66 protein-coding genes (2 of these 66 only partly in view) are annotated in these 51,952 nt (G+C 53.8%); 40 read left to right on the forward strand and 26 right to left on the reverse strand.

What is annotated here, in order from left to right; genetic code table 11:
* The 3 genes from PFER_RS00345 to PFER_RS12370 form a co-directional block, all read right to left on the reverse strand.
* Window positions 1-1,886, reverse strand: the 5' portion of a protein-coding gene (locus PFER_RS00345; RefSeq protein ID WP_245612364.1) for a hypothetical protein. The gene continues 526 nt to the left of window position 1, outside the view; the window shows 1,886 of its 2,412 coding nt (coding positions 1-1,886); it begins with the start codon at window positions 1,884-1,886; its stop codon lies beyond the left edge, outside the window.
* A gap of 205 nt (window positions 1,887-2,091) precedes the next feature.
* Window positions 2,092-2,430, reverse strand: a complete 339-nt coding sequence (locus PFER_RS12365; protein WP_245612366.1) for an NAD-binding protein — start codon at window positions 2,428-2,430, stop codon at window positions 2,092-2,094.
* Window positions 2,431-2,456: 26 nt separating this feature from the next.
* Entirely contained in the window at window positions 2,457-2,948 is a 492-nt protein-coding gene (locus PFER_RS12370) for an NAD(P)-dependent oxidoreductase (RefSeq protein WP_245612379.1), read from the reverse strand.
* Window positions 2,949-3,010: 62 nt separating this feature from the next.
* On the opposite strand from PFER_RS12370, the gene PFER_RS00355 reads away from it, so the two are divergent.
* From PFER_RS00355 to PFER_RS00380, 6 genes are all read left to right on the forward strand, one after another.
* Window positions 3,011-3,547 (forward strand): nitroreductase family protein, encoded by a 537-nt coding sequence (locus PFER_RS00355; RefSeq protein ID WP_048147777.1) that lies wholly within the window; start codon window positions 3,011-3,013, stop codon window positions 3,545-3,547.
* 217 nt (window positions 3,548-3,764) lie between these two features.
* The gene (locus PFER_RS00360) at window positions 3,765-3,971 is read left to right on the forward strand and encodes a hypothetical protein (RefSeq protein WP_048147778.1); all 207 of its coding nucleotides are present in this window, start codon (window positions 3,765-3,767) and stop codon (window positions 3,969-3,971) included.
* A gap of 2 nt (window positions 3,972-3,973) precedes the next feature.
* A complete protein-coding gene (locus PFER_RS00365; protein ID WP_048147779.1) occupies window positions 3,974-4,303 on the forward strand; it encodes a hypothetical protein in 330 nt (109 codons plus the stop codon).
* A gap of 61 nt (window positions 4,304-4,364) precedes the next feature.
* Window positions 4,365-5,663, forward strand: a complete 1,299-nt coding sequence (locus tag PFER_RS00370) for a cytochrome c biogenesis protein CcdA (protein WP_048147780.1) — start codon at window positions 4,365-4,367, stop codon at window positions 5,661-5,663.
* A 12-nt stretch (window positions 5,664-5,675) separates the two neighbouring features.
* On the forward strand, window positions 5,676-6,029 hold the full coding sequence (locus tag PFER_RS00375) for a DUF302 domain-containing protein (protein WP_048147781.1): 354 nt from the start codon (window positions 5,676-5,678) through the stop codon (window positions 6,027-6,029).
* Window positions 6,030-6,186: 157 nt separating this feature from the next.
* Window positions 6,187-7,002 (forward strand): LamG-like jellyroll fold domain-containing protein, encoded by an 816-nt coding sequence (locus PFER_RS00380; protein WP_048147782.1) that lies wholly within the window; start codon window positions 6,187-6,189, stop codon window positions 7,000-7,002.
* 1 nt (window position 7,003) lies between these two features.
* On the opposite strand, the gene PFER_RS00385 is transcribed toward PFER_RS00380, so the two are convergent.
* Together PFER_RS00385 and msrA are read right to left on the reverse strand one after the other, a co-directional pair.
* Window positions 7,004-7,426 (reverse strand): hypothetical protein, encoded by a 423-nt coding sequence (locus tag PFER_RS00385; RefSeq protein WP_048147783.1) that lies wholly within the window; start codon window positions 7,424-7,426, stop codon window positions 7,004-7,006.
* A gap of 29 nt (window positions 7,427-7,455) precedes the next feature.
* Entirely contained in the window at window positions 7,456-8,460 is a 1,005-nt protein-coding gene (gene msrA, locus PFER_RS00390) for a peptide-methionine (S)-S-oxide reductase MsrA (protein WP_048147784.1), read from the reverse strand.
* Between the two features lie 75 nt (window positions 8,461-8,535).
* Here msrA and PFER_RS00395 point away from each other — a divergent pair, with 75 nt between their 5' ends.
* The 4 genes from PFER_RS00395 to PFER_RS00410 all read left to right on the forward strand — a co-directional run bounded on the left by PFER_RS00395 (window position 8,536) and on the right by PFER_RS00410 (window position 13,486).
* A complete protein-coding gene (locus tag PFER_RS00395; protein WP_245612369.1) occupies window positions 8,536-10,065 on the forward strand; it encodes an aldehyde dehydrogenase family protein in 1,530 nt (509 codons plus the stop codon).
* 71 nt (window positions 10,066-10,136) lie between these two features.
* Window positions 10,137-10,484: a thioredoxin family protein gene (locus PFER_RS00400; protein ID WP_048147785.1), complete on the forward strand. Its 348-nt coding sequence runs from the start codon at window positions 10,137-10,139 to the stop codon at window positions 10,482-10,484.
* Between the two features lie 312 nt (window positions 10,485-10,796).
* The gene (locus PFER_RS00405; protein ID WP_048147786.1) at window positions 10,797-12,998 is read left to right on the forward strand and encodes a hypothetical protein; all 2,202 of its coding nucleotides are present in this window, start codon (window positions 10,797-10,799) and stop codon (window positions 12,996-12,998) included.
* A 74-nt stretch (window positions 12,999-13,072) separates the two neighbouring features.
* Window positions 13,073-13,486, forward strand: coding sequence for an OsmC family protein (locus PFER_RS00410; protein ID WP_048147787.1), 414 nt, complete (start codon window positions 13,073-13,075; stop codon window positions 13,484-13,486).
* A 3-nt stretch (window positions 13,487-13,489) separates the two neighbouring features.
* Here PFER_RS00410 and PFER_RS00415 read toward each other — a convergent pair whose 3' ends face one another.
* The 7 genes from PFER_RS00415 to PFER_RS00445 all read right to left on the reverse strand — a co-directional run bounded on the left by PFER_RS00415 (window position 13,490) and on the right by PFER_RS00445 (window position 18,562).
* The gene (locus PFER_RS00415) at window positions 13,490-14,236 is read right to left on the reverse strand and encodes an ABC transporter permease (RefSeq protein ID WP_048147788.1); all 747 of its coding nucleotides are present in this window, start codon (window positions 14,234-14,236) and stop codon (window positions 13,490-13,492) included.
* A complete protein-coding gene (locus PFER_RS00420; RefSeq protein ID WP_048147789.1) occupies window positions 14,223-15,155 on the reverse strand; it encodes an ATP-binding cassette domain-containing protein in 933 nt (310 codons plus the stop codon). Before PFER_RS00420 ends, PFER_RS00415 begins: the two co-directional genes overlap by 14 nt.
* Before the next feature lie 42 nt (window positions 15,156-15,197).
* Entirely contained in the window at window positions 15,198-15,677 is a 480-nt protein-coding gene (locus tag PFER_RS00425; RefSeq protein ID WP_048147790.1) for a universal stress protein, read from the reverse strand.
* Window positions 15,678-16,709 carry an arsenic resistance protein gene (locus PFER_RS00430; protein ID WP_048147883.1) on the reverse strand — a complete coding sequence of 344 codons (1,032 nt, stop codon included), beginning with the start codon at window positions 16,707-16,709 and terminating at the stop codon, window positions 15,678-15,680.
* Between the two features lie 95 nt (window positions 16,710-16,804).
* Window positions 16,805-17,179, reverse strand: a complete 375-nt coding sequence (locus tag PFER_RS00435) for a putative zinc-binding protein (RefSeq protein WP_048147791.1) — start codon at window positions 17,177-17,179, stop codon at window positions 16,805-16,807.
* A gap of 2 nt (window positions 17,180-17,181) precedes the next feature.
* Window positions 17,182-18,195, reverse strand: coding sequence for an arsenic resistance protein (locus PFER_RS00440; protein WP_245612380.1), 1,014 nt, complete (start codon window positions 18,193-18,195; stop codon window positions 17,182-17,184).
* 52 nt (window positions 18,196-18,247) lie between these two features.
* Complete coding sequence (locus PFER_RS00445; RefSeq protein ID WP_048147793.1) at window positions 18,248-18,562, reverse strand: hypothetical protein; 315 nt, start codon at window positions 18,560-18,562, stop codon at window positions 18,248-18,250.
* A 128-nt stretch (window positions 18,563-18,690) separates the two neighbouring features.
* Between PFER_RS00445 and PFER_RS12375 the strand changes: the two genes are divergently transcribed.
* From PFER_RS12375 to tdt, 4 genes are all read left to right on the forward strand, one after another.
* Complete coding sequence (locus PFER_RS12375; protein WP_245612370.1) at window positions 18,691-18,858, forward strand: hypothetical protein; 168 nt, start codon at window positions 18,691-18,693, stop codon at window positions 18,856-18,858.
* A gap of 2 nt (window positions 18,859-18,860) precedes the next feature.
* The gene (locus PFER_RS12380) at window positions 18,861-19,025 is read left to right on the forward strand and encodes an ArsR family transcriptional regulator (RefSeq protein WP_245612371.1); all 165 of its coding nucleotides are present in this window, start codon (window positions 18,861-18,863) and stop codon (window positions 19,023-19,025) included.
* Window positions 19,026-19,084: 59 nt separating this feature from the next.
* Complete coding sequence (locus PFER_RS00455; RefSeq protein WP_048147794.1) at window positions 19,085-19,483, forward strand: NifB/NifX family molybdenum-iron cluster-binding protein; 399 nt, start codon at window positions 19,085-19,087, stop codon at window positions 19,481-19,483.
* Window positions 19,484-19,628: 145 nt separating this feature from the next.
* The gene (gene tdt, locus PFER_RS00460) at window positions 19,629-20,621 is read left to right on the forward strand and encodes a TDT family transporter (protein WP_048147795.1); all 993 of its coding nucleotides are present in this window, start codon (window positions 19,629-19,631) and stop codon (window positions 20,619-20,621) included.
* 82 nt (window positions 20,622-20,703) lie between these two features.
* Here the strand turns inward: tdt and PFER_RS00465 are convergent, their stop codons facing one another.
* Together PFER_RS00465 and PFER_RS00470 are read right to left on the reverse strand one after the other, a co-directional pair.
* Window positions 20,704-21,654 carry a SufB/SufD family protein gene (locus PFER_RS00465; RefSeq protein ID WP_048147796.1) on the reverse strand — a complete coding sequence of 317 codons (951 nt, stop codon included), beginning with the start codon at window positions 21,652-21,654 and terminating at the stop codon, window positions 20,704-20,706.
* Complete coding sequence (locus PFER_RS00470) at window positions 21,638-22,363, reverse strand: ATP-binding cassette domain-containing protein (RefSeq protein WP_048147884.1); 726 nt, start codon at window positions 22,361-22,363, stop codon at window positions 21,638-21,640. Before PFER_RS00470 ends, PFER_RS00465 begins: the two co-directional genes overlap by 17 nt.
* A gap of 135 nt (window positions 22,364-22,498) precedes the next feature.
* On the opposite strand from PFER_RS00470, the gene PFER_RS00475 reads away from it, so the two are divergent.
* Genes PFER_RS00475 through PFER_RS00485 form a run of 3 tightly spaced genes read left to right on the forward strand, consistent with a single transcriptional unit; the run spans window position 22,499 to window position 23,564 of the window.
* Window positions 22,499-22,933 (forward strand): putative zinc-binding protein, encoded by a 435-nt coding sequence (locus tag PFER_RS00475; RefSeq protein ID WP_048147797.1) that lies wholly within the window; start codon window positions 22,499-22,501, stop codon window positions 22,931-22,933.
* Window positions 22,934-22,993: 60 nt separating this feature from the next.
* A complete protein-coding gene (locus PFER_RS00480) occupies window positions 22,994-23,353 on the forward strand; it encodes a hypothetical protein (protein ID WP_048147798.1) in 360 nt (119 codons plus the stop codon).
* A 4-nt stretch (window positions 23,354-23,357) separates the two neighbouring features.
* On the forward strand, window positions 23,358-23,564 hold the full coding sequence (locus tag PFER_RS00485) for a 4Fe-4S dicluster domain-containing protein (protein ID WP_245612372.1): 207 nt from the start codon (window positions 23,358-23,360) through the stop codon (window positions 23,562-23,564).
* A gap of 17 nt (window positions 23,565-23,581) precedes the next feature.
* Here PFER_RS00485 and PFER_RS00490 read toward each other — a convergent pair whose 3' ends face one another.
* The 4 genes from PFER_RS00490 to PFER_RS00505 all read right to left on the reverse strand — a co-directional run bounded on the left by PFER_RS00490 (window position 23,582) and on the right by PFER_RS00505 (window position 25,684).
* Window positions 23,582-23,911, reverse strand: coding sequence for a NifB/NifX family molybdenum-iron cluster-binding protein (locus PFER_RS00490; RefSeq protein WP_048147800.1), 330 nt, complete (start codon window positions 23,909-23,911; stop codon window positions 23,582-23,584).
* A gap of 23 nt (window positions 23,912-23,934) precedes the next feature.
* The gene (locus PFER_RS00495) at window positions 23,935-24,669 is read right to left on the reverse strand and encodes a sulfite exporter TauE/SafE family protein (protein WP_048147801.1); all 735 of its coding nucleotides are present in this window, start codon (window positions 24,667-24,669) and stop codon (window positions 23,935-23,937) included.
* Between the two features lie 119 nt (window positions 24,670-24,788).
* Window positions 24,789-25,265: a helix-turn-helix domain-containing protein gene (locus PFER_RS00500; protein WP_048147802.1), complete on the reverse strand. Its 477-nt coding sequence runs from the start codon at window positions 25,263-25,265 to the stop codon at window positions 24,789-24,791.
* Window positions 25,266-25,330: 65 nt separating this feature from the next.
* Window positions 25,331-25,684, reverse strand: a complete 354-nt coding sequence (locus PFER_RS00505; RefSeq protein WP_048147803.1) for a hypothetical protein — start codon at window positions 25,682-25,684, stop codon at window positions 25,331-25,333.
* A 188-nt stretch (window positions 25,685-25,872) separates the two neighbouring features.
* On the opposite strand from PFER_RS00505, the gene PFER_RS12090 reads away from it, so the two are divergent.
* The 5 genes from PFER_RS12090 to PFER_RS12510 all read left to right on the forward strand — a co-directional run bounded on the left by PFER_RS12090 (window position 25,873) and on the right by PFER_RS12510 (window position 29,763).
* Complete coding sequence (locus PFER_RS12090; RefSeq protein ID WP_157254969.1) at window positions 25,873-26,025, forward strand: hypothetical protein; 153 nt, start codon at window positions 25,873-25,875, stop codon at window positions 26,023-26,025.
* A 469-nt stretch (window positions 26,026-26,494) separates the two neighbouring features.
* Window positions 26,495-27,697, forward strand: a complete 1,203-nt coding sequence (locus PFER_RS00510; protein WP_048147804.1) for a glycosyltransferase — start codon at window positions 26,495-26,497, stop codon at window positions 27,695-27,697.
* Window positions 27,684-28,568 carry a carbohydrate kinase family protein gene (locus tag PFER_RS00515; protein ID WP_048147805.1) on the forward strand — a complete coding sequence of 295 codons (885 nt, stop codon included), beginning with the start codon at window positions 27,684-27,686 and terminating at the stop codon, window positions 28,566-28,568. The genes PFER_RS00510 and PFER_RS00515 overlap by 14 nt, the downstream gene beginning before the upstream one ends.
* A gap of 1 nt (window position 28,569) precedes the next feature.
* The gene (locus tag PFER_RS00520; RefSeq protein ID WP_048147806.1) at window positions 28,570-29,586 is read left to right on the forward strand and encodes a TrmB family transcriptional regulator; all 1,017 of its coding nucleotides are present in this window, start codon (window positions 28,570-28,572) and stop codon (window positions 29,584-29,586) included.
* A 54-nt stretch (window positions 29,587-29,640) separates the two neighbouring features.
* Window positions 29,641-29,763 (forward strand): hypothetical protein, encoded by a 123-nt coding sequence (locus PFER_RS12510; RefSeq protein ID WP_281175688.1) that lies wholly within the window; start codon window positions 29,641-29,643, stop codon window positions 29,761-29,763.
* Between the two features lie 6 nt (window positions 29,764-29,769).
* Here the strand turns inward: PFER_RS12510 and PFER_RS00525 are convergent, their stop codons facing one another.
* Complete coding sequence (locus tag PFER_RS00525; protein ID WP_048147807.1) at window positions 29,770-30,219, reverse strand: arsenate reductase ArsC; 450 nt, start codon at window positions 30,217-30,219, stop codon at window positions 29,770-29,772.
* Window positions 30,220-30,363: 144 nt separating this feature from the next.
* On the opposite strand from PFER_RS00525, the gene arsB reads away from it, so the two are divergent.
* From arsB to PFER_RS00595, 14 genes are all read left to right on the forward strand, one after another.
* Window positions 30,364-31,470: an ACR3 family arsenite efflux transporter gene (gene arsB / locus PFER_RS00530; protein WP_281175689.1), complete on the forward strand. Its 1,107-nt coding sequence runs from the start codon at window positions 30,364-30,366 to the stop codon at window positions 31,468-31,470.
* Between the two features lie 78 nt (window positions 31,471-31,548).
* Complete coding sequence (locus PFER_RS00535; protein ID WP_048147809.1) at window positions 31,549-32,139, forward strand: SagB/ThcOx family dehydrogenase; 591 nt, start codon at window positions 31,549-31,551, stop codon at window positions 32,137-32,139.
* A 93-nt stretch (window positions 32,140-32,232) separates the two neighbouring features.
* Entirely contained in the window at window positions 32,233-33,945 is a 1,713-nt protein-coding gene (locus PFER_RS00540; RefSeq protein ID WP_048147810.1) for a 2-oxoacid:acceptor oxidoreductase subunit alpha, read from the forward strand.
* Window positions 33,942-34,826: a thiamine pyrophosphate-dependent enzyme gene (locus tag PFER_RS00545; RefSeq protein WP_048147811.1), complete on the forward strand. Its 885-nt coding sequence runs from the start codon at window positions 33,942-33,944 to the stop codon at window positions 34,824-34,826. The genes PFER_RS00540 and PFER_RS00545 overlap by 4 nt, the downstream gene beginning before the upstream one ends.
* A gap of 68 nt (window positions 34,827-34,894) precedes the next feature.
* On the forward strand, window positions 34,895-35,341 hold the full coding sequence (locus PFER_RS00550) for a peroxiredoxin (RefSeq protein WP_048147812.1): 447 nt from the start codon (window positions 34,895-34,897) through the stop codon (window positions 35,339-35,341).
* A gap of 114 nt (window positions 35,342-35,455) precedes the next feature.
* A complete protein-coding gene (locus PFER_RS00555) occupies window positions 35,456-36,685 on the forward strand; it encodes an FprA family A-type flavoprotein (protein WP_048147813.1) in 1,230 nt (409 codons plus the stop codon).
* Window positions 36,686-36,761: 76 nt separating this feature from the next.
* Complete coding sequence (locus tag PFER_RS00560; RefSeq protein WP_048147814.1) at window positions 36,762-37,307, forward strand: ferritin-like domain-containing protein; 546 nt, start codon at window positions 36,762-36,764, stop codon at window positions 37,305-37,307.
* 1 nt (window position 37,308) lies between these two features.
* Complete coding sequence (locus PFER_RS00565; RefSeq protein WP_342666361.1) at window positions 37,309-38,409, forward strand: NAD(P)/FAD-dependent oxidoreductase; 1,101 nt, start codon at window positions 37,309-37,311, stop codon at window positions 38,407-38,409.
* A 54-nt stretch (window positions 38,410-38,463) separates the two neighbouring features.
* Entirely contained in the window at window positions 38,464-38,988 is a 525-nt protein-coding gene (locus PFER_RS00570) for a ferritin family protein (RefSeq protein WP_048147816.1), read from the forward strand.
* 125 nt (window positions 38,989-39,113) lie between these two features.
* On the forward strand, window positions 39,114-40,016 hold the full coding sequence (locus tag PFER_RS00575) for a glycine betaine ABC transporter substrate-binding protein (protein ID WP_048147817.1): 903 nt from the start codon (window positions 39,114-39,116) through the stop codon (window positions 40,014-40,016).
* A gap of 19 nt (window positions 40,017-40,035) precedes the next feature.
* Entirely contained in the window at window positions 40,036-41,136 is a 1,101-nt protein-coding gene (locus PFER_RS00580) for an ABC transporter ATP-binding protein (protein ID WP_245612373.1), read from the forward strand.
* 9 nt (window positions 41,137-41,145) lie between these two features.
* Complete coding sequence (locus PFER_RS00585; protein ID WP_048147819.1) at window positions 41,146-41,775, forward strand: ABC transporter permease; 630 nt, start codon at window positions 41,146-41,148, stop codon at window positions 41,773-41,775.
* On the forward strand, window positions 41,762-42,379 hold the full coding sequence (locus tag PFER_RS00590; RefSeq protein WP_048147820.1) for an ABC transporter permease: 618 nt from the start codon (window positions 41,762-41,764) through the stop codon (window positions 42,377-42,379). The genes PFER_RS00585 and PFER_RS00590 overlap by 14 nt, the downstream gene beginning before the upstream one ends.
* Before the next feature lies 1 nt (window position 42,380).
* Entirely contained in the window at window positions 42,381-43,172 is a 792-nt protein-coding gene (locus PFER_RS00595; protein WP_048147821.1) for a glycine betaine ABC transporter substrate-binding protein, read from the forward strand.
* Window positions 43,173-43,215: 43 nt separating this feature from the next.
* On the opposite strand, the gene PFER_RS00600 is transcribed toward PFER_RS00595, so the two are convergent.
* The 3 genes from PFER_RS00600 to dps all read right to left on the reverse strand — a co-directional run bounded on the left by PFER_RS00600 (window position 43,216) and on the right by dps (window position 45,453).
* Complete coding sequence (locus tag PFER_RS00600; RefSeq protein ID WP_048147822.1) at window positions 43,216-43,659, reverse strand: ferritin family protein; 444 nt, start codon at window positions 43,657-43,659, stop codon at window positions 43,216-43,218.
* Between the two features lie 138 nt (window positions 43,660-43,797).
* Window positions 43,798-44,835, reverse strand: coding sequence for an encapsulin (locus PFER_RS11795; protein WP_052696149.1), 1,038 nt, complete (start codon window positions 44,833-44,835; stop codon window positions 43,798-43,800).
* A 66-nt stretch (window positions 44,836-44,901) separates the two neighbouring features.
* Complete coding sequence (dps, locus tag PFER_RS00610) at window positions 44,902-45,453, reverse strand: DNA protection during starvation protein (protein ID WP_048147823.1); 552 nt, start codon at window positions 45,451-45,453, stop codon at window positions 44,902-44,904.
* A 105-nt stretch (window positions 45,454-45,558) separates the two neighbouring features.
* On the opposite strand from dps, the gene PFER_RS00615 reads away from it, so the two are divergent.
* On the forward strand, window positions 45,559-45,936 hold the full coding sequence (locus tag PFER_RS00615) for a Fur family transcriptional regulator (protein ID WP_048147824.1): 378 nt from the start codon (window positions 45,559-45,561) through the stop codon (window positions 45,934-45,936).
* 12 nt (window positions 45,937-45,948) lie between these two features.
* Here PFER_RS00615 and PFER_RS00620 read toward each other — a convergent pair whose 3' ends face one another.
* Window positions 45,949-46,425: a ferritin family protein gene (locus PFER_RS00620; protein ID WP_048147825.1), complete on the reverse strand. Its 477-nt coding sequence runs from the start codon at window positions 46,423-46,425 to the stop codon at window positions 45,949-45,951.
* Between the two features lie 56 nt (window positions 46,426-46,481).
* Here PFER_RS00620 and PFER_RS00625 point away from each other — a divergent pair, with 56 nt between their 5' ends.
* Both PFER_RS00625 and PFER_RS00630 read left to right on the forward strand, forming a co-directional pair.
* Entirely contained in the window at window positions 46,482-47,018 is a 537-nt protein-coding gene (locus tag PFER_RS00625; protein ID WP_048147826.1) for a GNAT family N-acetyltransferase, read from the forward strand.
* Between the two features lie 275 nt (window positions 47,019-47,293).
* Window positions 47,294-49,510, forward strand: coding sequence for a hypothetical protein (locus PFER_RS00630; RefSeq protein WP_157254971.1), 2,217 nt, complete (start codon window positions 47,294-47,296; stop codon window positions 49,508-49,510).
* Window positions 49,511-49,523: 13 nt separating this feature from the next.
* Here PFER_RS00630 and PFER_RS00635 read toward each other — a convergent pair whose 3' ends face one another.
* The 3 genes from PFER_RS00635 to PFER_RS00645 form a co-directional block, all read right to left on the reverse strand.
* Window positions 49,524-50,336, reverse strand: a complete 813-nt coding sequence (locus tag PFER_RS00635; RefSeq protein ID WP_048147886.1) for a mechanosensitive ion channel family protein — start codon at window positions 50,334-50,336, stop codon at window positions 49,524-49,526.
* Between the two features lie 121 nt (window positions 50,337-50,457).
* Window positions 50,458-50,808 (reverse strand): hypothetical protein, encoded by a 351-nt coding sequence (locus tag PFER_RS00640; protein WP_048147828.1) that lies wholly within the window; start codon window positions 50,806-50,808, stop codon window positions 50,458-50,460.
* A gap of 5 nt (window positions 50,809-50,813) precedes the next feature.
* Window positions 50,814-51,434 carry a DOMON domain-containing protein gene (locus PFER_RS00645; RefSeq protein WP_048147829.1) on the reverse strand — a complete coding sequence of 207 codons (621 nt, stop codon included), beginning with the start codon at window positions 51,432-51,434 and terminating at the stop codon, window positions 50,814-50,816.
* A gap of 122 nt (window positions 51,435-51,556) precedes the next feature.
* Between PFER_RS00645 and PFER_RS00650 the strand changes: the two genes are divergently transcribed.
* On the forward strand, window positions 51,557-51,952 hold the 5' portion of the coding sequence (locus PFER_RS00650; RefSeq protein WP_052696150.1) for a molybdopterin-dependent oxidoreductase. It continues 162 nt past the right edge of the window; the window shows 396 of its 558 coding nt (coding positions 1-396); it begins with the start codon at window positions 51,557-51,559; its stop codon lies off the right edge, out of view.

Below are 51,952 nucleotides of genomic sequence, written 5' to 3' on the forward strand. Positions count from 1 at the left end.
GCCGAAAATCCGTTGTAGCCCGGGCCGTTGTGGAGCGTCGCGTTTAGACCGGGGAAGAAGGGAACTGTTAGGTTCCTATCCTCTGCCACCGCCATGGCGAAGGTGGTGCTTGAGTTCCCGGCTTTCAGCTCAAAGGAGTGGAGGCCGGGAGTTAAGAGCACCTCAATCCTGCCCCTCTCATCCGTTGTCCCCACCACTTTCCCGTCAACTGACACCGTGAGGTTGATGGCGTAGAAGGAAGGCGGCATGACCGCGGTGAGGGTCACGGTCAGGGGTTTTTCCCCTCCAGCTTCCTCCGCTGGCCTTGGAAGGGCGAAATAGCCCGCTGTCAGGAGAATGCCTATTACCAACAGCGCCAGTCCCCGCTTATCCTTCCTCGCATAGAGGACGAGTCCGCCTATTACCGCAGCGGCTCCAAGAACTGCAAGTATTAACCCCAAATCAGAGCCCCCTTCACCTTCCACCGGCGTCTGAGGGGGGGTGTAGCTCTCGTTCTCCACGAAGAAGGAGAAGTATCCCTCCGAGTCCGTCCACACGGTTCTTCCCGAGACGTTCACCGGCGCCCCCTGTATGTCCACCTTCCCGTAGATGACCGCCCCATTTTCCAGGGGTAGGGACTCCTGCCAGAGGAGCCTTGGCTTTAGGTTGCTTACCACCCTCGTCCTGTTCATGTAAACGTCCTCGCCGTCGAAGTAGACCGCCGTGATGTTGTACTCGCCAGCCAGGAAAGTTGCGTTCCACTCTACCTCCTCACCCCATCTTGCGAGCTTTCCGTTGATGTAGATGAAAACCGGCCCCGGGAAGTACTCCCTGGGCGTCACCCACGCCTTTAGGGTTCCATTCCCGTAGAGGAGGTGAACCTTCGGCCTCAGCTCATCGAGGAGTATTAGTCTCCCCCCGGAGCCAACGTAGCCCCCGCCGAAGTCGTGCGTGAATGCAACGCCAGGAAAGGCCGTGTATCCCTCGGGATAGGTTCTCTTCTCCACCCTTTCCAGTGTGGGCTCTATCTCCACCTCACCCCGGTTAACTTCCAGGGTCTTGGTGGGCCCTCCGAGGGAGATTACTTCCATCTCTCCGACCTCTCTCTCAAGAACTGCCTCGCCAGTCCACGTGACGTTCCCCGGGTTGAAGAGCACCAGGTCCCAGTCCGAGTTCATCAGGAGGACGTAGTTTCCAAAGAGCTTGACGTGGAGGGGCCGGCCTATAATCTTGAGGAAGCGGAAGGTGGCGTTGTAAGGCTCAAACATCGCAACGCCTGGCGTTTCGCCCTCCATTATCGCCGCGTAAACCGTGAGGTTCCCATCAACGGTTATCCCGTCCGGGACGAGTGTTGAATAGTTTTCGGGGAGGCGCCATAGGTAGAACGTCCTGTTCTCGGGGAAGAGTATCCCAACGCCGCCCTTTGGCTCATCTTTAAACTCAATAGTAAAGTAAACTCTGTCGAGAGCTGGGAAGACATCGTAGGTTTTGAAGGTCTCATTGGGAAGGCGGTAAAAGGTCAGAGTGCCGTTTTTAAGTATCCCAACCCCACCGGTCCCGTTGAGCATGCCGGCGAAGTACGCGGTATCTCTTTTGGCATAGACGTGGATTAGCTGCAAGCCGGAGTACTCCCAGGCGTAGAGCGTGTCGTTGGAGGGATTCAAGGCCAAGGCTGGCCCCCAGTCAGCGGCCATATAAACACTGTCACCGACCGAAAGGCCGTTGAGGAGATAGGGCTGCTCCCAGTATATAAAGTGGGTCTCGTTGGTCTTGAGCCACACCCTTTCACCGTAGGTGCTGAAGTAGAGTCCATCGGGAGAAAGCCTCGGGTGGAGTATTATCCCTCCAACGTCCCACACGAAGACTTTTCCCGCCGATGCCACCGGAATTGCCAGAAGAAAGAGCATTAAAACGACAAGGGTTCTTTTAAGGTTCTTGCTGTCCCCCAAATTCTGAAGACAGAAGCCCCGCCCGCACATTTTCAGGCCTCCGTTAAGGAGCTCGTTAAATCAATCTAGGGCTCGAAACGATATAAGGTTTGCTTTTCAAAATGTTACACTTCGAAAAATATAGCATTTACAAAATCAAAATACACCTTGTGCTTTTCAGCTTTTAAACACGGACATCTAAAGCTTCCTTGAGGAGTTTATAAACCACCGAAAAGTCGAGCCCCTCCATGTCCCTCTCAAAGGCCGCCCTGTAGAGCTCTCTTACGGTAGTGTTGAGCCGGACTGCTTTCTTTGATGCCAAAGCCAGATCGTAAGCGTAGGAGAGGTCCTTAACGAGGTTCTTCACGGAGAAGTGCGTCGAGTAGTCATCGCCAAGGAGCTTCTCCTTCTTTGCCTTCAGCACCACCGAGTTGCCGGCGCCGTTCTCAAGAACCTCTATGAGCTCTTCCTTCGGGATTCCGGCTTTTTCACCCAAAGCTATTGCCTCACCTAGCGCCGCCATGAAGGCTCCGAGCACAAAGTTGTTTATCAGTTTGAGCTTCGTGACCTTTCCGGGCTCATCGAAGTGGAATATCTTCTTCCCGAGCTTCTCAAGGTAGGGACGGACTTTCTCAAAGGCCTCCCTCTCTCCCTCACGAGGATCGTCAGCTGGCCGTTTCTCGCTGGGATGACGCTCCTCATGACGGGGCTTTCAAGGTAAAAGGCTCCCGCTTCCCTGTACATCTCGTGGAACTCTAAGACCTTCTCGTGGTAGTTCGTGGTGGTGTCTACCACTATCTTTCCGCTGAGGTCCGCCTTTAAAAGCCTCTCCGAGACCTGCCTCACCGCTTCGCTGTCGTAGAGCGAGAGGAATATCACGTCGCATTTCTCAGCAACTTCCTCCGGAGTTCTTGCGACGTTCTTGAAACCTTTGGCCTTCTCTATCGTCCTGTTCCAGACGAGGAGCTCGTACTCCTCCGATAACCTCTCCGCCATGGCCCTACCTATGTGGCCCAGACCAATCCACCCTATCATCTCCATCACTCGATTGATTGTTTCGAACAATTTTTATACTCTCTATCCAAAACCTTAGAGGTGGAAGCATGGAGTTCTTTGAAGTGCTCAAAAAGAGGCGGAGCATAAGGCGCTTCCAAAACAGGCCGATTCCGCGCGAGCTCGTGGAAAAGCTCCTTGAGGCGGCCTTTCTCTCACCCAGCTCCTACAACAAGCGGCCCTGGCACTTCATCGTCGTGGACAACAGGGAAAAGCTCGATGCGCTCTCAAGGGCAAAGCTCGGTGCCTCAGGCCTCAAAACGGCGCCGGTGGCGATAGTCGTTGCCGCCGACGAGAGCAGGAGCGACGTCTGGATCGAGGACTCGAGCATAGCGGCCGAGCACATCCAGCTGGCAGCGTTTGCCCTCGGCCTTGCCTCATTCTGGGTTCAGATAAGGAACAGGATGCACGACGAAACCAAAACTGCGGAGGAGTACGTGAGGGAGTTCTTAGACATTCCGGAAAACTACCGCGTGCTTTGCATAATAGGGGTGGGCTATCCAGCGGAGAACAAGCCACCTCACGGTGATGAGGTCTTCGATTGGGAGAAGGTGAGCCACAACGAGTTTGGGAAGAGATTTAAGTAGCCATCGGGAGCCCAATCTCTTCAACATTTTTCAAGCCCTTTCTGGCAAGGATTTCTTTAGGGGAGCTTCCTACCGGGTCCAGGCCGATGCAGTCATGGGGCTCACGTGGTGCACCTGTGTGTGGTATAAATGTCAATACCTTTTCAGGGGGAATTTTCCATTTTGGAAAGGATAAGAGCCATAAGTCTGCTTTATTAAGCACAGATTGGTGATTATAATGGAAGCTAAGGTATGCAAGTTCTGCGCCGGAGAGAGGCTCGATGATGTGATAAAGCTCCTCGAGGAGAAGGGCTACAGGGTTAGCGTTGAGGAGTGCATAGGGCTCTGCGCAAAGTACGCCTGCGGCAACATAAACGTCATAGCCGGCGAAAAGGAGATATCCGCCAGGGACTTTGATGAGTTCGTGAAAGTACTGGAGGTATAGCCATGGTGAAGGCCTTAGTGATAATTTCAAGCGATGATGAGGGGGCCTTACCGGGCTTCATGTGGGCCGTGAATGCCATCAAGCACGGCTGGGTCGAGGACGTTGAGGTTGTTCTCTTCGGCCCGATAGAGAGGGCGATAGCGGAGGGAGACGAGCGCTTCCTTCCGTGGGTGGAAAAGCTGGGAGAGCTCGGAAAACTCCCTCTGGCCTGCAAGAGGCTGGCGGAGATGGAGGACTTTGAGACTCCGCTCGGGGAGTACGCGAGGCTGGAATACGTGGGCAAAATAATAGCCGAGCACCTGGAGAAGGGCTACGTCCCGATGACCTTCTAATGAAAAAAGCTTCAAGAAAAGTCTTTTTAAGCCTTGGAGAAAGGCATTTTAGGTGAACAGAGTGAGGAGGGTGCCCCTAATATTCATCTTTTTCCTGCTCTTCGTGGGACTTGTAACAGCGGGGGAGGTCTCCTACGGGGGGCTTAAGTTCCAGGACGTTTCAAGCGAGGGGGAGCTAAAATCTCTAATCTCCGCCCACGAGGGCGAGTATTTCTTCATCTTCTACCACTCGGAGAGCTGTCCGGCCTGTCAGTACATGAAGGCGAGCGTCTTCCCGACGGAGAAGGCCAAAGCGGCCCTCAACGGGCTCAACCTGGTGGCTATTGATGTTTACAGGGGGAGAGAGCTCACCAACCTGGGCTACGTTGTCAGGGACAGCGTCCTCGTGCTCCAGCCCGACAACTCCGGCTATTACAACCCCCGGGAGCCGGGGGAGAGGATAAACGTCGGCGTCCCGGGAACGCCAACGATGGTGCTCTTCAAGGTCGAGAACGGCACGATGGTGCTCAAAGGGGTGGCAGTTGGAGCGCTGAACCCGGATGGCCTTGAGTTCTTCGTAAAGACTGCCATCGGGGACGAGATGCAAAGCCCCACCGAGAGTATGGATACGCAAAGCGAGAGGGTAAAAAATGGAAGCTCAAGGGAGAACGCCAACACAAACCTAAGCCTCGCCGTGCTCCTTCCCATATTCTCCGCGGGGATCGTTAGCGTCTTCTCGCCCTGCGTGCTCCCAGTAATAGCGGGCGCCCTCTCGCTGACCTTTGCGAGGAGAAAGGTGGAGGTCATAATAGCGGGTATGGTGGCGTCATTTGCCCTCCTCGGTGCCCTCGTTGGGAGCCTCGGCGAGTACGCCTCCGGCATACAGGGAGCGCTCTACCTCCTCGGAGGAGTTGGTTTCATACTGGTGGGTGCGAGCTTCGTAAACCCGGGGATGAGGGCAAAGATGGAGTGGTTCCTCAGCTTTTCTCCCTCTGATAGGGTGGTTTCAAAGAACGGCCTCGCCTACGACTTCGCCCTAGGCTCTGCACTCGGGGCGACTTGGCTCGGCTGCATAGCGCCCTATGTGGGCTTCGCCGTGATAACCGCGGCCCTAACGGGGGAGGCACTGAAGGGGGTCATAGTTATGGGCACCTACGGCCTCGGGATGGGCCTCACGGTCTACCTCATCACCATGTCGAAGGACCTGGGCGAGTGGATAAACAGAAAGCTGCTCTCCGGCAGGATTTCGGTAAGTGCCGGAAGCTCAAAGTGGGAGGTCGCCATCGGCGTTGTCCTCATAGCCCTTGGAATTCTCATGCTGACCGAGGTCACGCCGCTGAAGCTGTGGAGTGCCCTCTTCGAATCACTCTCAAAACTGTAAGGGGGTGGAAAAATGTTCAGGTACAGGAGGAAGCTTGAGATGGGCCTCAGGGAGGCCGAGGAGAAGTTTAAGGCAAAGCTCGAGGAGAAGGGCTACAAGGTCGTGCTTGAGTTCACGCCGAGCGACGTGGTCAAGGCCAAGCTCGGCGTTGAGATGGAGCCCTACAGGCTCCTCTACGTCTGCAACCCGAAGAAGTTCTACGAGATGACCAAGGTCGAGTACGAAATTGGCTCCTTCGCCCCGTGCCCGGTTATCCTCTACCAGAAGGACGGGGAGACTTACATTGCTATAAACACGGCTGAGGACATAGTTGAGGTCATTAAGGAGCCGCTCGAGGACGTTAAGGCGGTCATTGAGGGGCTTTGACCCTCTATCAATCCTTTTTTGGCAGGTTGGTTCTCGATTGGGCCGTTATCGGATTGCCAAGATGTGAGGGGCCGGCCTATCAGAAGGAACGCTTGGAAACGTTCGTTTCGGCGGGTTCCTAATTAATCCCAATGTTCCAGTTTTCCGTGGTGGTTGTATGAAGTTGAGGTGGTTTGCTGCCATCGTGCTGGTCATAGACATACTCGCCTTGGCGGTGGTCGCGGGTGCGTATCTTGGAAGTGATGAAAGGGAGGCCTCTACAGGATTGGAACTAAACAGAACTCCACCAACTCCCGGAGCTACCGTACCGATTCTGAAGCTGTACACAACCCCAACGGGCCCGGTAAGGTTGATTGACGGAAGAATCGTCGGTGACGTTGACGTGGAAAACGGGAGCTTAACGATGCTGCACTTCAACGGCTCGGGCTACGTCGATCTCAGCGACTCCATCGGCGAAATCGGGGAGCTCAAAGAAGGCTCAATCTCAGTGGTCTTCCGATACGAGGAGAGCGACCAGAACGTCCTCCCAATCCTCTACTTTGGAGATAAAGAGGGAAAGAACCTCTTCATAATCGAAATAGGCCACAGAGGTGAGAACAACAGGAGACTCTACGTTACGTGGATTCCTGAAGGGGATAAGCCTGCTCTCTGCTTCGACAGCGGCTTCAACCTCAAGCCGGGAAGATGGTACCACCTCGTCGTGGTTGTGAGCGAGAACGGGAACACTGCCTACCTGAACGGGAGGGAGATGACCTGGAGGCACTACAACTTCGGAAACGAGAGCATGAGGCTATTCTTTGCCAACATGCCAAAGAAGGAGCTCTCCACCCTCGGCTACGGGAAGACTGCGGACTCTATAACACCCGAGTTCCTCTATTTCCACGGGGATATCGCCGACCTTAGGGTCTACCCATGGCCCCTCAGCGGTGAGGATGTCAAGAGCCTTCTGGAAGAGATAAGGAGCAGAAATTAGTTCATCTTCTCTTTTTCAGTTTTTCAAGGAGCTCTTCCGTGGTTTTCTTTATGTCCATGATCTCTTCAAGGTCTTCCAGAAAGCCGAGCCTCGTGTAGAACTCCTCCATTCTCTCAAGTTCATTAAGAAGGCTCAACGCGTCTCTCTTGGCCCTGGCTCGCGGGTCTATGTCGTACTCTTTCCTAAGCCGCTCGAAAAACTCCCTGCCGAGTTCATAAACGCCCTCCTTCGTCACTCCAAAAACTATGTAAGGAACCTTCGAGAGTTCAAAAAGGAAAGCCAAGAGGGCGAGCCTCTCAAGATCTCTCTCCCTGGAGGAGGGAATGGGAAGGTACTGAAGGCCTTCGTTAAAATAGATCACGAGATACCAGGAGTCGGGCCTGATAGAGAATTCCCGCTCTTTTCCTTTTATTACTGCTCCCATAGTCTGTCCCCGCTTTATTCTTTGAGGGACTACTTAAAAATGCCCTCGTAGGCGATGTAGCCGTATCTCCTAAGCTCCTCCCTTGGAATGAAGCGGAGTGCCGCGGAGTTTATGCAGTATCTCCTTCCCGTTGGTGTGGGCTCGTCGAAGACGTGGCCGAGGTGAGAGTTGGCGAACCTGCTCCTGATTTCCCGGCCGCAGAGGAGGCCTTCGCACTCTTCAGCCTCAACGACGGCCCACTCTTCAAGAGGCTTTGTGAAGCTAGGCCACCCAGTTCCGGAGTCGTACTTGTCGAGGGAGCTGAAGAGCGGCTCGCCCGAGGCCACATCAACGTATATTCCCTCATCGTGGTTGTTCCAGTATTCGTTATGGAATGGCGGCTCTGTATCGCCGAGCTGTGTAACCCTGTACTGTAAGGGCGTTAGCAGGCTTTTAAGCTCTGCATCGCTTGGCTTCACGTAACCAAGCCAGTAGCGCTCCCTCTCAGGGAAGAGACGGAAGTATTTGTTCTTCTCCCACATCGACTTTATGAATCCGAGCCTTCCAGAGTAGAGCTTGTAATGTTTGTAGTTCGTCTCAAAGCGGAAGTAGTAGCCCTGGTGGTAGTTCTCAGCCGGATAAAACTCCTTCGCCGGCAGAATTTCTGTAGCTATCGGTTCGTTGAAGATTCCAGAGAGCTGAAGCCTTCTCTTGGATTCCTCTGCGAGTTCTCTCTGTTCCTCGTTTAAGTAGAAGATGGCCGTTTTATACTGCTCACCCCTGTCGGCGAACTGCCCGCCCGGATCGGTGGGGTCTATGTTCCTCCAGAAGACCTCCAAGAGACGCTCGTAGGAGATTTTGGCCGGATCGTAGATTACCTCTACGGCTTCCCTGTGACCTGTCTCACCCGTTGAGACGAGCTCATAGGTGGGGTTCTCAACCCAGCCGCCGGTGTAGCCGGAAACTGCCTCGATCACTCCGGAAAATCTTTCAAAGGCCTCTTCCATGCACCAGAAACAGCCTCCGGCAAATATTGCCACTTCGTCCGTCCCCATGGCTTATCACTCTGCACTTAGTAGGCGGGCAACCCTTAAATAGTTTTGGACATTATTACATATCGGTGATTATAAATGACCAAGTTTGTTCAACATTCGATTTTTGACCAAATATACCGTAATGGAGACGACGGCGTTCCAGAGTTCAGGACTTTCGTTGCCGGCAAGTGGGTCTTCGGCGAGGGTCTTGCCGACGTCAGAAGTCCCATAGATGGAAAGGTGATAGCGAGGGTGAGCGTCCTTTCGAAGGGGCAGGTTGAAGATGCCATAAGCTCAGCCTACATTAGAGGCCGGGAGGCGATAAGGAACTATCCCGGGGAGAAAAGGATAACCAGCTTCCTGAAGGCTGCTGAGATTATGAGGGAGGCCTTTGACGACTTCGTGAAGGTCTTAATGCTTGACGCGGGAAAGCCGAAGTCGAACGCGGCCGGCGAGACGAGGGCGACGATGGAGAGGCTGGAAAAGACCACCTTTGAGTCAAGGGTCATGCTGGGCGACTATATCCCCGGCGACTGGAGCGAGGAGACCCTCGAGAGCGAGGGAGTGATAAAGAGAGAACCCTACGGGGTTGTACTAGCCATAGGCCCCTTCAACTACCCCCTGTTCATCCCAGCGGCCAAGGTAATTCCCGCCCTGCTGGCCGGCAACGCGGTTCTTTTAAAGCCGGCCTCCGCTGACCCCCTGGCCGCGATACTCTTCATAAGGGTGCTTGAGCTGGCGGGCTTTCCCGGGGAGAGCGTCCAACTCCTGACCATTCCGGGAAGGCTTATGGATGGGGTTGTGGCCGACAGAAGGATAGGGGCGGTAACCTTCACCGGCAGTACTGATGTCGGGGAGCACATAGTGAAGACCGGCGGCATAAAGGCATACCATCTCGAGCTTGGGGGCAAAGACCCTGCGATAGTGCTCGATGATGCAGACCTCGAGCTCGCGAGCGAGAAAATTGTCAAGGGGATGGTGAGCTACTCCGGCCAGAGATGTGACGCGATAAGGCTCATCCTTGCCCAGGAAGGAGTCTACGAAGAACTGAAGGCAAAAATCCTTGAAAAGCTGAGGGAAATAGAGCCCAGGAACCCCCTTGAAGACGAAAAGGCCATAATGGGCCCGCTTATTGACCTGAAGTCCGCGGACTACATCGAAGAAGTCTGGAGGGACGCCGTGGAGAAGGGGGCAAAGCCCCTGACCGATTTCCGGAGAGGGAACAACTACGTCTGGCCTCTCCTCCTTGAGGCAGGTAAAGAAACCCTGTCCGAACTCAGGGCCTTCCAGGAGGATGTCTTCGGCCCGCTGGCGCTCATAGTGAAGGTCAGAGACGAGGATGAGGCCGTTGAGATAGCCAACTCATCGCGCTTTGGACTGGACGCGGCAGTATTTTCCTCCTGCGAGAGGAGAGCAAGGAAGGTCGCAAGGAAGCTTGAGGTTGGGGCGGTCTTTATCAATGAGTACCCAAGGCACGGGATAGGGTTACTACCCCTTCGGCGGCGTCAAGGACAGCGGCGTTGGAAGGGAGGGGATAGGCTACTCGGTGATACAGCTCACGACGACGAAGAGCATAGTCCACAACTTCAAGGGCTACGGGGTCTGGGAGTACCTCTGAACGATTAGGTTTAATGAAAATCCCTTCACAGATTTTCTTTTAAATCCCTCAACGGCCTAAAGAATACGGGGTGAGGCGCATGGACGAGCTGGAGATGATAAGACACAAAAAAATGCTGGAGCTCATGAGGAGGGCAGGAATGATCGAGGAGAAACCGAGAGAGCCCAAGGTTGTCATAGAGGTAATAACCTCACCCGGCTGCCCATACTGTCCGATAGCGTGGGCCATGGCGCAGGAGCTTGAGAGGAGGTACGAGGGGGTCGTTGCCAAGGAGCTGAGCGTTGCCACACCCGAAGGCCGGAGAAAGGCGATGGAGCACAACATCATGGGGACTCCCACGGTGCTCATAAACAACCGCGTCGAGTTCGTAGGCGTACCCAACTTCGCCGAGTTCGAGAGGCGGGTTAAGAGGCACCTTTCGGCCTGAGGGTTCTTTTTCCTCTCCCTACATGTACCCGTGATTGCCATGTTTCTGGTCGCACATTCCCTGTGGCCGGAACCTCAACGGGCGCCCCGTCTCCCATCCGTCAAATTCTCAACCACTAACCTTGTTGAAATGCAAGTTAATTTGGTAATTAATGCTAAAATTGCAAGAAAATACTTTATAAACAATAACCATCTAGAACCCATTGAGGGCGTTGTTTAAGCCCTCTTCCCTTCCCGGGGAGGCTTTCCAACGAAACGTTCCTCTTCTGGACGGGGGAGTGTTGAGTTTTATTGTTGGACCAAAGGTGTTGTGGTGGAGAAGATGAGGAAAAAACGTGTGTTTATGCTACTTTTCATAGCCGGCCTCCTTACCTTGCCCTATGCCAGCGCCCATTTTGACCCCCCTGACTCTCCTGCAATAATGGTCACCGTGTGGCTCCTGGGAGTTGCCACTACGGAGGATATGGACGATGGGGTGAACGGCTACACTGACATAACCGGAACCTACAAGGTATCCCAAACCAATCACGAGAGCAGTGCAGGGGATTTGGGACTCATCCTTTATGACTGGGACACACTAAAGGGGCGCATAGGATATATCAAAAAGCGACCCCTCTACTCCCACAGGGAGTGCACCCCCATGAACGATGTTACGGTGAGCTTTAACCTGGAGGAGTCTAACAGCATGTTCGCGAATGGGAAGATAGGCTCGGGCTCAATAAAGGTGACAAAACCCGGAAGGTACACCGTAAACGCGGGTAAGGGGAAGGTTCTCATAGAGGTCACCGTGACGAAAACCCCAATAGCCTCGGAGGAATGTTCCTACTTCGAAGACCAGCCCGAGGGTTATGCCAGCAGCATCGTTACGAGTTCGGGAGGCTACGTTTACGACTGGCAGCTTGCGAATATGATAAACATGTGGATCGCCAACAGGACGGGCTACGCTAACATGGTCTTTATCTTCAACCAGTGCTTTGGAGGGGGCATGATAGACGACCTTAAGGAGAAGCTCAAGGGGACGGGGGATGCGGCTTTTATGAGCGCCTCGAAACATAACAAGCCATCATGGGGTATTGGAGATGATTACAACCCAAGCAGATGGCCCGAAATGGTTAAGAAAGGATTCATCCGCCCTGAGGACTACTACCCAAAGGAGGTTGGAGAGGAGCTTGCGAAGACCGGTAAAGAGGCCCCAACAATGAAGGAGGTTGCCAAGAGAGCCGAACAGGAAGACCTTCTTGGTCCCTACGGCTCGGACTTTAGAGAGAGGCCTCAATACACCTCCATCGGCAACGGAGACGGCATAATGATAGGCAAGAAGGCCGATGGCTCAGCCGTGAAAAGCAAGCACGCCATTCTCTTCGCGGGGGACGCCAACCAAAAGAGGCACTGGAACAACATGGACAGAATGTACAAGGCACTCAAAAAACAGGGCTTCAGCGATGGGGATATAATAGCCCTTGCCGGAAACGGGAAGACCATGTCCAACGGTACCAACGCTCCAAGCTACATTGACGGTCCGGGAACCAAGAAGGCCCTCTACGAGGCCATAGTTAACATCAGCAAGAAGATGAACAAGGATGAGCAGCTTATATTTTGGGTCTCCGATCACGGAAACAGAGAACGGATAGAACGTGCAGTGCTCCTCGATCTCATTGACCCTGTAACGGAGCCAGTACCTCCCAAGAAAACCGCAAGGAGGCCGGGGCAGGTAACATGGGACCTCGACGAGGATTTTTTGAAGGCGATGGAACTCGATCCTGACAACCAGCCTTACGTTAGCGTACTGGTGGAAGCGACTCCCGAGATAATGGAGTTCGGGGAATATGTGCTCAAGAACATAGAGCTGTATATAAACAAAAACGAGCTGAACATCAGCCTGATAGAGCCCATAACGGCGTACGATACCGATCCGGACTTGGATGCGTTCGAGCTTGTGTTCCCCGTAGATGAGGAGCTTCTCGGAGAGGAGAACCTAATCGAGGTTGGCTGGGGAGGAAACCCTGAGGAGTTCATAAAGTACCGGATCATAGGGCTCATCATCAGCACCGGCGGCATAAACGAGCTGGAGGCCGAGTTTGAGGAGCTCAAAGAGCCGGAAGAGGAGAAAACTCTGTTCGAGCTACTAGAGGAGTATGTTCCAACGTACAACGAGAACGTGGATAACCTTCCCGACATCGTTAAGCGGATTGCGGGAAACGAGCGGATAGACCTGGAGATAACCCTCGAGAATGGGAGTAGGCTCAACATTGGAGTGGTTACGGAGGGAGGTCGTATCGTCGAATTCTCGAAGGGAAGGCCTCTGGAGCCAACGTTGAAAGTCTGGACAAACGAAGGGGTCGTCAGGAACATTATAAACTCCGAGACTCCCGGAGATACTGGGCTCTACTACCTTAAGAGGGGCGAAATAAAGTACAGCGGCGTTGGGTTTGGAAGGAGCATTAGAATCCTCACTGTGAAGATCGTCATAAGGATATACAGGTTCGTGGAGGTTATAGGGGACATCGTGGGTTGATCCCTTTCATTTTTGAAGCGCTGGTCCACCGGCACATTTTATATTCCATGAGTCCGATATCCTTCGGTGGTGTTATGGAGCGCCTCGAGTATTCGGCACACCTGAAGTGGGACGGCAACGTCGGGAGCACTGCCCGGGTGAGAGAGTTTACCTTCAGTGTAGACACGAACACGGACGGTCATAACAAGGGGCCAAATCCAACGGAGTACCTCTTGGCTGCCATAGGCGGCTGTTTAACCGTCAACTGGGGTAGGTTAATCAAGAAGATGCGCCTCGACGTGAAGAACATGGAGATAACTGTAAGCGGCTGGAGAAACCTCGATGAGCCCCAGCTGAAGGAAATAACCTACAAGATCACCGTCTTCACTAACGAGGACAAGAAAAAGATTATGCGCGTTAAGGAGCTGGCTGAGAAGTACGGGACGGTGTTCAACACCGTCGGGGCGGAGAAAATAAAGGGAGAAGTGGAGATAGTAAGGCCTGAGTAGCCCTCACGTGAACCTCCTCTCAAGCACCCTGCTGTGCACCCACGAGCCGATCAGGAAGAAGGCCACCGCAAAGAGGACCAGCATCGCCAGATCGAGCCAGACCGGGAGATAACCCCCTCCAAGGGAGTGCCTCACCGCATCAACGTAGTAGGTCAGCGGCGATACGAAGGAGAGGGCCCTTCCGTAAGCGGGCAGTCTGTCCAGAGGGACGAAGATGCCGCTTATGAATAGCAGCGAGAACTTGACGAGCGATGAGAGCATCATTACATCCGCTGGAACGTCCGTGGGTGGATAGGAGGACACCAGTATGGCCATTGCCGCGAAGCACGCCAGGGCGAGGAGCGTTGACCCAAGGAAGAGAGCAAACCCCGGGTGTATCCCGAGATAGAGCATCACCGGTATCGAGACGGCCAGAGAAACGCCGAGCCCGAAGTAGAACGAAGCCTGAAAGTCACCCAAAAGGACCGTGGCGAGCGAGACCGGGGCGGTTATCAGTCTCTCGAAGGTCCTTCCCCTGCACTCCCAGGGTATTATGGTGGGCCCGACTGCGGTTGAAGTGAAGAAGACGGTCATTCCGACCAGGCCGGCAAAGAGGGTTTCCCCGCCCAGGTTCCTTCCGATTACAAAGGCTAGGAACAGGAAGAACGGGAAGAGCAACCCCATTATCACGACCGGTCCCTTGAGGTAGAATATGAGCATGTCCTTCTTGGCTATGGCGAAGGAGCGCCTGAACTGGTCAATCGCGTTCATTCGTACCACCCACCAGCTCGACGAAAACGTCCTCGAGGGAAGGCGTCAGCGTCTTCAAGCTCACTATCCTCAGCCCCTTCTCCTCAGCGTAGCGGACGAGCTCCTTTACCGTCGCGTCCGGGTCATCCGTTTTGATTTTCAGCTTGTCTCCTTTCCTCTCGATCCTCGACGCGCTGGAGATCGGAATCTCCTTGGGCATTGGTTCAAAGCTCACCTCGATGAAGACATGTCTCTTGCTGAGGGTTTTGAGCCTCTCCGGCGTGTCTATCGCTATTAACTTCCCCCGCCTTATTATCGCCACCCTGTCGCAGAGCTCGTTGACGTCGGCCATGTTGTGGCTCGTGATGAAAATCGTCTTCCCGTTCTTTCTCTCTTCCCTGATTATCTCCTTTATCATCCTTGCGCTGATAACATCGAGCCCGCTCGTCGGCTCGTCGAGGAAGTAGAGCTCCGGATCAGCTATCATCGCCATCGCGAGAATTAAACGCTGTCTCATGCCCTTCGAGAAGCCCCTCACCTTGGTGTTTCTCTTCTCATAGAGGTCGAAGAGCTTGAGGAGTTCGATGGAGCGCTTCTCTATTTCCCTCTTTGGCATCCCGTACAGTTCGCCCATGAGCCTGAGGTTCTGCATGGCGGTCAAATCCACGTAGGGGTTGGCAGTCTCCGGGACTATTCCCATCCTCTCCCTCGCCCTCAGTTTCTCCCCTGTGTCGAGCATGTCGTAGCCGAGAACCCTAACGCTTCCCTTGCTGGGCTTTAAAACTCCCGTGAGCATCCTTATAGTTGTGGTCTTTCCGGCCCCGTTGGGCCCGAGGAACCCGAAAATCTCGTTCGCCTTAACGTCAAAGCTCACGTTGTCAACGGCAAGAAAGGAACCGTAGTATTTGGTCAGGTTGGCGGCCTCTATGGCTTTGTTCATTACAGTCACCTGAATGAAATTATTTTGAAAGGTTAAAAGGTTTCAGCTTCTTCCCTCTTCGTGCGTTTTTATTATCAGAACCGGCTTGTCCGTCTTCCTGAGCACTCTGAGGGTAGTTGAGCCCATGATCTCGCGGGAAAATCCGAGCTTTCCGTGCGATGGAAGGAGGATCAGGGAGACGTCTTCCTCCTCCGAGGTCTTGACTATCTCCCTCCAGGGGACGCCGAGTTTTACCAAGCCGCGTATCTCCTTCGCCTTTAGAATGCCCCGCAGGTATTCCAGCTTCTCATTTAGCTTTTTCCACGCCCGTTCATTGAGCTTCTTTTCGATGTCTTTGAGCTCTTCCTCCTCACAGCAGTAGGCGAGGGAGTACCCGTTCATCATCTCCTCAAGGATGTCCTGGTCAATGACGTGGAGCACGATGAGCTCACCCACTTCCATCTCGTTTTCCCTGGCGAACCCCTCGATTGCCCTGTAGGCACCCTCACTGAAATCCGTCGGGAACAAAATCTTCCGGAACATTTAACTCACCTCCGGTTCTCCGCCTTTCCCCTCTGAACAAACGCAGGTCTCAAAGAGGCACCTTACCCTTTCTGCAAGCTTTAGATAGAGGATGAGGAAGATTATCTGGAATATTGGAAGCGTAGCCGCTGGAATGGCCACGAGGGGCTGGAAAGCGAGCGTCGCTATCGCTATGGCCGTTCCGTTGTTCTTTCCGACGCTGAGGAAAGCTATTCCCATGTGCTCCTTGTAGCCCAGGCCGAGAACTCTGTCAAGCCACGTTATAAGTGCAAGCATAACGACCATGTAGACAGTGTTCACAACAGCAAGCTCAACGAGGAGGGTCCACTTGCTAAGCAGGAGCTGGGCCTTCATGAAGAATATTAATCCCACGAGGAGGAGCATGGTGGTCATTGTTATCGAACCAAAGAGCGGCTTCAGCTCAAGGAACCTCTCCTTGCCAAGCTTCCTTGTGAGGAGCCTCCTCGTGAGGTCACCTAGGAACATTGGAAGGATGAGGACTATGAAGACCGTCCTCAGGAGCAGTGAGAGAGGAACAGGGACGTTGTAGGCACTGCCGAGGAGCTTTATCCAGAGTGGAAGCATTACCGGGATGAGGAGAAAGTTAACGCCGAGCGCCACCGTGGCGACCTCAAGGTCTCCTCCGGCCAAACCGGCGTAGCCTATGCTCATGGATGAACCCGGAACGAGCATGACCAGGAGAAAGCCGAGAGCGAGGTTTGGGTCGTGGATGAAGCCTTTAACGAGGAGAAAGGCCACCACCGGGGTGAGGACAAAGTTGTAGGCGAGGCTCAGAAGAACGGGCTTCGGCTCCTTGAGAACCTTGGGGATTCTCTCAAGGTTGAGGTTTATCATCATCGGGTATATCATGAGGAAGACGAGTATAGTCGTGAGCTTGCTCAATCCCGCTTTGTGGGCCTTTGCAAAGCCCGGAAAGGTCAGTCCTAGGGCCCAGCCTACGGCTATTGCTATGAGCGAGTACCAGAGCAGGTTTTTCTTGAGGTTGTTCGCGAGCTTGCCGAACATGTGCATCACCTTCATGATATTTTCTTCATTTGAAACTAACTTGATTTGAACTCGACATCATTTAAAAGCGTTGCTGGACAGAACTGAGTAAAGTTCTTGGATCAGAGCTCCTTGAGAACCTCTCGGATTCTCTCTATCAAATGGGCTGCAGCCAGCCCAACATCGTCCACGACTTCAACGGAGGGCTTTTTATAGCAGGGCATTTTAATGCCGAGTTCCTCTTCGAGGTTGAGGTATTCATCGTAGTGTATTCCAAAGGTCTCGGCGAGCTTCCTACCGCACTCCTCGGAGCAGGAGTCCACCACCATCACGTATTCTGCCTTTTTCATAGCATCTTTGATGCCTTCCACCCCTGTGGCAACCGCGCTCAGGGGGCAGAGCGCAACATCACTTCCCAGCTCCTTGAGAGCTTCCCTAACGACCAGCTCGGAGAGGGAATCCCCACACGCTATTATGCACACCTTGGGAGTCTCCATCATTAACCACCCACGATGTTCTCTTCTCCTTCAACCCGTATACGTCTTTTCCCCATCCAGCTGAAGAGCCTGACGAAGAGTATCATCAGGAGCATGTCGCTGAATGGCCCGCCCAAGGCGGTTCCAACTGCGGCCATTGGTCCAAACGTTCCTATTGCTATGGCCGTTGCAAGGGTCATGTTAGAGCCGGTAGAGTAAACAAAGGATACCTTCTGCTCAAAGGGGAAGGCGAGGGCTTTCCCGCTGAAGTAAGCTACAGCCGCGCGCAGGAGGAAGTAGACGTTCATGATGATGGCTCCCACCAATATCAGCTCCGGCCTCTCGACTATCATCTTCCCGTTTATGCCGAAGACCACCACGACCATCCAGTACATGCCGAGGAGGGAAATGCCCACGAGGGGCTTTTTGAGGGACATTAGTGCATCCACGCCCTTCCAGCGGAGGACGGCATATTTAGTCAGCTGACCCACGATGAGGGGCGTTATTATGTAGAGGACGAGGGACTTGAGGAGCACACCAACTGGAACCTGAATGACGGCGTGAAGTATCAGCTTCGCATAGACCGGCATTACGAATAGCGAGAGCAGGAAAGTCCATATAACGCCGACGAGGGTGAGCTGAAACTTCCCGCCGGCGAGGTTGGTAAAAGCGGGTGCAGAGCTGGGAAGAGGCGCTAGGCTTATGAGGACAACCCCCGCGAGCAGTCTTGGGTCAGTTCCGGGCATTACCGCGAGCCAGAACTTCAGGAGGAGCCATGTAAGAGCTGGGAAAACCGCGAGGTAGAACAGCGTCAGCAGTATGAGGTACTTCGTCTTAACCTCCGTCCTCGTGGTGAATGCCTTTCTTATATCCATGAAGACCATTGGCTGGAAGAGCATCATGAAGAGCGCTACCGGGAGGGTTCCCTTCAGGGATAGGAAGAGGGCGCGGTGGTAAACACCTGCGTAGGTTGATGCGAAGATGAGAGTGAATACTATGTAGACCATCTTCTCCTTTATGAACTCAACAACATCCATCTCCACCACCTTCGTTTTTCATAGTTGTAGTCAAAAGTCAAAAAATGAAAGATCAGGCGAGCCAGATGAAGCCGACAACCCTTCCGTTCTTCACGAGCTGGACCTTGGTGCCCCACTTCCCGAACCAGTAGGCACCTACCTCGACCTCCTTCGGGTCAACGTCCTCCCAGAGCTCCCCTATTATCTGACCCTCAACGACGAGCGGGACGTGGAGGCTTCCGCAGCGGCACCTCCATGCGGCTCCCTTGATTGCCTTTGAGAGGACTTCCCTGGCCTTGGCCCTCATCTCCTCGTAGTCCGGCTCCTTCTCCACGGTGTAGCCGAACCTTCCAACCTTCCACTTCCATCCGGGAGTTCCAAACGGCATCTCAACCACCTCTACCAGTTTCTCTACTTTGTAATATCACAAAAGTATTTATAAAGTTTTCTATAATATTCGAGCTAAACCTGCCTTAAAACGGTAATTTTATAAGGTTTGAGAGCTAACAGATAAGAGTGATAGAGATGCCGAAATGGATGATGGGGGAGATGGGAAACCTGAAGAGCCTCATGATGATTCTGAAGCCGCTGATGGCCGAACCTAAGAGGAGCATCATCAAAACCCTGAGTGACGGCGTTAAGGGGACGAACGAAATTTACCAGGGCTTGCAGGAGAGGGGTTGAACATGCCCCGCTCAACGCTTTACTACCACCTCTCGGCCCTTGAGGACGCCGGGATAATCGAAATGGCCGGCTACCTGGAGGAGGGTGGTGCTCCAGAGAAGCTTTGGAAGCTGAAGGTTAGAAAAATTGGAATGGGCCTCGTAACGGCCGGGATACTCGGGGAGTGAAGGCGTGCATATGCACAAAGTTTATATTTGAAAAATGCTTCATGATTGTGGTGGTGAAAATGAGGATAGCCGTTCCAGCCGAGGATGATAGGGGTCTGGAGAGCAGGGTAAGCGGCCACTTCGGAAGGGCCAGGTACTTCGTCTTCGTGGACGTGGAGAACAACGAGATAAAAGGTGCGGAGGTGGTCGAGGTCCCCTTCGAGGAGCATGGCCCCGGTGATTTGCCCAACTTCGTAAAGGAGCACGGTGGAGAAGTAGTTTTGGCCTACGGAATGGGGCAGAGGGCAATAGGCTTCTTCAATCAGTTGGGCATCGAGGTCGTGACCGGCGCCTACGGCCATGTCGAGGACGTCGTTAAGGCCTTCATAGAGCAGGTGCTCGAGGTTGACCCATACTGGAAGGAGAAGATAGAGAGGGAGAAGGCCCACAGAGGAGAATGCGGGGAGCACGGGAAGTGATTTTTGACGTCCGCGCTGAAAGCTACCTAAAGGCCCATCTCCCCAAAGCACCTCCCCTTCTGTTTTTGGCTATCCCCTAGGCACCGCAGTCCCACGAGGAAATCTTTAAAAGTATTCATCTGTCCATGTTTTCAGGTGAAGATACATGAAGATGTCGGTCAAGGACTTTGCACCCAGCTGGTTTGCGAGCGTTATGGGAACGGGAGCCCTCGCGCTGGTGAGCAAGGCATATTCATCGAAGCTTCCTGCACTGGGGACGCTCTCTAATGCCCTAGCGTACCTCAACGCGCTCATGTTTTTCGTGCTTTTGATACCCTGGCTCCTCAGGTGGATTAAGCACCCCGCGGAGGCAAAGAAGGACCTCTACCACCCGGTAACGAGCCACTTCTACGGGACGATGCCCATAGCGATGACCATTGTGGGGATGAACCTTGCGATGCTCGGCTACAGGGGAGCGGGTTTCCCGCTCTGGGTTCTGGGGAGCATCCTCGTGATATTCTTCGCCCTTCTCATACCCTACCTGTTCTTCATAGGCGAGGGCGTGGACGTTAAGACCGTGACGCCCGCGTGGTTCATCCCGCCGGTCGGCCTGATGGTGATACCCCTAACTGCCCTGCCCTTCGTCCCCAGCTCAGAAACGTGGAGGGGAGTCTTCACGGCCCTCAACTACTTCGGCTTCGGTGCGGGTTTCTTCCTCTATCTGGCCCTCTTCGCCATAGTGATGAGGCGCTTCATAACCCACGAGCTCCTTCCACCGCTGATGGCGCCCTCCGTGTGGATAAACCTTGGTCCCCTCGGAGCGGGCGCGGTGGCACTGCTGAACCTCACAAAGATACTTCCCGTGGCGGCGGAAGCTCTCAAGGCCTTCGCCTTCCTTCTCTGGGGCTTCGGGCTCTGGTGGCTCCTCATGGCAATAGCCATAACGCTGCACTACCTCAGGAACTTGCACCTGCCGTACAGCCTCGCATGGTGGGCCTTCATCTTCCCACTTGGTGCCTACGTGAGCGCAACCCACAACGTGGGCACCGCCCTCGGTATCGGGGCCGTGGATTCCTTCGGCTTCGCTCTGTACTGGCTCCTCCTCGGCCTGTGGCTGGTCACGGGGCTTAAGACGCTCCTGCACGACTTTTCATCCTGATTTTTTTACTTTCTCTGAGGATAGAAAGAGCGGTGGAGAAGAAGCGGCACATTAGGGGTCATCTTAACGGTGAGGTTTGGCATCACTCACCCAGCAGCCCCTCGATTATCAGCTCCGCCGCCTCTTCCTCGGTTAGGCCCTTCGCCATGAGCTGGACGAGCTGGGCCTCGTTTATCCTGCCTATCGAGGCCTCGTGGGTCAGCTCGGCCTTGTCGTTCTTGACCCTGAGGAGTGGCACCGTCTGGACGTCCGCGTTTCCATTCACTATCTCATGGCACTCCACGTGGCCCTTCGCGTAGTCTCCAAGGCCGTAGGCCTCGTTCACGACGTTAGCCCTCGCCTCGTCGAAGGCTATAACCGTACTCTTCAGGTTGGCCCTCGAATGGGCGCCCTCAAGGTAGGCGACCTCTTTGACCTCGACTGAGTCGTCCTTGACTGCTTTAACCTTTGACTCGAGCTCGAGAACCGCCCTCTCGCCAAGCCTGGCAACCATCTCAAGCCTCAGCTCCCTCGCCCTATGCTTCGTGAGGGAGAACTTTCCGGTGTAGCGGGCGTTTTTGCCGAGCTCGACTTCCGTTTTACTTATCATCCTCACGCCCTCACCGTGGATGTGTTCGTCATCGTAAGAGACCCACGAGTTCTCCCCAATCTGTATCCTCGCGTACGCGTCGTGGGTGAAGTCCTTTGCGTAGGGAAAGATGCAGTGGGATGTGAACTTCACCTTCGAGTTTCTTCCCACCGCGATGTTGAAGAGGACCTTCTGGTAGCCCTCGCTCTTCAGGTAGCCCGTGCAGAGGTGTATTGGGAAGGGAAGCTCAACGTCCTCAGCTATCTCAACGTCCGCCCTGACGCCGTTCTCTATCTCCTCCCCCTTTATCCGAACCCCAGGAACGTTGTTGAGACCGATGATCTTGTCCCCGCTTATGATTATCGCCGCTATCCTGTCGCCGAAGAGAGAAGTATCAAGGCCTTCCTTCTCGTAAACATCTATTAAGGCCTCGTACTCCTTAACGCGGTCAATCTTTATCGGCATCTCCCATCATCCCCGTCAGAAAGCATCTCCCACAGGTCTTCTTGTAGTAATCAACAACCTCACGGGAGAAGCCCTTCTTCAGGAGCCTGCCCACACAGAGGAAGTACGCGAAGTCAGTTTTGGCCGCTATCTCCTCGTGGTGCGTGATTAGAATTACGGTTGTGCCGGTTCTCTTGAAGTAATCCAGAACTTCCTCTATCAGCTCTCCCGCGGTTATGTCAAGCCCGGAATCAGGCTCATCGAGAATGGCATACCTAGGCCTCAGCAGGAGGAGCGACGCTATCTCCACCCTCTTCCTCTCGCCGCCGCTCAGGCTCTTGTCCACAAAACGGTGGGCGTAGGCCTCATAGGACAGTCCGACCAGCTCGAGAACCCTCCGAAGTTCATCTTTATCCACCCTGAGCTTCCCACCGAGGGTTAGGTAGTTCTCCACGGTTATGCCCTCGTAGCGCGCCGGCTCCTGCCAGAGGAGGATTATTCCCAGTCTGGCCCGCTCCGTAACGCTCAGGTCAGTTATCTCTTTCTCGTCAAGCAGGACTTTGCCCCCGATAGGCTTCACAACCCCCATTAGGATGTAAGCGAGCGTTGATTTTCCCGCTCCATTGGGGCCGAGGATGGAGTAGCTCATGCCCTCCTTGAAGCGCATGTTAATCCTCTCTATTATCCGTCTGCCGTTCACTTCGTAGGTAACGTCCCTCAAACACAACATAGCCATCAAAAGAACCTCATATGAAGAAAATTTAAAATTTTCTGGACACTTCTGCCCCCAACAAAGAGTTGAAAACAAAAACATATGAAAAGAATTTTAAATGAGAAAATTCTAATATGAATTGAGGTGATTGGGATGGGTGAAAATGTGGACATAAAAAAGCTCCCAAAGTTCTTGCCAAGTTGCCACAAGGAGGCGGAGAACCTCGACATAATCTTTACGTGTTCAGGAGCGGCAAGCGTTGGAAAGATCGGACATGAGGTTGGAGTTCTTCTAACCAACGCCGGCCAGGAGGCAAGGCTCTGCTGCACCACTGCGGTCGCTGCAGGCTCTGACATGCACCTCGACATTGGGAGGAGGGCAAAAAGGGTAATCGTCATAGACGGTTGCCCCATGAAGTGCGCAACCAAGGTAATGGAGAAGGCTGGGATGAAAGTAGATTACAGCTTTACCGTTACCGACTTCGGGATAGCCAAGCAGCCGACCCTCGACATAAGCGACGAGGACGTTCTCAAGGTAGCCTTGGAGATAGCAGGGAAGGTTGGGATGAAGCTCAATCTTAAACCGTAGGTTGAGAACCTTTACATCTGAAAATATTTTTAAATGAAATAATCCTCATAAATAATGGTGATGCACGTGAAGGGTCTCATACTCTGCGTATGCCAGGGCACATGCCCCTCCTTCCAGAAAATGAACGTGTTCGAGATTTTAAACCACTTCAGAAGGGAGAAGAAGGTTGACTTTGTGGCCCTGCACCCCCAGCTCTGCGCTACAGATGGCGACAACTTCTGGAGGGCTCTTCTCAAGAACGGGGAGGATGTAGAGAAGCTCTTCGTGGCCGGCTGCGACCCAGTGATGCAGAAGAAGATGTTCGGATGGACGTTTAAAGAGCTCGGCTTCGATGAGGACAAGTTCGTAGGCGTGGAAATCAGGAACATGGACACTGAGGGAGCCATCCGGGCAATAGACGAGGTCATGAGCGCGGAATAGGGGGATGAGCATGGCAGACAACTGGTACCCTGTGATTGACTACGACAAGTGCACTGGCTGCCTGACGTGCGCGAACTTCTGCCCGCACGGTGTGTACGACACCTCCGGGGAAAAGCCCAGGGTCGTGAAGCCCGAGGATTGCGTGGAGTTCTGCAGGGGTTGCCAGAGGATATGCCCAACGGGGGCTATAAACTACTTCGGAGACTCCTGAGTAAGCCGTTTCACTTTTCACTCTCGGAGGGTGGGGATACTCAAGGCCTTCTCAACCGTCATCCCGCCATCTATTTTTATAATTCTGACATTGCCGGAGTCGAGTATCATCTTCCCCTTCGGACAGTCCATGCGGGTTATCAGGACATCCACGCCGAGGTTGACAAGAAAAAGGGCTACCTTCGGACCCGCCCCGTGGGGGAGCGTTGAGTATGGATTCTCCACCACCTCCACTCTCTTGGTTTTTCCATTTTCGAGTTCCACCAGAGTGAAGGTCTTGGCTCTCACGAGGCTTTCGTGCACTACATCTCGCAAGCCCCCAACCCCTGTAGGAATCGCCACCCTCACGTTAGCACCCCCGGGTATCTACCTCAAAGGACGTTCATCAGCGTTTTGAGCGCTATCAGGTAGAGGATAACCCCGATTACTTTTTTTACCTGCTCAGAGCTCATTTTGAAGTGCATCAAATGGGTTCCAATCCAGCCGCCGGCTATGGCCGGGATGGAAACCCACAGGAGCAGCCTCCAGTCGAGTGTTCCCATCCCCCAGTAGGTCAGGAAGCCGCTGAGTGAGGAGAAGAAGACAACGAGAGCAGTTGTGGCGGCGACCTTCTTGGGCTCGTAGCCGAGCATTATGAGCGCGGGGCTTATTATCCCGCCGCCGCCAACACCAAGGAGACCCCCGAGGAAGCCTGCTATTCCCCCAATGATCGAGCCCTCAACGATGTGGTTCCCGTCCTTCGGCCTCCTTCTCGGCCTGAAGAAAATCATCATCGTCCCAGAATAGAGCAGAAAAGCCACGAAGACCCAGAGAACGTAGACCTTGGGGATGAACTTGCCGACGTAGGCTCCAACCGGGGCCATGGCCGTCGCGACTATTAAAATCGGCAGACCGAAGCGGTGGTCGAGCTTGCCGTGCCTGAGGTTCTTGAGCGTTGCCGAGAGCATCGAGAGAGTGTTTATGAACAGCCCGGTGGGCTTGGCGGTCATAAGGGGCACTCCAAGCCAGCTCATCGTAGGAACTATGGCTATGGCGCTTCCGACCCCACCGATTGAGAAGACGATGCTGAGGATGAAGGATATGAGCGCGAGCTCTGGATAGTTCATTAGGTTCACCTCACTTTATTGTGTCCATCGAATGAAGGAATGGTCATTTAAAAAGATTTTGATGTGTCAGACGATTCCGATGTTTCGAAGACCGAAACCTGAGGGGGTAGAAACTGGGGTTAACGGTTTTCAATACAGTCGCTCTCTTCTTCCTCGAGCTCTATTATCCTCTCGAGAACGCACTCGAGAACGGAGAGGTCCGCGAGTATGCCATCAAAGCGCGACTTTGCTCCCTCAGAATTAGAGCTTTCGGCCAGGTGGCCGACTATCTCCTTCAGTGGCCGGACCTCGCGCTCCAGAATGTCCTTTGGTTGCTGCAGGAACTTCTCAAGGAACGCGGGTACGGCGGAGAAGTACTTAGTTTTCCCCTCCTTACGGTAGGTAACGAGGTAATCCCTCGCGAGCCGGGAGAGGGACACGGAAACGGAAGACCTGCTCAGACCCGCCTTTTCGGCCAGTTCGGATATCGTAAGGGGTCTATCGCTCAGGAGGAGATAGGCGTATATCTTGCCGTCCGTGTGGGTGTACCCCCACCTGCTCATCAGCTGTGTAACAATTTCAACGAATCTTTTGGATTCCTTCGTTGGGACGCTCATCACCTCTCCCCCAAGAACACGCCTTCAAAATCATAAAAGAAAAAAGATTTAAAAAGATTTTGAAATCATGCGGCGGTTCTGCGCGAGGATGCACTGGAAGTGGAGACCCGGCCAACGGCTATCATGGCTCCGCCGATAAGTGAAATCCACGCACCGAGAGTCCAGAAGCCGCCATCGAAGGGCATGGTTATCAGGGCGAGCAGTGCGACCGTCCATCCAATCATGCTCTTGTTGCTCCTGTAGTAATACGCTATCGCCATGATGGTAAGGCTTAGTATTATCTCAACCCAGCCCACTGTGCCCACGCTTCCGTAGTGCCAGCCGTAGAATGTTTTGTTTGCCAGCACCATTATTCCGTCTGTCAGTATAACCAGCGCGCCCAAAATGGCGGTCCACATGCCGGTTTTTGCAGAGACCATTTCCATCGCCTCCTAAAGGTTGTCAATTCTGGGTTCTCGCAATACTATTTAAATTTTTCGGTTATATCGGATATGTCAGTTATTTCTGATACATCGCAATGGAAAACTTGTAAGGGGATGAATCCATAGAAAATTAGGTGGAAAATAACGAGAGAAACACCCTCTAGGTAAAAACCCCAAAATCCCCTTTGGAGGCCATTTGGGAGCCATTTCATAGAACGACTAACTACCCACCCCCAGAGGTCAGCTGGGTTGATGGGAGCGTTGTCATGCGCAAACCTGGCCCCTACGTGCCGGGTTACTACAAGGCTGTTGAGAAGAGGCTCTTGGACTACCTCTAAAGAGCAAAGTTCATGCCTGACCCGGCCAGTTGGCCATTTAAAAGCCTCTGGATGGTATGTACTTGCCCCCGCGCCCCATTATATGCAATTTTCTGTTTTCTGAACCCCTTTTTCTTCCCTCCTCGCTGTCCAAACGCACGCCTTTGTACTGAAAAAACTTATATGTCAAATCCTGAATCCATCATATTGTACTAAAAGTACAATATTATTGGCGGTCTATTAGGAGAAGCGGAGTACCTCAATGACGAGAGGGAAAGTTACCACGAAATATGTAGTAGTGCGGATGAAAGAAGTAGGGAGCTGGTTAGTTCGTGACACTTCCCTCGGGAGATTGCGGAATTCCAAAGACTCTACTTACATATCCGACCATTGGCTCCATGTTTCATCTGGTGAAACTCAAAATTTACTCATCGGCCAGAGGTACTACATCAAAGGTATTGCCACGACAGGAGTTAAGGGGTGATGCGTGATGAAGGTTGCCATGATAACCCCCCACGGTGACCCGCTCGGAAAGCTCGGCGAACCCGACACGGGCGGGCAGTGTGTTTACGTCAAGGAGCTCAGCAAACACCTCGGAAAGCTCGGAGTTAAAGTGGACATATTCACGAGGCAGAGAGGCGGAAGAAAGGAGATAGAGCACATAAACGATAACGTCAGGGTCATCAGGGTAGAATGCGGGCCCAAAGGATTCATCCCCAAGGAGAAGCTTATGCCCTACCTCCCGGAGTTCACGGACAGGGTCTCGGAGTACTTCGAGAGGGAAGCTTATGACATCATTCACACCCACTACTGGGACGGAGGCTTCGTGGGGATGGAGCTCAAGAAGCGCCACGGGGCCAAGATGGTGCACACCTCCCACTCGCTCGGGATACTAAAGGCGAAGGCCTTAGGCGACTTCGAGCCCTATAAAGAGAGGATAGAGCTTGAGAAGAAAATCTATGAGACGAGCGACGCTATAGTGGCAACGACCGAGATTGAGAAGAACGACATAGCGACTCTCTACGAAATACCGAGAGAAAAAATCCACGTGATTCCCATAGGGGTGGACACAACATTCTACAGGCCGATGGGGGAGAAGGGAGAGCTGAAGGGGGAGCTCGGTCTCCCGGACGTCCCGCTGGTGTTTGCGCTCGCAAGGCTCGACCCGAGGAAGGGGCTCGACCTCCTCATAAAGAGCGTCCCCTACATAAGGGAATACTACTCGGGGGACTTCCTCGTGCTCATAAGCACGGGCACCGGGGCGAAGGAAGAGGAGAAGGAGATGAACAAGCTCCTGAGCCTTATCGAGGGCCTCAGGGTGAAGGAGCACGTCAAGATAATCCCCGCCATAGAGCCCATCACTATGGTTCCCAGGTACTACTCCGCGGCGGACGTCTTCGTATTGCCTTCCCCTTACGAGCCCTTCGGGATAGTTATGCTCGAGGCAATGGCATGCAAGGCCCCCATAGTCGCCACCAAGTTCGGCGGCCCGGCGGAGGTTCTCCAGGACGGCTACGACGGCTTTCTCGTTGACCCAAAGGACTCGAGGGAGATGGGAAGAAAGATAGCGTTCCTCCTTGAGGATGAGGCGCTTAGGAGGATATTCGCGGAGAGGGAATACAGGAAGGTCGCCGGGAAGTACTCGTGGGACAGCGTGGCCAGGGAGATGCGGGACCTCTATGAACTACTGTGAGGGAAAAGAGATGCTCGACGTGCTCTCAATAGGGGAGGTGCTTGTTGACCTGAAGCTCATAGATAAAAAGCTTAGCATGCATACCGGGGGCTCCTGCCTCAACGTCGCCTTCTACGCCAGCCAGGCGGGGGCGAAAGCATCGTTCATAGGCACAATAGGTAACGACTTCCTAGGAACCTACATAAGGAGGGAACTTGAAAGGCTGAACTTCAGACCCGCCCTCTCGGTTACCCACCACAACACCACACTGGTGCTGATAAAGACCGAAAAGGAGACCCCAATTCCAATAATCTACAGGGGTGCCGACAGGTTCATAACGCGGGAACTGCTGGAGGAGAAGTGGAAGGATGCCAAAATCGTACACACTTCCGCCTTCGCCCTCTCCCTCCCCCCGTCCCAGGAAGCGATACTCGATGCACTCAGGGAGGCCAAAGAGGAAGGGGCCCTGATCTCCGTTGACCCTAACTACAGGAAGGCGATATGGGAGAGGTGGGGGGCCGACAAAAGGGCCTTGCTGGAGGCCATTTCGCTCGCGGACTTCGTCAAGCCCTCCATGGACGACGCCAAGGAGCTCTTTGGGAGCAAAGACCCGATAGACGCTCTGCGAAATTTTAAGAGGCTCGGAGCAAAGAACGTCATCCTCAGCATGGGAGCAAAGGGCGTCCTCGCATTAATGGAAGAAGGGGAGTACATCCGGGTGCTGGCCAGAAACGCTGACGTCGTTGACCCAACAGGGGCGGGAGATTCGCTCTTGGGCACGGTTCTGGCGAAGCTCTCCAAGGGGCACGATATGGAAGAGGCTATAAACTCCGGGGTGGAAGTTGCTTCAAGGGTAGTTAGTGAAGAGGGGACGCTGGTGAAGGTGAGGTAAGGTGGAGAGCCTGCTGGAAAAGCTCAAGAAGTTTGGGTTCACGAAGTACGAGGCCCTGACCTACATAACACTTCTCGCCCACGGCCCGCTCACGGCCAGGGGGATTTCGCAGAAGGGCCAGATTCCCTACAACAGAACCTACGATGTTTTGACCTCCCTCAAGGAGAGGGGCTTTGTCGAGGAGCTGGAGGGCAAGGCGAGGACGTTCGTGGCGGTTGAGCCCGAGGTGGCCTTCCACCGCTACAGCAGGTCGTTAAAGGAGCTGGTCGGGGAGATCAAAAAGTTCGCAGAGGGTATGAGGATTGAGGATAGGAAGCACGCGATATGGAGGTTCTCCTCCCCGGAGGAGGTTCTCCTGAGTATGAAAAACATGATGGATGAGACCGGGTTCGAGTTCACGTTGCTGGCTCCGAGTGGCTTCATCCCCAAAGTCGAGGACGGGCTGAAAGGGCTCCTGGAGCGGGGCGCCACAGTATCCATCTACACAAACGAAGAGCCTCCCCTAAGGTTAGAGGGCAACCTGTTCGTGAGGATAACGGACAAAATCGGACATATAATAGCCGTGAGGGACACCAAGGAGGTTCTGGTCTCACCGAGTCTCGTTTTCAACGTTGGCAAGGAGCTACCCTCAGGGTTCAAGTCCAATTTCCCTGAGATAGTCTTCTCGCACTACATATACCTCCGCGATATATTCGAGGCTTCGGAGCCACTCGACTACACCCTGAAGGACAGGGGTGAGATAAGGTTCGCAATGTGTTACCACGCCCTTCAGGTCATAGAGGGACTGCTCAGAGAGGGGCTTGAGGTGGACGCGGAGGTACATACGTCCTCCGGAGAGGTGCTTGGGGGGAGGGTGGTTGACTTCACCAACACCAAAATAATAAACAACTTCGTGCTGGAGGCAGGAGAAAGAAGGGTTCTCATCGGCGGGCCTTTTTCAATACTCGAAGAATATGAGGCCATGGGTATAGTCCTCCGTCCGAAGGGGACTGACAGCAAAAACGTTGCTGGGGAGTGATTTGTACGATGCTTTCTTCGCCCGGGTGAAGGTTGTTCACTTGGGTGTTGCGATTTGGCCTTTGTGGGCAAGTTCCCGGCGGAGTCAAGGGTTAAGGAAGGCGAGGAGCTGGACATAGTCTTCGACATGACAAAAGCCCACATATTCGACAGAAAAATTGGAAAAGCTGTGTTCTAACTTTTTTTAATAAACCCAGAGATTTTTTCGGGGGATTATCTCCTCCCTGCTCTTTCCCGCCTTCAAGTCCTCGATGAGCTTTAGCACACGGCGCTTTATCTCGTCCCTAACTTCCCGGTACTTTTCTATTGGCTGGCCGTAGGGGTCATCGAGTCCCCAGTCCCAGGTCTTTTCGGGCGGAGCGTAGGGGCACTTGTCGAGGCAGCCCATCGTGATGACGATGTGAGCTTTATCGGCCATCTCCATGGTGTAGAGTTTTGGGTACTGACCGTCCATTGGGATGCCGATTTCCTCCATGACCTTCCTCGCGAGGGGGTCTATCTCTTGGGCAGGCTCCGTCCCGGCGCTCATGGCCCTAAACCTCGGGTCGTCGTTGAAGTGGTTGAAGAACGCTTCCGCCATCTGACTCCTTGCGGAGTTCTTCACGCACACGAAGAGGATAAGCTTCTCCTCCATCCTTTCCACCCTCGGAGGATTAGAAACCCGGATTTAAATCATTTGCCGCAGTAGTTTATGTAGGCTATATATATGAAACAAATTTCAGGAATTGTTTAACCTTTGGTTCTAAAAACCCTTTTATTTGAACGTCCCTTCAAATAATTGGGTGAGAAAATGGCGGAGAAAGGATTGAGCCTCTTCGAAAAATACCTCTCGGTGTGGGTTCTCCTCTGCATAATCGCGGGGATAGCGATTGGTAAGCTCTTCCCATCAGTACCCCAGGCACTTTCAAAGTTTACCATAGCTAACGTCAACATGCCCATAGCGGTGCTGATATGGGCGATGATCTACCCCATGATGGTCAAGGTGGACTTTTCAGCCATAAGGCGCGTCCACAGGGGTCAGATGCTCAAGGGCCTGACCGTCACTTGGGTGACAAACTGGCTCGTAAAGCCCTTCAGCATGTTCCTCATAAGCTCCTTCTTCATAGGGGCGGTCTTCTCGGCCAGGTTCGGTCTCATTGAACCATCGCTGGCGAAGGAGTACATAGCGGGTGCGATACTCCTCGGGGCGGCACCTTGCACGGCAATGGTCTTCGTGTGGAGTTATCTGGCCGATGGCGACCCCCTCTACACCCTCGTGCAGGTGGCAACGAACGACCTCATAATTCTCTTTGCCTTCGCACCCATAGTCGGCTTCCTCATGGGCCTCAACGAGGTGCCCGTCCCTTACGACACGCTCCTCCTCTCGGTGGTGCTCTTCGTGGTCATTCCGCTGACGGCGGGCTACCTCTCGAGGAGGCACTTCCTCAAAACAAAGGGACCAGAGTGGTTCGAGCGCGAGTTCCTGCCGAAGCTGAGCACTGTTTCAATAACCGGCCTGCTTCTAACGCTTATACTCCTTTTCTCCTTCCAGGGAGAGATAATCCTCGAGAATCCTCTCCACATAGTCCTCATAGCCATTCCACTGACGATACAGACCTACTTCATCTTCGCGATAGCCTACGGGTGGTCGTGGCTCTGGAAGCTCCCGCACAAAGTCGCCGCTCCTGCTTCATTCATAGGTGCGAGCAACTTCTTTGAGTTAGCGGTAGCGGTTGCGATAGCCCTCTTCGGGCTGGAAAGCGGCGCGGCTCTGGCGACGGTGGTTGGAGTCCTGGAGGAAGTGTCCATAATGCTGAGCCTTGTGTGGATTGCCAGCAAGACAAGGGGACTGTTCACTGCCAAATTCGAAGCCGGAAGCACAATCCCAACGCTTGCTGAGGAGTGAAGGCTTTTCTCCGCTTTTCTCTTTCCGAAACCAAAACCCTAATCAATGAAAACGTCTTCACTAATTTTGGGATGCACCATGAGGATCGAACTTCCCGCGCCCCGGTTGAAGGGAGAGATGAGCCTCGAAGAGGCAATAAACCTGAGAAAAAGTGTGAGAACCTACCGAAATGAGCCTTTAACCATGATCCAGCTCTCCCAGCTGCTCTGGGCCGCTTATGGGATGAACGTCTGGGGAAAGCGGACCTCCCCGAGTGCCGGCGCCTGCTATCCATTTGAGATTTACGTGGTAGTTTCGAACGTTGAGGGCCTAAATCCAGGCCTCTACCACTACAAAGGGAGAGAACACGCCATTGAACTCGTTAGGGAGGGTGAGTTGAGTGGACCGTTGGCAAAGGCCTGCCTTGACCAGGAGCACATTGAGAGGGCACCGGTGAGTATAGTGGTGGTGGCCCACTACGAGAGGACGACGAGGCGATACGGGGAAAGAGGATACAGGTACGTGCACATAGACGCAGGCCACATGGGGCAGAACATCTACCTCCAGGCGACGGCTCTGGGACTTGGTACGGTTGCTGTGGGTGCTTTTAGGGATGAAGAGGTACGGGAAGTGCTCAACGTTCCGGGAGATCCGCTTTACATATTTCCCGTGGGAGTCCCCGCGGGGTAATCACACTATTTTTGGTTCACAAAAGAAAATTATATAAACCTAATCCACAAACCTTATCATGTCGAAAGTCGAACTTAAATGGAGTGATGTCGCATGGTGGAGTTTAGGGAAGACGTTTCTATAGTTTTGGGTGGTGCCGCAGGACAGGGCATCCAGACGGTCGAGGGAATCCTCACCTATGCCCTCAAGAAGTCCGGCTACCACGTCTACGCAAACAAGGAGTACATGTCCCGCGTCAGGGGCGGAATAAACACCACGGAGATACGCGTTTCTTCGAGGCGCGTCAGGGCCTTCGTGAAGAGGATAGACATACTCGTGCCGTTCAAGAAGGGCACCCTAACCTGGGTGAAGGAGAGGCTCGGCGAGAATACCGTTGTCCTCGGGGAGAAGGAAAACGTCGAGGAGGAGTTTTTGGACAAGGTCAACCTCGTTGAAGTCCCGCTCACCAAGATGGCCATGGAAGTCGGCAGTCAGCTCTACCTCAACACGACTGCGGCCGGCCTAATAGTCGGCCTCTTCCACGGCGACTTTGATGCTGTCGAGGAGTACATAAGGAAGCGCTTTGGAAGCAAGGGCGAGAACGTCGTCCAGAAGAACATTGAAGCCGCCAAGAAGGGTTACGAGCTGGGCGTTAAGCTCTGCGAGGAAGGAACCATCGGGGTTGAAGTCCAGAAGGACGAGAGCGTTGGGGAAGAGGTTCTCCTCACCGGAACCGAGGCGGTGGGAATAGGCGCTCTTGCCGGCGGCATGAACTTCCTGAGCTTCTACCCGATGAGTCCATCAACGGGAGTCTCCACCTTTGCCGCCCAGCACGCGGAGGACTTCGAGATAGTGGTTGAGCAGGTTGAGGACGAGATTTCAGCCATAAACATGGCACTCGGGGCGTGGTACGCTGGAGCGAGGGCGATGGTGAGCACCTCTGGGGGCGGCTTCGCATTAATGAGCGAGGCGATAAGCTTAGCCGGAATGGCTGAGAACCCGGTGGTGGTCCATCTCGCCCAGAGGCCAGGACCGGCCACAGGTCTGCCGACGAGAACGATGCAGGGTGATTTGAACCTTGTGCTCTACGCGGGTCACGGCGACTTCCCGAGGATAATCCTTGCCCCGGGTAGCCTTGAGGAGGCGTTCTATCTCACGGCGGAGGCCTTCAACTTGGCGGACAGGTACCAGGTTCCCGTGATAATACTCACGGATCAATACTTCGTTGACACCTACTACAACCTTCCGGCTCCGGACGTTGAGAAGGTCAAGTTCGAGCGCCACATAGTGGAGGCGAAGCCAGGCTATAGGAGGTACGAGCTCACCGAGGACGGAATCTCGCCGAGGGCTCTCCCTGGCTACGGTGAGGAGGTCGTGATTGCAAACGGTAACGAGCACGACGAGTGGGGAGACATAACCGAAGATGCCGAGCTCACGATAAAGATGCAGGAGAAGAGGGCCATTAAGAAGCTCGAGACGATAAAGAGGGACGCCCCACTGCCGAAGCTGATAGGAAGCGAGAACGCCAAATACCTCGTCATAGCGTGGGGTTCAACGCTCCACGTCGTTGAGGAGGCCTTTGAGAAGCTCGGGAGGGAAGATGTAGCGTTGCTCCACTTCAGCTGGGTCTACCCGCTCAACCCGAAGGTAAAGGAGTTCTTCGAGGGTAAGGTTCTCATTGACGTGGAGAACAACATCACCGGCCAGTTCGCGGAGCTTCTCAGGAAGGAGTTTGGAATTGGTGTCCATCACAGGATTCTGAAGTACGACGGGAGGCCGTTCTCGGTTGAAGAGGTTCTTGAGGGCCTCAAGGGGGTGATAGAATGAACGTTCAGCTTCCAACGGGGAGGGAGCTCTTCGAGCCGAAGAGGCCGGGGAGTGAAGACGTCGCCTGGTGCCCGGGATGCGGCAACTTCGGCATAAGGAACATACTTATCTCGGCCCTAACAGAGCTCAACCTAAGGCCCAACCAGGTAGCGGTCATCAGCGGCATCGGACAGGCCGCAAAGATGCCCCACTACATCAACGCCAACGGCTATCACACGCTCCACGGGCGCTCGATACCGATAGCAACCGGCGTAAAGGCCTCAAACCCAGAGCTTACGGTTATAGCGGAGGGTGGAGACGGCGATATGTATGCCGAGGGTGGAAACCACCTGCTCCACGCGATAAGGAGGAACCCGGACATAACGGTTCTAATCCACGACAACCAGGTTTACGGCCTTACCAAGGGACAGGCCTCGCCGACGACCATGAAGGGAATGAAGACCCCGACCCAGCCGTGGGGAGTGTTTGAGGAGCCGTTTAATCCTCTCGCCCTGGCAATAGCCCTGGACGCTTCCTTCGTCGCGAGAACCTTTATGGGCTACTTCAAGGAGAGCGTTGAGATAATCAAGAAGGCCATCCAGCACAAAGGCCTGGCAATAGTGGACATTCTCCACCCGTGTGTGAGCTTCAACAAGGTTAACACCTACGCATGGTACAGGGAGCACACCTACTGGATGGACGACCACGACCCCTACGACAGAGAGGCTGCCTTCAGGAGGGCAATCGAGAGTGACCCGATCCCGCTCGGGGTATTCTACATCAACGAGAAGCCTACCTTCGAGGAGATGGTTCCTGCATACAGGAAGGACAAGACCCCCCTCTGGAAGCGCGGGCCCAAACACGACCTCGTGGAGAAGTTCTTCGAGGAGAAGAAGCTCTGAGGGGCCTTAGGAGGTTTTCTTCTTTCACTTTGTTTCTGCAATTGAAAACCAATTTGGAGTGTGATCGCATGAAAGTTGGTGAAAAGGCGCCGGATTTCGTCCTCAAGGACCAGAACGGTGAGGAGTTCAAGCTCAGCGACTTCCGGGGGAAGAAGGTTCTCCTATCATTCCATCCACTGGCATGGACTTCGGTCTGCGAGAAGCAGATGAAGGCCTTGGAGGAGAACTACGAGCGCTTTGAGGAGCTGAACGTCGTCCCGGTCGGGATAAGCGTTGACCCAGTGCCGAGCAAGAAGGCATGGGCCGAGCACATGGGGCTGAAGAAGCTGAGGATTCTGAGCGACTTCTGGCCGCATGGAGCCGTGGCAAAGCTCTACGGCCTCTTCAGAGAGGACGGGGGCTTCTCCGAGAGGGCAAACGTACTGGTGGACGGGGAGGGGAAGGTAGCCTTCCTCAAGGTCTACCCGATAAGCGAGCTCCCTGACTTGGAGGAGATTTTCGGGTTCCTCGAGTGATTTTCTTTTTAAAATGTTGATACGCCGGGGAAGGAATGAAACAACTTCGTCCACAACCTTTGGTTTAGAGAAAGCTTTTTTATGTTCCCGCACCAAATAGGTTCGGTGATGAAAATGCCGAAGGTACGAGTCGAAAAGATATGCTCCGAACCGGAGCTGTACATAATTAGGGTGGACGATGACCGCATAGGCTACTTCGAGGCCACCTGGGACATCCCGGAGGGGATAACATACAACGCCTACATTATGAAGCTCGACGGTGCCGTGGTTCTCTTCGATGTCAGCAAGAAGGAGTACACCGACCTCTTCATGGAAGGCCTCAGGAAGGTCGTTGACCCGAAGGAGATAACCCACATCGTGGTGCACCATACGGAGCCGGACCACACAGGCACGCTTCCGAAGCTCCTTGAGGAGAACGGCTACAGGGCCCAGCTGATTGGGACAAACTTTGCGAAGAGGTTCCTCGAAGGATTCTACGGGGAGAAGGTCGTGGAGAACTTCTATACGGTCAAAGACGGCGAGGAGATGAAAATCGGCGGTAGGACGTTCCGCTTCATAGCAGTTCCATGGCTTCACTGGCCGGACACAATGATAACCTACGTGGTGGAGGACAAGTTCATCTTCGGCTGCGATGCGGGCGGCGGCTACGGAATTCCCGAAACGATAGACGACAGCGATGAGGAGGTAGTTGAAAAGTACCTTCCCCACGTCACCAAGTACATCGTTACCGTCATCGGGCACTACCACAAGTACATAGTCCAGAACATAAACAAGCTGAAGAGCTTGGGGATAGTTGAAAGCGCCAGGATGATCCTCCCTGGACACGGACTGGTTTGGAGAAAGGATCCCCTGAGAATATTTGAGCACTACGAGCGCGTTGGGGCCGGGACACCCACAAAGGACAAGGTTCTCGTGATATACGACTCCATGTACGGCTTCGTTGAGAAGAGGATGGAGGTCATCATAGACGAGCTCAAGAAGCACTCCAAGAAGCCCGTTGTCTACCGCTTCACGGACAAAGAAGCACCGGCCGTCAGCGACATCCTGGGGGAGGTTCCGGACAGCGAGGCGCTGGTGATAGGTGCCTCAACCTACGAGGCGGACATCCACCCGAGGGTGCGCTACACGCTCTTCGAGATACTCGACAAGGCCAACTACGAGAAGCCGGTTCTGGTTGTGGGGGCCTTTGGATGGGGTGGCGTTGCCGGCAAGAAGATTGAAACGCTCATATCAAGGAGCAAGTTCGACCTCGTGGACACAGTCGAGAGCAGGGGGATGATGTCCGAGGAAGACGAAGAGAAGCTTAGGGAGGGTGTTAGGAAACTCATCCAGTGGATTTCCTGAGTCTCTCAGTCGTTTATTTTGCATTTTATCAACCCTTAAATAGTTTGAAGGAGAGATTATCTATGGTGATGTCTTTATGAACGAGAAGGATATCGTTGAGCGGGTCTCAAAGCTCTCCCCGAAGGAGATTCTGGGCTACGCCATCGCCTCGGAGGAAGGGGCCAGGGAGTTCTACGAGAGCCTCTCATCCAAACTCGGGGAACTCTTGGGCGACTTTTTTAGAGACCTCGCCAGAGCAGAGGAGAGCCACAGGAAAATCCTTCTGACCCTCCATGAAAAGCTCTTTGGGGATACCAACTACAGCGTCCCCGAGGGCATTCCCCTCGCCGAGAGAGCCGTGGAGGTCGAGACTGTCGCCAACCTCATTGAGGCCATGGAGGTCGCACTCCTCAACGAGAAGACCGCAGAGAGAATTTACACCCACCTCGCCGAGGCCCTGCCCGACCACAGAGGCATTCTCCTGCTCCTCGCGGCCCAGGAAGAGGCTCACTACGCATCCATAAAGAGCCACAGGGAATACCTCGAGGGGCTGAGAGAGGGCGAGCCTGACTACGTGGAGGCCCCCGTTGACTACATCAACAGCCAGCTTGAGATGTACATCAACCCGAGAGGAAGGTTATGAGGTGGATAGGTTGAGGGTAGTAATCGTGGGGGATGGACCCGGGGGAGTTGAGCTCGCGGGCCGGCTCGCGGGGGAGTGGGACGTCACGGTGGTGGATAGGGAAACCCTTCCCCACTACACCAAGCCGATGTTAAGCCACTACATAGCCGGATTTGTGAGGCGGGAAAAGCTCTTTCCCCACGGTCTGGACTGGTACGAGAAGAAGGGTATTGACCTGCGCCTTGGAATCGAGGCAAAGCTCATTGACCGGGCCAGAAAAGTTCTCCTGACCGATGGGGGCGAGGTATCCTACGACGTCCTCGTTCTCGCCACGGGGGCAAAACCGAGGGAGCCAACGGTGGAGGGGAGGGAGCACATCCTCACACTCAGAACAATTTGGGACGCCGAGAAAATCAAAGCCGCCATTGAGGAAGAGGGCGGGGCGGTGATAATCGGGGGAGGCTTCATAGGCCTTGAGCTCGCCGGGAACCTCGCGAAAGCCGGTTACGATGTGCATCTCGTTCACCGGAGTGGAACCCTCCTCCACCTCGACGAAGAGCTGAGCGGCATGATAAAGGGAAGACTCGAGGAGGCGGGGGTGACCTTCCACCTGAACGCCGACCTCTTAAAGGCAGACGCGGAGGGGATTACCACAACCAAGGGCTACATCCCCGGAAAGCCGAAGGTGTGCGCGATAGGCATAGTTCCCAACGTGGAAATCGCAAGGAAGAGCGGAATCCACGTCGGGAGGGGGATTCTAATAGACGAGGGCTTCAGAACGTCAGCGAAGGACGTCTATGCCATAGGGGACTGCGCGGAGTACAACGGAATAATCTGCGGGACGGCGAAGGGGGCCGCGGCCCATGCGAGGGTTCTGGCGAACCTGCTCCTCGGAAAAGAGGATCGCTACGACTTTGAATTCCGTTCAACCCTCTTCAAGTTCGGGGACCTTCCGCTGGCAATAATCGGAAACACACGTGGGGAGGGCCACTGGCTGGAGGAGGGCGTTAAGGTCTTCACGGAGGGCGAAAGGGTAACCGGCGCGGTGATAATAGGGGATGCCCGGAAGGCGTTTTCCCTCGAGAGGAGGATAAAGGAAGGAGTTTCCCTCCGGGAACTCTGAGAAGTGCCAAACGTTAATATAGATATGAAGCAATTATGTATTGGGGGGTTTGGTATGGTTCCGGAAGAAGTTGTCGAGGGGCTTCCCCTCGAAAAGATAAAGGACTTCTCGCTTGAGGAGCTCCTTGGAATGGCCATCAAGGCCGAGATAGGTGCCAGGGAGTTCTACGAGAGCCTCGCCGAGAGGATTGAAGTGGAAACCCTTAAGGACAAGATAGAATGGCTTGCAAAGGAGGAGGGCAAGCACGAGGCCCTGCTGAGAAGGGTCTACGCCTCGATGTTCCCCGGGAAGGAGATCGTCTTCCCAAAGGAGCACATAGGGCCGGAGCTAAAGCCCGTTGCCAAGGAGCTTCACGGTGCCCAAGACCTCATAGACCTCATCCGCTGGGCTATGAAGGCGGAGGAGATAGCCGCGGCCTTCTACGAGGAGATAGAGAGTATGGTCGAGACGGAGGACAGAAAGAGGCTCATGCGCTACCTCAGCGACATGGAGAGGGGGCATTACTACACCCTAAAAGCCGAGTACGAGCTCCTCCTCGACTGGGAGATGTACAGCCAGATGATGCACATGGGGCCGTGAGGGCTTCACACCACTTTCTTTTTCTGATTCAGAAAATCAGGAAGGCAAGTTTGGAATTCACACCTAAATCATCCTTTTCGAAAACCTTATTAGGGTATCTGAACAAATTAAGGTGGTGTTTGAGGATGCGTAAGTTTGGTGCGGTTTTGTTGACTTTAATAATGGCTCTCGCCTTTGTGAGCGGCTGTATAAGCCAGAATGAAGGAGTCCCCACCATCGTTATCGGCTCAAAGCCCTTCAACGAGCAGTACATAGTTGCCCACATGATAGCCCTCCTCCTCGAGGAAAACGGCTTCAAGGCTGAGGTCAAGGAAGGCCTCGGCGGAACCCTCGTCAACTACGAGGCGCTAAAGCGGGGCCAGATAACGCTATACGTCGAGTACACCGGAACGGCATACAACAACATCCTCAAGCTCGAACCCCCTGCGAAGTGGGACCCCGACTACGTCTACGAGAAGAGTAAGGAGGAGCTCCTCAAGCGCGATGGAATATTAACCCTCGTAAAGCTTGGCTTCCGCGATGACTACGCGATAGCCGTAAAGAAGGACTTCGCGGAGAAAAACAACCTGAAAACGCTGAGCGACCTAGCACCCTACGCCTCGAAGATGACCCTGGGGACAGACCCAGAGTTCGCGACGAGGCCCGACGGTCTGCCCAGGATAAAGGAGGTCTACGGCTTCACCTTTGGAGAGGTCAAGCAGATGGAGCCGACGCTCATGTACACGGCAATAAAGAACGGCGAGGTTGATGCCATCTCCGCCTACACCACCGATGCGAGGGTTGACCTCTTCGGGCTGAAAATCCTGGAGGACGACAAAGGGGCCCTTCCGCCCTACGACGCGGTAATACTGATCCGGAAGGACTTCGCTGACCAGCATCCTGAGGTCGTTGAGGTTCTCAAGAAGCTCGAGGGGCTCATTGACACGGACACGATGCGCGCTCTAAACTACCAGTACGACGTGGAGAAGAAGGACGCGAGGGACATAGCGAGGGAGTTTTTAATCGAAAAGGGTCTCATCAAGGGCTGACTTCCTTTTTATTTTGGTGATGGGGATGCTCTTCAACAGGATTGATAGTATTGAGCTCAGGGGCGTCACGAAGCGCTATGGAAGCTTTGTGGCCGTTGACCACGTTGACCTCGAGGTTATCGGCGGGGAGCTTCTTATACTCATAGGGCCGAGCGGCTCGGGAAAAACCACCCTTCTGAGGACCGTAAACCGCCTCGTGGAGCCCGACGAGGGCGATATTTTTATCAACGGACGAAACGTCAGGGAGTTTGACGTTGTTAAGCTGAGGCGGAGCATCGGCTACGTCATCCAGCAGATAGGCCTCTTCCCGCACATGACCGTTAAAGAGAACATCTCCCTCCTGATGAGACTCGAGGGCTGGGGTGAGGAAGAAATAGAAAAGCGGGTCGGCGAGCTTTTGGACTTGGTAGCCCTCCCGCGGGAGTTCTCGGAGAGGTACCCCCACCAGCTCTCCGGCGGCCAGCAGCAGAGGGTAGGCCTCGCAAGGGCCTTGGCTTTAAACCCTCCCCTCCTCCTCATGGACGAGCCTTTTGGGGCTTTGGACCCCATTTTGAGAAAGCAGCTCCAGGAGGAGTTCGCGAGGATAAAGGAGACCCTCGGGAGGACGATAATATTCGTTACCCACGACATAGAGGAGGCCTTCAGGCTTGGGGATAGAATAGCGATAATGAGGAACGGAAGGCTCGTTCAGGTTGGCTATCCCGATGAGCTCGTTCTGAACCCGGCCGATGAGTTCGTCGCTAAGTTAGTCAACGCGGACAAGAAGTTCAAACACCTTGACACGCTGAAGGTAAGGGACATAATGATAGACGTTGGCCCCTACATAACCGAAGCGGAGAACGTTGAAGCCGTTCTGAGATGGATGAGGGAGAACGACCGTGAGTTCGCGGTTCTGACAAAAAACGGTGCCCTTATTGGAACGGTGACTCTAAGTTCACTCCTCAAAGCGGGAACCCTTGAGGAGGCGATTGACAAACCTTTGACGCTTTTACCGGACGATTCCCTCGCCTCGGCACTCTCGGAGATGAAGGGCAAAGGAGAGTTCATGGCGCTCGTGGTGGAGGGGGAGAGGCCGGTGGGCGTTTTGCTCGCCAGCGAAGCCCTGCTGAGGCTTGTGTGAGGTGTTCCCATGGATATTCTCTGGGTCTGGGAGAGCCAGAATCTCACCCAAAGGACGCTTGAGCACCTCCGCATGTTCGGGATAGCCCTGGCCTTATCAATCATTATCGGCGTTCTCCTCGGTCTCTACCTCTACAGGCGGCCAAAGTTAGCACCCCTTGCATTCAACGTCCTAAACATCCTGGAGACGGTGCCAACGCTCGCGCTCCTCGTCCTCCTCCTTCCCCTTCTCGGCCTCGGGGAGAAGCCGACGATAGCGGCCTCGGTCATCTACTCCATCCTCCCCATAGCGAGGAACACCTACACCGGGCTGACGAGCGTTGAGAGGAGCTACATTGAGGTGGCCGAGGCGATAGGCCTCAACGAGCGGGAGATTCTCTTGAGGGTGCGCCTCCCTCTGGCTTTGCCGCTCATAGCCGCGGGAATAAGGATAGCCGTCGTTTTTACCATGGGCGTCGTTACCCTCGGCGGCCTTATAGCGGCCGGCGGGCTCGGGGCACCGCTCCAGACGGGCATACACCTCTACAACAGGAACATAATAATCGTCACCGGCCTGTGGGTTGGGGTTTTGGCTCTCATCCTCGACGGGGTCGCCGCGATGGTTGAGAAATACCTGAGGGGTCGTTATGGTAGGCGTTGAGAGGGTTCTGGGGGCCTTTGGCGAGCACCTCGTTTTGACATACGCCTCGCTTTTTCTCAGCATAGCGGTGGGAATACCTCTAGCTATACTCTCACTCAGGAGCAAAAGGCTGGCATCGTTTATAACCGGCTTCGCCAACCTCGTGCAGGCCATACCTAGCTTCGCGGTTGTTGCCATAGTGGTTCCCCTCCTCGGGATCGGCTTCACTCCCGCCGTCTTTGCTATATTCCTCAGGGCGCTTCTCCCAATAGTCAAGAACACCTACGTTGGCCTGAGCGATGTGGATGAGGCGATGGTTGAGGCTGCCCGGGGAATCGGTCTTACCGAGTGGCAGATAGTAAGGCACGTCCGGTTCCCCCACGCCTATCCGGCAATGTTCGCGGGAATAAAGTTCGCGGCGGTTCTGGCCAACTCGATAGCGATATTGACAGCTATAATCGGCTCCGGGGGACTGGGGAGTCTGGTCTTTGAAGGCCTGGCGAGTTTCAACACGGATAAAATCCTCGCCGGCTCAATCCCGGCCATATTGATGGCGGTGTTCATTGACCTGAGCTTCTCCTATCTGGAGAGGCGCTTCACTCCGGAAGGCATAGGAGGTGTGTGATGTGAAGGTTGTTGTGGGGGCAAAACCCTTCAACGAGCAGATAATCCTCGCCCACATAATTGGAAAGCTCCTCCGGAGGGCGGGGTTTGAGTACGAAGTCAGGGTGAGCGAACCAAAGCTGGAGGCAAACCTCGAGGCCCTTGACAGGGGGGAGATAGACCTCTACGTCGAGTACACCGGAACGGCATACAACGCCCTTCTCAAGCTTCCTCCCATGGAAGAGTGGAACGCGGAGAGCGTGTTTGAGGCGGTTAAGGAAGGGTTCAGGGAGAAGGACATAGAAATAATCTCGAGGCTCGGCTTCAGGAACGACTTCGCACTCGCGGTAAAGAAAGAGCTGGCGGAGAGGGAAGGGCTCAGAAGCATAAGCGATCTCACGAGAATCTCGAAAAACCTTGTCTTCGCATGCCCCGGCCCTTACGTCGAGAGGCCCGACGGCCTGCCAAGGCTCAGGGCGGTCTATGGCCTGGAGTTCAAGGAAGTCAGACCGATGATGCCCGATGAAATGTACACCGCTCTCGTGGAGGGCAGGACTGATGTGATAACGGCCTTTACCACCGACCCCAGAGTGGATCACTATCCCGTTTACCTCCTTGAGGACGATAAAAAGGCCCTGCCGCCCTACGAGGCAATAATTGTTGCAAAGAACCTCCCAAAAGAGGCCAAAATCGTCCTCAGGGGGTTAGAAGGGAAAATAACAACGGAGAGAATTAGGCGGGCCAACCATCTGGTCGAGTTCGAAGGGAAAAATGGGGAAGATGCAGCCAGGGAGTTCCTAAAGGTGCCTTTGTGAGTGTTACTTTTTCTCTCTGAAAGCTCTCTTCAGGGGGAGGGAGTTACTCCTTGTACTTCGCGATGAGCTCCGCCAGGAGCCTGTGGTGCTCCTGCTCGTTCTTCACGAGCGCCTCAGCGAGCCCCTTGAAGAGCGGGTGGGTCATATTCTCGGCCATCTTCTGGTAAGTTTCTATCATGTCCTTCTCAATGTCTAAGTGCATCTCCGCGAAGCGCTTGACGAGCAGTTTCTGCTCCGTGGAGAGCTCTATCTCCTTGACCTCCTCAACAGGACCCTCACCACCAAGTTTTTCTATTTCCTTCTGGGCATCTAGGATGGCCTTCATTAAGTGTTTGTGTATTATAGTGTCAACGGCTATCCTGGCCACGACCTTCTCAACGCCGGTATACCTGAGCCCCTGCCCGCGGAGCCTTCCGAGGCCATCGGTGTAACTGGAGGCGGCCTCCTTCTCGGTTTCATAGGCCTTTTTAACAAGAGGTTCACTCATGGACATCACCGGTTATACGTTTGGTGTTCGAAATATATAACCCTTTTTGCATAAATCACCGGTGTGCCACCAGAACACGGGGGATATGAAAAACAGAGTAACAAAAACAGAAAACGCAGGGGAGGGGTGAATAAAAGGTCACCCAAGGACAACGACGGCACTCGGATCTTTGACCCTTAGGGCAAGGGCCTCACTTGCCAAGAAGGCGACCTCCTCTCCCTCCGGCCCAAGCTCCTTAAGGTCCACCCCCTGTCCAATGACGATATCAAGGACCGCCGGAGTGTTTGCGAAAACTATTACCTTGTTCTCGTCCACGTTGGGCGTTACAAAGATCCCTCCACGGAACACCTTGTTTAGGACTTCAATCAGCATTTTCCCTCCCTGCTCATGGACTCTGAGCAGCTTTGCATACCGTTTGGGGTTGATCACAAGGGCGAAAGGCCCGGAAGAAGATTCTCCGGCAGTTTGGAGTGCCCCCATCAGGTTGTCCAGTGCCTCCTCAGTTGTCACCCAATCTGTGAGCGGAACCTTCTTGGCCCCTGCCGAGAGAAGTTCATTCACTATCAGTGCTTCCTCATCCTTAACGAGGAGCTCCCCCGCCTTGACGGCAACTGCAGGGTCGAATGAGCCGTCACTGAGCTCCCTGAGACCAACGTAGAACTTCTTCGTGAGGAGTGGTATCGGCCTGTACTCCTGTTTTACTACCCTGACGCCGTCCTTCTGCTCTATCACATCAACCCTATAGGACTGCAGGCCAAGCATCTTCGTTCTGGGTAGTGCGTTGTAAAGAACCCTTCCCCTTTCAACGGCCCCCATGAGGGCCTCCTTGAGAACCTTCATGTAGTCTGAGGCCTGTGCCTCGGGGTCTCCAGGGGAGAGTTCAGTCTTGATCCCGGTCATCTCCTCTACCTCTTCAAAACCGTCCTTAAGCTCCCCCACCTGCTCTGAGTCGAGGTGAAGGAGCAGTGCCATGAACTCGCCCACATGGGCTTTTTCCTCCCTGGCAACATCCAAGAAAACTGTCTTAAGCTTCTCGTCCTCTATAAACTGCGCAAACTGCTCGTAGAAATTTATGGCGTCAAGTTCTGCCTCAATGGCCCAGCGGAGAGCCTGTGCTATCTCTTCCTTGGAGAGGGGTTTTTCTCTAGATATCGAAACAGGGTTTAACCCCAGCATGGAACCACCACCATAAGGTCTCATTCTTCCTAAATAACGTTTTTTCATCAAAAATGTAGAGGGGTATCACCTCAGGAACTTTGAGACATATGGGCTTTCCCCGGGTTTGCTTCTCCTGAAGTGGCCGCTCGGCTTCCCGGTCAGGAGCTCCTCGAACCAGGCCTCGTGCTCTATCTCCTCGTGGAGGATGGCCAGGGCGAGGTCGTACGTCCTTGGGTCCTTGCCGAGGGTGTAGTTGCATATCTCCGTGTAGACTCCCACGGCACAGCGCTCCGCCTCAAGGAGAACCTTAAGGATGCTCTCAACGGTCGGCTCCTCAGGAAGGTAGGCATCGTGGCACCAGGCCATCTTCGAGAAGTCCACGATGTCCCTTGGGAGTTCCCCGCCGAGTTCGTATATCCTCGGAACGAGGGCCTCGAAGTGGTTCCTGTCTTCAAGACGAGCGTCCTCAACTATCTCCTTTATCGTCTCGCCTTCTAGACCGGCCGCGTGGTTTCTCAGAACGGTGTAGTAATAATAGGTCGTAAACTCCGCTGCCGCCGCCCTCAACAGCATCTCCAGAAGCTTCTCCACATCTATGCCCGCCCTCTCGACGAGCCTCCTGTTGTGTTCCGACATAGGATTCACCAGATTTTAGTTGTGGCTTCTATTTAATAAACTTTTCTATTTAGAAATTATTTCTAATTAGAAAGGCTTATAAATGAAAGAGCCCCACATCCAAACATGTGGAAAGAAAAAGCCATTGAACTGCTCAAGAAAAGGGGATACAAACTGACCCCCCAACGGTTGAAACTGATAGAGGTCCTTGGCTGGATTGGGGAGGAGCACCCCTCCATGAGCCACCTCCTTGAGAGGATAAGGGAGGAGTTCCCCACCGTGAGTTTCTCGACGCTTTACTCCAACCTTATGACGCTGAAAGAGCTCGGTCTCGTTGAACTTTTCTCCGTTGAGGGTGAGACGAGGGTCGAAATCAACACGAAGCCCCACATAAACCTTATCACAAAGGACAGAGTTGTTGACATCGAAGACCCAGAGATCATTGAGACACTGAAGAAGAAGCTGGGGAGAGAGGTGAAGTTGGTTAACGTGCTCATTGAATGAAAAGAAAAGGCATTACTCCACCTCAAGGCTGAAGTCCTGGTAGTCCATCCATATGCCCGTCTTCATGATGGAGTCGTACTGGGCCTTCAGGAGCTCGTAATGGGCCTTTTCTACCTTGGCCAGCTCCTCGAAGGTTCTCCTAATACTTTCGTGCTCCGCTTCCTTTGCCGCCTTCTCATAGAACTCCCACGTGCGCTTCTCCTGCTCCATGCCTATCTTCACGGCATCAACTTCGCTCAGCTCTCCGCTGTACTTGGGGGACAGCTCCTCCAGCATCTCCGTGTTCACCGCGGGGAGCTCGCACTTATCCACGAGCTTCTCGGCGAATTTTTCCTCAAAGATGTCCCAGTGCTCGGCCTCCTCCCCAGCAAGGAAGAGAAACATCCTCTTTGCCCGCTCGTCCTTGGTCTTCTTTGCGAGCTCTATATAAAACCTCAGCTCGGCCTTCTCAACCTCCAGGGCCAGGGCCAAAGCCTCAAGTTCGTTCATGGTATCACCAATAGGATTTTAGGGCCTCAAACCTAATAACCTTATGGTGGACAGGAATGAGGATTGAAAGGGTGGAGAGGCCTCTCGCTCTAAAGGATGAGCTCGTAAAGTTCGTCTTCCGTGTTTACCAGGGCACCGACGGGGCGTATCCCGCGCTCGAATGGGTGAAGGAGAAGCCCTCAACCGATGACTTCGATGGCTTCAGGAAAGTGTACGAACCCTTCCTCCAGTTCCGTCTTGGGGAGGAATTCGACGAGCTCTACGTTCTGAGGGACGAAGGTGGGAAAATTCTGGGCGTTATAGCTCTCGTCTACAATCTTGAGGGCAAGGACGTATGGTGGGTGCCGGAGGAGATAAAGGGTGAAAAAACGGGCCTCATAGAGTTCTTCATGGTGGAGCCGGCCCACAAGGGGAAGGGCTACGGGTCGAAGCTTTTGAACTTCGCCATCGAGAGGCTGAAGGGGCTCGGAAAGGAAGCGTACATAGTGACCTTCCCGAACCTTGAGGCTTATTCATATTATCTAAAGAAGGGCTTTGCAAAGGTCATGGACTACCGGGAGTTCGTGGTGTTGAGGTTCGGGGAGGGACAATAGGGAAAAATCGAAAAGAACGTGCTACACCCTAGTTTTACCTTCCACCCCCACAGCCTCTTCCTCTGAACCTGCATATGGCCTTGTCAGCTGCCTGCCCGGAAGTTTTCCACTTTTTATAGACCCCCTGCTGAATCCTTTCTTTTGTTAAACTGTTTAGCTCACGTTTTGTCCAAATGTTAAATAAAAACTGTTTTATACCTGGGGCACATAATTCCCTATATAATCCACGGTTTTTTGACGAGTTTCGTCGCCATGCGAAAAAGGTGGTGTATGAGATGAGAAGTAGGTTTGTAGGTTTTGCTCTGCTTCTGGTCGTAGTACTTCTCAGTGCGTTCATCTCCGCGTGCATAAACCAAGGTGTTAATACAGAAACGGCCAGCAGGCCAACAGAAACAGTAACGAAAACGGAAACCGAGACAGAAACCAAAACAGAGACCATCACCGACACATATCCATCAACGGAAACTCAAACGGAAACAACATCACCTACTACCACAACTCCAAAGCAAGATGCTCAGATTGATGTAAAGCTAAAGGAGCTTGAGGAGGCAGTGGGGCTAATTGACAGTGTTTTCGGTAGCGGAGAGAAGCAGGCAATGAGGCTCTTTTCAAACGTTACCCTCGTGAGAGCATCACCAAAAGAGGAAGAATTTCACAGGCTTATGAGACTTGCCGAAAACGAAGATAACAAGACCAAGAAGCTTGAATACCTCTCCGATGCATACATTATTCGCTTTGCCCAGATGGTAACCCTGAGAAACGCCCTTATAACAGCAGCAATTGAAAGAACCTACTGGAACGGGGTAAAGGGAGGAGAAGCCATTAACGAGTTCTACAACGAGGACGGGATTTTTTTGGTGGATGGAAAGAGGGTCTCAGCAAGAGAGATGGCCCAGAATACCCTAAAGGCAGTTGAGGGCAAGGAAATTGTCTCCATCGAGATATACCACCCTGCGAGCGGTCTGAGGTTTGCAGATACCGGAGACCCAAGCCAAGGGTGGAAAATCGCTCCCCAAAACTCCTTCAGAATCGTGGTTCCCCCACTCAAGGTCGTGAAGTTTAAGGCCGGTTCCGAGCTTGCCAAAGCGGTGAACAGGGCGCTTCCACAGGGCAATATAGTGGTGAAAGAGGTAAGGAGAGGTTCTCTCATCAGCGAAATCCCCTACGGAGAGCCACAGGGAGTTAAGCTCGGCCCGGGAGTGTACGCGATCGATGGCGTTGGGTGCATTGGAGCCAACCTCCCTCACGACGAGATACTGACCGGAGACAACGTCATAACGATAACCCCCTACAACCCCTTCATCCCATGCAGCTACCCCGTTAACGGCACGCTGCTGGTGGTAGGAAACTACAGCGAAGCCAGGGAACTCAGCTCGGAGGAGTTTGTCGAGATACAGCGGGAAATCCCGGGGGCAAAGGGCTATTCGAAGGCCATTGGAATTCCTCCTGGAGAGTACAAGGTAACCACAATGGGCTTTGGTCTCGCAATGGTGGATGCCGAAACTGGAGAGATAATTGGCGAGGCAGCATTGCAGGGAAGCGATATCCGGAAGGACATCACCGTCAATCCGGTGTCAAGGGACTTCTTTTTGGCCGTTATGGGTGGAACTCCCGAGGTGGCAAAGGTCGGCTGCTGGCTGGTTGAGACGGACGAAAATGGAGACGTAATCCTCAACATAAAAGAAAAATGCAGCTCTCCGGTTCTTCTCCGCGTAAGTCCCGAAAGTTCGGTTGATGTTCCAAAAGTGGAGCGCATTCCGCTGGAAGAGGTGGACGTTTTCGTGGGAGGAGGCAACATGACTGCCATGAGAATGACCATAAACGAAGAATACAAGGGAAAACCCTACGTGGATAGGGTTAGTGTGGACATCAAAGGCCTTAATGAGTCCGCGGATACATTCCATGCTTCCGTGAAGATGAGAGACGTCCTTGATCCGGAATCTGCGATAGACATGTTCATAAAAATCGATGGGATTGATGGAGAATCAAACAGCACAGCTTGGGGCTTCCCGCTGACGGTAAACGAAACCACAGCGTATCCCGGCCCCTACAGTCCGTTCCTGACGAGAACGCTGAGTCCCTTCCATATGGAAAATTCCTTCACAGGGGAGCCTATCGAGGGAAACGATATAGCAAAGCTGCCCGTCCCCTCCGCCGTTGGGGAGAGGCTTTCCCACCCCGACTACGGGACGTCAGATGAAGGCCAGATACCCTTCGTCATAATAACCGGCGGGGGCGGGGTTAAGAACGGAATCCCAGAGTACATCATGGAGATACCCTTGAGTTTGGGAGAGCACAGCTTGGACAGGCTTATCATCGAGGTTCTGACCCTCAGAGACCTTGCTACGGGCGAAGAGAGCATGGTGCTCTTCATAAAGCTGATTGGAGCTGATGGCAGGTTCAACTTAAGGTCAGAGATATCCAGAGTGGAGAGTATCCTCGTACTGGAAGCACCCTCAATAACCATAAACGAGGAAGACAAGCACAAGTGAAAGATGTAGGAATTCACCGGGGCATTTCCCTTACGTGAACGTCCATCTGCGGGAAGGGTATCTCTATGCCCTCCCTGTTGTAGGCGTCGTATATGGCCTTCGTTATCTCCCCTTTTACCGTCCAGTAGTCCGGGGTCTTCGCCCATGGCCTGAGCTGAAGGTTTATTGACGAGTCCGCTAGGGCGGTTATTGCCACGCTCGGTGCCGGGTCGTCGAGAACGAGCGGGTGGTTCTTCATAACGTCCATGGCTATCTTCACGGCCCTGTCGAGATCGGTGCCGTAGGCTACACCTATGTCAACGTCAACCCGCCTTACGGGCATTCTGGTGTAGTTGATTATAGGACTTCCCCAGACGAGTCTGTTTGGAATCATGATAAGGACGTTGTCGGGGGTTATGAGCGAGGTTGACATAACACCAACAGCCTCGACCATCCCCGTCTGGCCGCTTACGCTGATGACCTCCCCCTTGTCAAAGGGCCTGAGCGCCGCGATCCACACTCCCGCGGCGAGGTTTGTGAGGGTGTCCTGCATTCCAAAGCCCAAGACCAGACCAATAACTGCCGAGAGGCCCAGCACCACCGAGCCTACGGCCATACCCAGGGCCCTGACGGCAAGGAGTATCACCGCAACGTAGAGCAGGGCGCTCAAAAACCTTCCAAGGAACTCGACCACCAGCTCCGGGAGTTTCGTCTTCTTGAGACCCCTCTTAAAAGCCCCAACAACAATTTTCACAGTAATCCAGCCAACGGCGAGAACAACCAGTGCTGTTATGACCTGCACTGGTGTTATATTCACATAGGGGAGTGTGGCATCGAGTGCCATCATCATACCATCTCCTTACAAATTTTTACTTTTTTAGTTTGTCTTTGAAGTATTTAACGTTTGGCTTTTTCACTGGTGAGTTACATAACAATTTGGCAAACATAAATGCGGAAGTGACGTAAAATTATCCGAGGAGCGAGAGTCCGTAAAGCACCTGAAGTACCAGGAGGAGAATAGCCACGATGGCAATAACTTTGTGCTGATTCCTCCGAAGTTTTCTGGCCAGAAAAGCTCTGCCGCTGAGCGCCGTAAGGAGAACGTAGAAGTACACAAAAAGCCCAAATTTTCCGTGTAAGGAGGGAACGCCGCCGACTGTGTAGAGCATGTAGGCAACACCGATGGTGAGCAGCCCCACGGCGGAATAAATGAAGAAATGATGCCACCTTCGTTTATGCCTCCTCGCGTAGTAAATTCCCAGGAGAAAGAAAAGGAGTGCGGTGGTCTGCACCACTGCGTGTATCTGGAACGGTTCCATCAAAATCACCCGTCGAGCTGTAACTCTCCATAACCCCTCGCTATGTTGTGCTTGGTTGTGAAGTCGTCGGCATCGGCCATTGCGAAGATAAAACCAACCTTCTGGCCGGGTGTGAATGCTTTATCGTACTGGTCGCCGGTGTTGAGCTTCCTCTTGAACTCTATCACGGTGTAACCATTCTCCTCTTTCCCGGCATACTCAAGGATATCATTGCTCCCCCCGAGCTTCTCATCCGGTGGATGGGGTCCGTAGGTTCCGGTGGAGTAGGCATCAATCACGACGGTATTCCCGTCCTGAACCCACCCAAAGACCATGTCGGCATCTTTCATCTTGTCGGTGGGCTCAAAACCTATGGCCACCCATCCGCTCGTCTGCCCCTTGAGGGCCATGTAGAGGTAGGTATCGCCGTTCCGCCAGTAAATGGTGAGCTTTCCATCCGCCAGGGAGAGCCCGTGGGCGTACTCGTTCTCCCCGATGACGCCATCTGCATTCCACTCCCCGAGCGAGAGCTGCGGAGTTGTGGAGCCCTCTGTTTGAGCGGGGGATGTCGTTGTTTCCCCACCACCGATGCATCCACTCACAAATATGGCCAGCACCAAGAGGGTCACGCCCAAAATTCTCTTCATGATAACACCCGCTGTATATTCTGTCCTTTGTACTCATATACGTTATGATTTCCCCCAAATTGACCAATATTGCCCAGAATGTCTTTTATATTTTTAAGCCAACATGGGATTGAAGTGGTATTATGCGCAAGTTGCTGTTTGCATTCATCTTAATTGCCCTTCTGGCAGGGGCGGTGCACCTTGGAGGGAGAAAAAACACGTCCCAACCTCCTGGGCCGGAAGAGGGAGAGCCCTCCATAGAGGTAACAGGTCTCGTCGAGAGACCCTACAACATGACCTACGACGAACTCATGACACTCCCCTCAAAGAACGTTACGGCCGACCTTTACTGCGTGGACAACCCCAAGAGGCCGAGAAAAAACGGCACGTGGGCGGGGGTTCCGTTAAAGGTGCTAATTGAGAAGGCCGGTCCCACGGGGGGTGCATCAAAGGTCGCCCTCTACGCGAGCGACGGCTACACCACCGACCTTTACCTCGCGAGTGTCATGCGGGACGATGACATAATAGTGGCATACTCC

Source organism: Palaeococcus ferrophilus DSM 13482, from assembly GCF_000966265.1.
GTDB lineage: Archaea > Methanobacteriota_B > Thermococci > Thermococcales > Thermococcaceae > Palaeococcus > Palaeococcus ferrophilus.

Excerpts from the sequence above, each read along its gene's own strand:
- msrA (WP_048147784.1), bottom strand. The coding sequence starts at position 8,460 with ATGGGGACGGACGAAGTGGCAATATTTGCCGGAGGCTGTTTCTGGTGC.
- PFER_RS00635 (WP_048147886.1), bottom strand. The coding sequence starts at position 50,336 with ATGATGGCACTCGATGCCACACTCCCCTATGTGAATATAACACCAGTG.
- PFER_RS12380 (WP_245612371.1), top strand. The coding sequence starts at position 18,861 with ATGCCCCGCTCAACGCTTTACTACCACCTCTCGGCCCTTGAGGACGCC.
- PFER_RS00430 (WP_048147883.1), bottom strand. The coding sequence starts at position 16,709 with ATGCACATGTTCGGCAAGCTCGCGAACAACCTCAAGAAAAACCTGCTC.
- PFER_RS00600 (WP_048147822.1), bottom strand. The coding sequence starts at position 43,659 with ATGAGTGAACCTCTTGTTAAAAAGGCCTATGAAACCGAGAAGGAGGCC.
- PFER_RS00365 (WP_048147779.1), top strand. The coding sequence starts at position 3,974 with ATGGTGAAGGCCTTAGTGATAATTTCAAGCGATGATGAGGGGGCCTTA.
- PFER_RS00485 (WP_245612372.1), top strand. The coding sequence starts at position 23,358 with ATGAGCATGGCAGACAACTGGTACCCTGTGATTGACTACGACAAGTGC.
- PFER_RS00535 (WP_048147809.1), top strand. The coding sequence starts at position 31,549 with ATGAGGATCGAACTTCCCGCGCCCCGGTTGAAGGGAGAGATGAGCCTC.
- PFER_RS00420 (WP_048147789.1), bottom strand. The coding sequence starts at position 15,155 with ATGAACAAAGCCATAGAGGCCGCCAACCTGACCAAATACTACGGTTCC.
- PFER_RS00500 (WP_048147802.1), bottom strand. The coding sequence starts at position 25,265 with ATGAGCGTCCCAACGAAGGAATCCAAAAGATTCGTTGAAATTGTTACA.
- PFER_RS00455 (WP_048147794.1), top strand. The coding sequence starts at position 19,085 with ATGAGGATAGCCGTTCCAGCCGAGGATGATAGGGGTCTGGAGAGCAGG.
- PFER_RS00435 (WP_048147791.1), bottom strand. The coding sequence starts at position 17,179 with ATGGAGACTCCCAAGGTGTGCATAATAGCGTGTGGGGATTCCCTCTCC.
- PFER_RS12370 (WP_245612379.1), bottom strand. The coding sequence starts at position 2,948 with ATGGAGATGATAGGGTGGATTGGTCTGGGCCACATAGGTAGGGCCATG.
- PFER_RS00540 (WP_048147810.1), top strand. The coding sequence starts at position 32,233 with ATGGTGGAGTTTAGGGAAGACGTTTCTATAGTTTTGGGTGGTGCCGCA.
- PFER_RS00465 (WP_048147796.1), bottom strand. The coding sequence starts at position 21,654 with ATGCCGATAAAGATTGACCGCGTTAAGGAGTACGAGGCCTTAATAGAT.
- PFER_RS12365 (WP_245612366.1), bottom strand. The coding sequence starts at position 2,430 with ATGGCGGCGCTAGGTGAGGCAATAGCTTTGGGTGAAAAAGCCGGAATC.
- PFER_RS00625 (WP_048147826.1), top strand. The coding sequence starts at position 46,482 with ATGAGGATTGAAAGGGTGGAGAGGCCTCTCGCTCTAAAGGATGAGCTC.
- PFER_RS00425 (WP_048147790.1), bottom strand. The coding sequence starts at position 15,677 with ATGTTCCGGAAGATTTTGTTCCCGACGGATTTCAGTGAGGGTGCCTAC.
- PFER_RS00545 (WP_048147811.1), top strand. The coding sequence starts at position 33,942 with ATGAACGTTCAGCTTCCAACGGGGAGGGAGCTCTTCGAGCCGAAGAGG.
- PFER_RS00580 (WP_245612373.1), top strand. The coding sequence starts at position 40,036 with ATGGGGATGCTCTTCAACAGGATTGATAGTATTGAGCTCAGGGGCGTC.
- PFER_RS00360 (WP_048147778.1), top strand. The coding sequence starts at position 3,765 with ATGGAAGCTAAGGTATGCAAGTTCTGCGCCGGAGAGAGGCTCGATGAT.
- PFER_RS00570 (WP_048147816.1), top strand. The coding sequence starts at position 38,464 with ATGGTTCCGGAAGAAGTTGTCGAGGGGCTTCCCCTCGAAAAGATAAAG.
- PFER_RS00645 (WP_048147829.1), bottom strand. The coding sequence starts at position 51,434 with ATGAAGAGAATTTTGGGCGTGACCCTCTTGGTGCTGGCCATATTTGTG.
- PFER_RS00550 (WP_048147812.1), top strand. The coding sequence starts at position 34,895 with ATGAAAGTTGGTGAAAAGGCGCCGGATTTCGTCCTCAAGGACCAGAAC.
- tdt (WP_048147795.1), top strand. The coding sequence starts at position 19,629 with ATGAAGATGTCGGTCAAGGACTTTGCACCCAGCTGGTTTGCGAGCGTT.
- PFER_RS00400 (WP_048147785.1), top strand. The coding sequence starts at position 10,137 with ATGGACGAGCTGGAGATGATAAGACACAAAAAAATGCTGGAGCTCATG.
- PFER_RS00385 (WP_048147783.1), bottom strand. The coding sequence starts at position 7,426 with ATGGGAGCAGTAATAAAAGGAAAAGAGCGGGAATTCTCTATCAGGCCC.
- PFER_RS11795 (WP_052696149.1), bottom strand. The coding sequence starts at position 44,835 with ATGCTGGGGTTAAACCCTGTTTCGATATCTAGAGAAAAACCCCTCTCC.
- PFER_RS00510 (WP_048147804.1), top strand. The coding sequence starts at position 26,495 with ATGAAGGTTGCCATGATAACCCCCCACGGTGACCCGCTCGGAAAGCTC.
- PFER_RS00505 (WP_048147803.1), bottom strand. The coding sequence starts at position 25,684 with ATGGTCTCTGCAAAAACCGGCATGTGGACCGCCATTTTGGGCGCGCTG.
- PFER_RS00515 (WP_048147805.1), top strand. The coding sequence starts at position 27,684 with ATGAACTACTGTGAGGGAAAAGAGATGCTCGACGTGCTCTCAATAGGG.
- PFER_RS00395 (WP_245612369.1), top strand. The coding sequence starts at position 8,536 with ATGACCAAGTTTGTTCAACATTCGATTTTTGACCAAATATACCGTAAT.
- PFER_RS00415 (WP_048147788.1), bottom strand. The coding sequence starts at position 14,236 with ATGAACGCGATTGACCAGTTCAGGCGCTCCTTCGCCATAGCCAAGAAG.
- PFER_RS00495 (WP_048147801.1), bottom strand. The coding sequence starts at position 24,669 with ATGAACTATCCAGAGCTCGCGCTCATATCCTTCATCCTCAGCATCGTC.
- PFER_RS00575 (WP_048147817.1), top strand. The coding sequence starts at position 39,114 with ATGCGTAAGTTTGGTGCGGTTTTGTTGACTTTAATAATGGCTCTCGCC.
- PFER_RS00375 (WP_048147781.1), top strand. The coding sequence starts at position 5,676 with ATGTTCAGGTACAGGAGGAAGCTTGAGATGGGCCTCAGGGAGGCCGAG.
- PFER_RS00470 (WP_048147884.1), bottom strand. The coding sequence starts at position 22,363 with ATGTTGTGTTTGAGGGACGTTACCTACGAAGTGAACGGCAGACGGATA.
- PFER_RS00475 (WP_048147797.1), top strand. The coding sequence starts at position 22,499 with ATGGGTGAAAATGTGGACATAAAAAAGCTCCCAAAGTTCTTGCCAAGT.
- PFER_RS00445 (WP_048147793.1), bottom strand. The coding sequence starts at position 18,562 with ATGCCGTTTGGAACTCCCGGATGGAAGTGGAAGGTTGGAAGGTTCGGC.
- PFER_RS00630 (WP_157254971.1), top strand. The coding sequence starts at position 47,294 with ATGAGAAGTAGGTTTGTAGGTTTTGCTCTGCTTCTGGTCGTAGTACTT.
- PFER_RS00590 (WP_048147820.1), top strand. The coding sequence starts at position 41,762 with ATGGTAGGCGTTGAGAGGGTTCTGGGGGCCTTTGGCGAGCACCTCGTT.
- PFER_RS00380 (WP_048147782.1), top strand. The coding sequence starts at position 6,187 with ATGAAGTTGAGGTGGTTTGCTGCCATCGTGCTGGTCATAGACATACTC.
- PFER_RS00355 (WP_048147777.1), top strand. The coding sequence starts at position 3,011 with ATGGAGTTCTTTGAAGTGCTCAAAAAGAGGCGGAGCATAAGGCGCTTC.
- PFER_RS00640 (WP_048147828.1), bottom strand. The coding sequence starts at position 50,808 with ATGGAACCGTTCCAGATACACGCAGTGGTGCAGACCACCGCACTCCTT.
- PFER_RS00440 (WP_245612380.1), bottom strand. The coding sequence starts at position 18,195 with ATGGATGTTGTTGAGTTCATAAAGGAGAAGATGGTCTACATAGTATTC.
- PFER_RS00480 (WP_048147798.1), top strand. The coding sequence starts at position 22,994 with ATGCACGTGAAGGGTCTCATACTCTGCGTATGCCAGGGCACATGCCCC.
- dps (WP_048147823.1), bottom strand. The coding sequence starts at position 45,453 with ATGTCGGAACACAACAGGAGGCTCGTCGAGAGGGCGGGCATAGATGTG.
- PFER_RS00620 (WP_048147825.1), bottom strand. The coding sequence starts at position 46,425 with ATGAACGAACTTGAGGCTTTGGCCCTGGCCCTGGAGGTTGAGAAGGCC.
- PFER_RS00410 (WP_048147787.1), top strand. The coding sequence starts at position 13,073 with ATGGAGCGCCTCGAGTATTCGGCACACCTGAAGTGGGACGGCAACGTC.
- PFER_RS00525 (WP_048147807.1), bottom strand. The coding sequence starts at position 30,219 with ATGGAGGAGAAGCTTATCCTCTTCGTGTGCGTGAAGAACTCCGCAAGG.
- PFER_RS00585 (WP_048147819.1), top strand. The coding sequence starts at position 41,146 with ATGGATATTCTCTGGGTCTGGGAGAGCCAGAATCTCACCCAAAGGACG.
- PFER_RS00560 (WP_048147814.1), top strand. The coding sequence starts at position 36,762 with ATGAACGAGAAGGATATCGTTGAGCGGGTCTCAAAGCTCTCCCCGAAG.
- PFER_RS00555 (WP_048147813.1), top strand. The coding sequence starts at position 35,456 with ATGCCGAAGGTACGAGTCGAAAAGATATGCTCCGAACCGGAGCTGTAC.
- PFER_RS00615 (WP_048147824.1), top strand. The coding sequence starts at position 45,559 with ATGTGGAAAGAAAAAGCCATTGAACTGCTCAAGAAAAGGGGATACAAA.